Annotated in this window: 51 protein-coding genes and 1 pseudogene (2 of these 52 running past the window's edge); 29 read left to right on the forward strand and 23 right to left on the reverse strand. The window is 73.5% G+C overall.

Annotated features, from left to right (window positions below):
• Window positions 1–1170 carry the 5' portion of an ABC transporter permease gene (locus O4U47_RS09980; protein WP_270677440.1) on the reverse strand. 1365 nt of this gene lie to the left of the window's left edge, so the window shows 1170 of its 2535 coding nt (coding positions 1–1170); it begins with the start codon at window positions 1168–1170; the stop codon falls past the left edge of the window.
• Window positions 1170–1940 carry an ABC transporter ATP-binding protein gene (locus tag O4U47_RS09985; RefSeq protein WP_270677441.1) on the reverse strand — a complete coding sequence of 257 codons (771 nt, stop codon included), beginning with the start codon at window positions 1938–1940 and terminating at the stop codon, window positions 1170–1172. The genes O4U47_RS09980 and O4U47_RS09985 overlap by 1 nt, the downstream gene beginning before the upstream one ends.
• Window positions 1941–2343: 403 nt before the next feature.
• Here O4U47_RS09985 and O4U47_RS09990 point away from each other — a divergent pair, with 403 nt between their 5' ends.
• The gene (locus O4U47_RS09990) at window positions 2344–3702 is read left to right on the forward strand and encodes a sensor histidine kinase (RefSeq protein ID WP_270677442.1); all 1359 of its coding nucleotides are present in this window, start codon (window positions 2344–2346) and stop codon (window positions 3700–3702) included.
• A gap of 224 nt (window positions 3703–3926) precedes the next feature.
• On the forward strand, window positions 3927–4574 hold the full coding sequence (locus O4U47_RS09995; protein ID WP_270677443.1) for a response regulator: 648 nt from the start codon (window positions 3927–3929) through the stop codon (window positions 4572–4574).
• 36 nt (window positions 4575–4610) lie between these two features.
• Here the strand turns inward: O4U47_RS09995 and O4U47_RS10000 are convergent, their stop codons facing one another.
• The gene (locus O4U47_RS10000; RefSeq protein ID WP_270677444.1) at window positions 4611–5999 is read right to left on the reverse strand and encodes a heparan-alpha-glucosaminide N-acetyltransferase domain-containing protein; all 1389 of its coding nucleotides are present in this window, start codon (window positions 5997–5999) and stop codon (window positions 4611–4613) included.
• A 234-nt stretch (window positions 6000–6233) separates the two neighbouring features.
• Between O4U47_RS10000 and O4U47_RS10005 the strand changes: the two genes are divergently transcribed.
• The gene (locus tag O4U47_RS10005) at window positions 6234–6773 is read left to right on the forward strand and encodes a DUF1707 SHOCT-like domain-containing protein (protein ID WP_270677445.1); all 540 of its coding nucleotides are present in this window, start codon (window positions 6234–6236) and stop codon (window positions 6771–6773) included.
• Between the two features lie 51 nt (window positions 6774–6824).
• Here the strand turns inward: O4U47_RS10005 and O4U47_RS10010 are convergent, their stop codons facing one another.
• Together O4U47_RS10010 and O4U47_RS10015 are read right to left on the reverse strand one after the other, a co-directional pair.
• Window positions 6825–6953 (reverse strand): hypothetical protein, encoded by a 129-nt coding sequence (locus O4U47_RS10010; RefSeq protein WP_270677446.1) that lies wholly within the window; start codon window positions 6951–6953, stop codon window positions 6825–6827.
• Window positions 6953–7633: a hypothetical protein gene (locus O4U47_RS10015; RefSeq protein ID WP_270677447.1), complete on the reverse strand. Its 681-nt coding sequence runs from the start codon at window positions 7631–7633 to the stop codon at window positions 6953–6955. Before O4U47_RS10015 ends, O4U47_RS10010 begins: the two co-directional genes overlap by 1 nt.
• An 82-nt stretch (window positions 7634–7715) precedes the next feature.
• Here O4U47_RS10015 and O4U47_RS10020 point away from each other — a divergent pair, with 82 nt between their 5' ends.
• The gene (locus O4U47_RS10020; protein ID WP_270677448.1) at window positions 7716–8063 is read left to right on the forward strand and encodes a winged helix-turn-helix transcriptional regulator; all 348 of its coding nucleotides are present in this window, start codon (window positions 7716–7718) and stop codon (window positions 8061–8063) included.
• A 263-nt stretch (window positions 8064–8326) separates the two neighbouring features.
• Complete coding sequence (locus O4U47_RS10025) at window positions 8327–9658, forward strand: MFS transporter (protein WP_270677449.1); 1332 nt, start codon at window positions 8327–8329, stop codon at window positions 9656–9658.
• A 232-nt stretch (window positions 9659–9890) separates the two neighbouring features.
• Here the strand turns inward: O4U47_RS10025 and O4U47_RS10030 are convergent, their stop codons facing one another.
• The 6 genes from O4U47_RS10030 to O4U47_RS10055 form a co-directional block, all read right to left on the reverse strand.
• Window positions 9891–11009, reverse strand: a complete 1119-nt coding sequence (locus O4U47_RS10030) for a methyltransferase domain-containing protein (RefSeq protein WP_270677502.1) — start codon at window positions 11007–11009, stop codon at window positions 9891–9893.
• A gap of 386 nt (window positions 11010–11395) precedes the next feature.
• Window positions 11396–11911 carry a GNAT family N-acetyltransferase gene (locus tag O4U47_RS10035; protein ID WP_270677450.1) on the reverse strand — a complete coding sequence of 172 codons (516 nt, stop codon included), beginning with the start codon at window positions 11909–11911 and terminating at the stop codon, window positions 11396–11398.
• Between the two features lie 11 nt (window positions 11912–11922).
• On the reverse strand, window positions 11923–13503 hold the full coding sequence (locus tag O4U47_RS10040) for an asparagine synthase-related protein (protein ID WP_270677451.1): 1581 nt from the start codon (window positions 13501–13503) through the stop codon (window positions 11923–11925).
• 42 nt (window positions 13504–13545) lie between these two features.
• A complete protein-coding gene (locus tag O4U47_RS10045; RefSeq protein ID WP_270677452.1) occupies window positions 13546–13704 on the reverse strand; it encodes a hypothetical protein in 159 nt (52 codons plus the stop codon).
• 121 nt (window positions 13705–13825) lie between these two features.
• The gene (locus O4U47_RS10050) at window positions 13826–15025 is read right to left on the reverse strand and encodes a tetratricopeptide repeat protein (RefSeq protein WP_270677453.1); all 1200 of its coding nucleotides are present in this window, start codon (window positions 15023–15025) and stop codon (window positions 13826–13828) included.
• A gap of 261 nt (window positions 15026–15286) precedes the next feature.
• Window positions 15287–15646, reverse strand: coding sequence for a hypothetical protein (locus tag O4U47_RS10055; protein ID WP_270677454.1), 360 nt, complete (start codon window positions 15644–15646; stop codon window positions 15287–15289).
• 77 nt (window positions 15647–15723) lie between these two features.
• Here O4U47_RS10055 and O4U47_RS10060 point away from each other — a divergent pair, with 77 nt between their 5' ends.
• Both O4U47_RS10060 and O4U47_RS10065 read left to right on the forward strand, forming a co-directional pair.
• Window positions 15724–16503, forward strand: a complete 780-nt coding sequence (locus O4U47_RS10060; protein ID WP_270677455.1) for a helix-turn-helix domain-containing protein — start codon at window positions 15724–15726, stop codon at window positions 16501–16503.
• Window positions 16500–16676, forward strand: coding sequence for a DUF397 domain-containing protein (locus tag O4U47_RS10065; protein WP_270677456.1), 177 nt, complete (start codon window positions 16500–16502; stop codon window positions 16674–16676). The genes O4U47_RS10060 and O4U47_RS10065 overlap by 4 nt, the downstream gene beginning before the upstream one ends.
• A 100-nt stretch (window positions 16677–16776) precedes the next feature.
• Here O4U47_RS10065 and O4U47_RS10070 read toward each other — a convergent pair whose 3' ends face one another.
• Both O4U47_RS10070 and O4U47_RS10075 read right to left on the reverse strand, forming a co-directional pair.
• On the reverse strand, window positions 16777–17469 hold the full coding sequence (locus O4U47_RS10070; protein WP_270677457.1) for a TetR/AcrR family transcriptional regulator: 693 nt from the start codon (window positions 17467–17469) through the stop codon (window positions 16777–16779).
• Between the two features lie 212 nt (window positions 17470–17681).
• The gene (locus O4U47_RS10075) at window positions 17682–19328 is read right to left on the reverse strand and encodes a glycoside hydrolase family 10 protein (RefSeq protein WP_270677458.1); all 1647 of its coding nucleotides are present in this window, start codon (window positions 19326–19328) and stop codon (window positions 17682–17684) included.
• 294 nt (window positions 19329–19622) lie between these two features.
• Between O4U47_RS10075 and O4U47_RS10080 the strand changes: the two genes are divergently transcribed.
• Window positions 19623–20660, forward strand: a complete 1038-nt coding sequence (locus O4U47_RS10080; protein ID WP_270677459.1) for a phosphotransferase family protein — start codon at window positions 19623–19625, stop codon at window positions 20658–20660.
• Here the strand turns inward: O4U47_RS10080 and O4U47_RS10085 are convergent.
• Entirely contained in the window at window positions 20638–21681 is a 1044-nt protein-coding gene (locus O4U47_RS10085) for a glutathione S-transferase family protein (protein ID WP_270677460.1), read from the reverse strand. The genes O4U47_RS10080 and O4U47_RS10085 overlap by 23 nt on opposite strands.
• 260 nt (window positions 21682–21941) lie before the next feature.
• Between O4U47_RS10085 and fabG the strand changes: the two genes are divergently transcribed.
• The 3 genes from fabG to O4U47_RS10100 all read left to right on the forward strand — a co-directional run bounded on the left by fabG (window position 21942) and on the right by O4U47_RS10100 (window position 24537).
• Window positions 21942–22646: a 3-oxoacyl-[acyl-carrier-protein] reductase gene (gene fabG / locus O4U47_RS10090; RefSeq protein WP_270677461.1), complete on the forward strand. Its 705-nt coding sequence runs from the start codon at window positions 21942–21944 to the stop codon at window positions 22644–22646.
• Window positions 22647–22821: 175 nt separating this feature from the next.
• Window positions 22822–23586 carry an enoyl-ACP reductase FabI gene (gene fabI, locus O4U47_RS10095; RefSeq protein WP_270677462.1) on the forward strand — a complete coding sequence of 255 codons (765 nt, stop codon included), beginning with the start codon at window positions 22822–22824 and terminating at the stop codon, window positions 23584–23586.
• Between the two features lie 198 nt (window positions 23587–23784).
• On the forward strand, window positions 23785–24537 hold the full coding sequence (locus O4U47_RS10100) for an SDR family NAD(P)-dependent oxidoreductase (RefSeq protein WP_270677463.1): 753 nt from the start codon (window positions 23785–23787) through the stop codon (window positions 24535–24537).
• 70 nt (window positions 24538–24607) lie between these two features.
• Here the strand turns inward: O4U47_RS10100 and O4U47_RS10105 are convergent, their stop codons facing one another.
• The gene (locus tag O4U47_RS10105) at window positions 24608–26227 is read right to left on the reverse strand and encodes an AMP-binding protein (protein WP_270677464.1); all 1620 of its coding nucleotides are present in this window, start codon (window positions 26225–26227) and stop codon (window positions 24608–24610) included.
• Window positions 26228–26476: 249 nt separating this feature from the next.
• Here O4U47_RS10105 and O4U47_RS10110 point away from each other — a divergent pair, with 249 nt between their 5' ends.
• The 5 genes from O4U47_RS10110 to O4U47_RS10130 all read left to right on the forward strand — a co-directional run bounded on the left by O4U47_RS10110 (window position 26477) and on the right by O4U47_RS10130 (window position 32490).
• Entirely contained in the window at window positions 26477–27334 is an 858-nt protein-coding gene (locus O4U47_RS10110; RefSeq protein ID WP_270677465.1) for a helix-turn-helix transcriptional regulator, read from the forward strand.
• A gap of 508 nt (window positions 27335–27842) precedes the next feature.
• Entirely contained in the window at window positions 27843–28694 is an 852-nt protein-coding gene (locus O4U47_RS10115; RefSeq protein WP_270677466.1) for an ABC transporter ATP-binding protein, read from the forward strand.
• 105 nt (window positions 28695–28799) lie between these two features.
• Window positions 28800–29783 (forward strand): ABC transporter substrate-binding protein, encoded by a 984-nt coding sequence (locus tag O4U47_RS10120; protein WP_270677467.1) that lies wholly within the window; start codon window positions 28800–28802, stop codon window positions 29781–29783.
• Window positions 29780–31867, forward strand: coding sequence for an iron ABC transporter permease (locus tag O4U47_RS10125; RefSeq protein ID WP_270677468.1), 2088 nt, complete (start codon window positions 29780–29782; stop codon window positions 31865–31867). Before O4U47_RS10120 ends, O4U47_RS10125 begins: the two co-directional genes overlap by 4 nt.
• A 230-nt stretch (window positions 31868–32097) precedes the next feature.
• Window positions 32098–32490 (forward strand): Uma2 family endonuclease, encoded by a 393-nt coding sequence (locus O4U47_RS10130; RefSeq protein WP_270677469.1) that lies wholly within the window; start codon window positions 32098–32100, stop codon window positions 32488–32490.
• 175 nt (window positions 32491–32665) lie between these two features.
• On the opposite strand, the gene O4U47_RS10135 is transcribed toward O4U47_RS10130, so the two are convergent.
• Window positions 32666–34534: a helix-hairpin-helix domain-containing protein gene (locus O4U47_RS10135; protein ID WP_270677503.1), complete on the reverse strand. Its 1869-nt coding sequence runs from the start codon at window positions 34532–34534 to the stop codon at window positions 32666–32668.
• A gap of 342 nt (window positions 34535–34876) precedes the next feature.
• Window positions 34877–35827 carry an aldo/keto reductase gene (locus O4U47_RS10140; protein ID WP_270677470.1) on the reverse strand — a complete coding sequence of 317 codons (951 nt, stop codon included), beginning with the start codon at window positions 35825–35827 and terminating at the stop codon, window positions 34877–34879.
• Window positions 35828–36125: 298 nt separating this feature from the next.
• On the opposite strand from O4U47_RS10140, the gene O4U47_RS10145 reads away from it, so the two are divergent.
• From O4U47_RS10145 to O4U47_RS10160, 4 genes are all read left to right on the forward strand, one after another.
• Window positions 36126–37349, forward strand: coding sequence for an undecaprenyl-diphosphate phosphatase (locus O4U47_RS10145; RefSeq protein WP_270677471.1), 1224 nt, complete (start codon window positions 36126–36128; stop codon window positions 37347–37349).
• 100 nt (window positions 37350–37449) lie between these two features.
• On the forward strand, window positions 37450–38175 hold the full coding sequence (locus O4U47_RS10150; protein ID WP_270677472.1) for a histidine phosphatase family protein: 726 nt from the start codon (window positions 37450–37452) through the stop codon (window positions 38173–38175).
• 51 nt (window positions 38176–38226) lie between these two features.
• Entirely contained in the window at window positions 38227–38808 is a 582-nt protein-coding gene (locus O4U47_RS10155) for a DUF3090 family protein (protein WP_270677473.1), read from the forward strand.
• A gap of 38 nt (window positions 38809–38846) precedes the next feature.
• Window positions 38847–39569 (forward strand): SCO1664 family protein, encoded by a 723-nt coding sequence (locus O4U47_RS10160; protein ID WP_270677474.1) that lies wholly within the window; start codon window positions 38847–38849, stop codon window positions 39567–39569.
• Window positions 39570–39686: 117 nt separating this feature from the next.
• Here O4U47_RS10160 and O4U47_RS10165 read toward each other — a convergent pair.
• Both O4U47_RS10165 and O4U47_RS10170 read right to left on the reverse strand, forming a co-directional pair.
• Window positions 39687–39887, reverse strand: a pseudogene (locus O4U47_RS10165) (transposase); the annotation flags it as partial.
• Window positions 39888–40200: 313 nt separating this feature from the next.
• The gene (locus O4U47_RS10170) at window positions 40201–40803 is read right to left on the reverse strand and encodes a TetR/AcrR family transcriptional regulator (RefSeq protein ID WP_270677476.1); all 603 of its coding nucleotides are present in this window, start codon (window positions 40801–40803) and stop codon (window positions 40201–40203) included.
• Window positions 40804–40854: 51 nt separating this feature from the next.
• Here O4U47_RS10170 and O4U47_RS10175 point away from each other — a divergent pair, with 51 nt between their 5' ends.
• Entirely contained in the window at window positions 40855–42051 is a 1197-nt protein-coding gene (locus tag O4U47_RS10175; RefSeq protein ID WP_270677478.1) for a cytochrome P450, read from the forward strand.
• A 19-nt stretch (window positions 42052–42070) separates the two neighbouring features.
• Here O4U47_RS10175 and O4U47_RS10180 read toward each other — a convergent pair whose 3' ends face one another.
• Window positions 42071–44557 carry an HAD-IC family P-type ATPase gene (locus O4U47_RS10180; protein WP_270677479.1) on the reverse strand — a complete coding sequence of 829 codons (2487 nt, stop codon included), beginning with the start codon at window positions 44555–44557 and terminating at the stop codon, window positions 42071–42073.
• A 405-nt stretch (window positions 44558–44962) separates the two neighbouring features.
• Between O4U47_RS10180 and O4U47_RS10185 the strand changes: the two genes are divergently transcribed.
• From O4U47_RS10185 to O4U47_RS10200, 4 genes are all read left to right on the forward strand, one after another.
• Entirely contained in the window at window positions 44963–45781 is an 819-nt protein-coding gene (locus O4U47_RS10185; RefSeq protein WP_270677480.1) for an NRDE family protein, read from the forward strand.
• Between the two features lie 127 nt (window positions 45782–45908).
• On the forward strand, window positions 45909–46190 hold the full coding sequence (locus O4U47_RS10190; RefSeq protein WP_270677481.1) for a hypothetical protein: 282 nt from the start codon (window positions 45909–45911) through the stop codon (window positions 46188–46190).
• Window positions 46191–46281: 91 nt separating this feature from the next.
• Complete coding sequence (gene mshC, locus O4U47_RS10195) at window positions 46282–47511, forward strand: cysteine--1-D-myo-inosityl 2-amino-2-deoxy-alpha-D-glucopyranoside ligase (RefSeq protein WP_270677482.1); 1230 nt, start codon at window positions 46282–46284, stop codon at window positions 47509–47511.
• A gap of 469 nt (window positions 47512–47980) precedes the next feature.
• Window positions 47981–48394 (forward strand): ABATE domain-containing protein, encoded by a 414-nt coding sequence (locus tag O4U47_RS10200; protein WP_270677484.1) that lies wholly within the window; start codon window positions 47981–47983, stop codon window positions 48392–48394.
• A gap of 162 nt (window positions 48395–48556) precedes the next feature.
• On the opposite strand, the gene O4U47_RS10205 is transcribed toward O4U47_RS10200, so the two are convergent.
• Entirely contained in the window at window positions 48557–49399 is an 843-nt protein-coding gene (locus O4U47_RS10205; protein ID WP_270677485.1) for a PAC2 family protein, read from the reverse strand.
• Between the two features lie 258 nt (window positions 49400–49657).
• Here O4U47_RS10205 and metH point away from each other — a divergent pair, with 258 nt between their 5' ends.
• The 4 genes from metH (at window position 49658) to O4U47_RS10225 (ending at window position 54893) form a co-directional block, all read left to right on the forward strand.
• Entirely contained in the window at window positions 49658–53131 is a 3474-nt protein-coding gene (gene metH, locus O4U47_RS10210; protein WP_270677486.1) for a methionine synthase, read from the forward strand.
• Between the two features lie 85 nt (window positions 53132–53216).
• Window positions 53217–53912: an HAD family hydrolase gene (locus O4U47_RS10215; RefSeq protein ID WP_270677487.1), complete on the forward strand. Its 696-nt coding sequence runs from the start codon at window positions 53217–53219 to the stop codon at window positions 53910–53912.
• Window positions 53913–54044: 132 nt separating this feature from the next.
• A complete protein-coding gene (locus O4U47_RS10220; protein ID WP_270677489.1) occupies window positions 54045–54437 on the forward strand; it encodes a hypothetical protein in 393 nt (130 codons plus the stop codon).
• A 63-nt stretch (window positions 54438–54500) separates the two neighbouring features.
• Window positions 54501–54893 carry a hypothetical protein gene (locus tag O4U47_RS10225; RefSeq protein ID WP_270677490.1) on the forward strand — a complete coding sequence of 131 codons (393 nt, stop codon included), beginning with the start codon at window positions 54501–54503 and terminating at the stop codon, window positions 54891–54893.
• A gap of 144 nt (window positions 54894–55037) precedes the next feature.
• Here the strand turns inward: O4U47_RS10225 and O4U47_RS10230 are convergent, their stop codons facing one another.
• Together O4U47_RS10230 and O4U47_RS10235 are read right to left on the reverse strand one after the other, a co-directional pair.
• On the reverse strand, window positions 55038–55889 hold the full coding sequence (locus O4U47_RS10230; protein WP_270677492.1) for a metallophosphoesterase family protein: 852 nt from the start codon (window positions 55887–55889) through the stop codon (window positions 55038–55040).
• Window positions 55890–56087: 198 nt separating this feature from the next.
• Window positions 56088–56256 carry the 3' end of a TIGR03557 family F420-dependent LLM class oxidoreductase gene (locus O4U47_RS10235; RefSeq protein ID WP_270677493.1) on the reverse strand. It continues 806 nt past the right edge of the window, so only the last 169 of its 975 coding nucleotides appear in the window; the start codon falls outside the window, past its right edge — the gene reads right to left on this strand; its stop codon occupies window positions 56088–56090.

Genomic DNA, 56256 nt, shown 5'->3' on the forward strand with positions numbered 1-56256 from the left:
CGCCGCCAACGGCGGGACGCGGGTGGCGCGCCAGGCCGGAAGCAGCGCCGCGCCCAGCGCCATCACGGTGCCCACGGTCATCCCGACGACGACCGGCAGGACGCCCACGACCAGCGGCTGGGAGGTGTCGGCGCCCAGCGCCTCGCCCCCGAAGGCGAACCCGGCCCAGCCGGCCGCCACGCCCGCGGCGATGCCCAGCGCGGAGGCGATCAGCCCGACCACCAGCGCCTCGGTGAGCACGCTGCGGAACACCTGCCCGCGCGCCGAGCCCACGCACCGCAGCAGCGCCATCTCCCGCTGGCGCTGGGCCACCAGGATCGCGAAGGTGTTGTAGATGACGATCGCGGCCACGAAGACCGAGATCAGCGCGAACAGCATCAGGCCGACGGTGAGCACCTGCGTGTCGGCGCCCGCGTTCTTCGCGAGCTGCTCGCCGTAGGCGGTGCCGGTCTCCACGTCGGCGCCCGGCCCGACCGCGTCCTCCACGGCGCCGACCACCTCGGCGTCGGTGACGCCTTCGGCCGCGGCCGCGTCGATCTCCGAGTACCCCTCGGCCCCGGTCATCGCACGGGCGGTGTCCTCATCGAAGGCGACGACCCCGCGGTAGGCCAGTTCGCCGTCGACGCCGAAGTCGACCAGGCCGCTGACGGTGAACTCGTGCCGGTCGCCCTCGGAGTCGAGCACGGTGACGGTGTCCCCGACCCCGTACCCCGTGGCGTCGGCGCTGGTGGTGGCCAGGGCGACTTCGCCGGAACCGTCGGGCAGGGCCCCTTCCGTCGGCTGGAACCGGGTGCCGTCCCCCAGGCTCATGCCGATCGTGGGCATGGCCCCCACGGACCGGCCGTCCTTGTCGAGCAGGGGGGCGTCCCCGCGGGTCATACCGCCGGCCGCGGCCACCTCGGGCAGGTCGCGGACCTTCTCCAGCGCGCCGGCGGGCAGCGAGGGCAGGGGCGCCTCCGGGTCGGCGGGGGCGCCCTCGTCGGCCTCCGGGACGGCGACGGCGGCGAAGTCGTCGGCCGACCCCATCATCTTGGTGCTGAACCCGGCCTTCAGGGTGTCGCTGAAGACCAGCGTGCCGGAGACGAACATGACGCCCAGGGCGATCGCCAGGGCGGTGGTGACCAGCCGCGCCTTGTGCATGCGCAGCCCGGCCAGGGTGGTGCGCAGCATCAGGACTCCAGCTTCAGCAGTCGGTCCGAGACGGTCTCGGCGGTGGGCGCGTGCACCTCGTCCACCAGGCGCCCGTCGCGCAGGAAGATCACCCGGTCGGCGTAGGAGGCGGCCACCGGGTCGTGGGTGACCATCACGACGGTCTGGCCCATGTCCCGGGCCGAGTCGCGCAGGAACGACAGCACCCCGGCGCCCGAGCGCGAGTCGAGGTTGCCGGTGGGCTCGTCGGCGTAGACCACCTCCGGGGCGCCGAGCAGGGCCCGGGCCACCGCCACGCGCTGCTGCTGGCCGCCGGAGAGCTTGGAGGGCAGGTGGTCCAGCCGGTCGCGCAGGCCGACCACGTCGATCAGCCGCTCGAAGCGCTCCCGGTCCACCTTGCGCTTGGCGATCTGCGCCGGGAGCAGGATGTTCTGCTCGGCGGTGAGCATCGGCAGCAGGTTGAACGACTGGAAGATGAAGCCGATGCGGTCCCGGCGCAGCTGGGTGAGCTGCCGGTCGTTGAGGCGGGTGATGTCGGTGCGCCCCAGGTGAACGGTGCCCGAGCTGGCGGTGTCCAGCCCGGCCAGGCAGTGCATCAGGGTGGACTTGCCCGAGCCCGACGGGCCCATGATGGCGGTGAAGTGCCCGCGGGCGAACTCGACGCTGACCCCGTCGAGCGCCCGCACGGCCGAGTCGCCCGCCCCGTACACCTTGGAGAGGCTCCGTGCGATCACCACGGGGGGCGCCTGTGTGCTGTGGTCGGGTGCGGCCACCGCTGCGGTCTGGCTCACGTCTCGTTGCTCCTGCTGTCGAATGCCGTCGATGGGCTGGTGGGGCCGGACCGGCCCGGGAGGGGCGGCCCGGAGGATTCCGGCGGTGTCCGACGGGTTCGCGGTCCGGACACCGACCCTGTGAACGCTATGGCTCCGGGCGCCCCTCGGGCCTCGGCCGCGAAGCCGATATCCGTCATGGCCGAAAGGAGGGGGTGCGCCGCGGTCCGGCGCCTTGGGCGGTGCCCGGGCACCGACTTTCGTCGGTACGGCGCGGCGGACCCCGGGGGCCGGGCGGTCTCCAAGCGCCGCGCGGCCCCCGCGTGAGCAGGCCGCGCGCCCGGCACCGACCTTCGTCGCCCCGCCCGCGAACCGCCGCTCACCAGGCCGGATCAGGGGTGCGGCGCCGCCTAGACTCCGGTGTGTGTTCTACGGGGAAGGCGAAGAGCGACGGCTCAGGGCCGCTTTCGGCGACGGGCCGGTCCGGCTGTGGAAGTGGTGGTGGGACCGCCGCCACCGGATCGCCGACTGGATCGTGGCGGTGTGCGCCTTCCCGTGGACGGCGCTGTTCAACCTGGCGCCCGGATGGGGCCTGCTCAGCGCCGGGGTGGTTCCCTTTCAGGCCGGGGGCGCGCCCGCCCTGCTCCAGGTGGCCGTGCTCGGATTCCTGACCCTGGCGCTGCCCGCCGCGGTCTCCCTCGCCCTCCTGGTGCGCCGGTCCCGCCCGAACTGGCTGATGGGCCTGGCCCTGGTGCTCCTGCTGTTCCTCGGCAACCCCGTGCCCGGCATGCTCGGCCTGTACTCCTACGCCTCCTGGTTCACCGACCGGCGCCGGCTCGCCCTGTGGAGCGCGCTGGTGGTGACGGCCGGCGCCGGCGCCTCGCTGGTGACGGACAGCCGCATCCTGGTGACCTTCTTCTTCCTCATGTGGGGCATCGCCCTGCCGCTGACCCTGGGGCTGTGGGTGGGCACCCGCCGCCAGCTCATCGGCAACCTGCGCGAGCGGGCCGAGCGCCTGGAGCGCGAGCAGTACCTGATGGCCGACCGGGCGATCAACGCCGAGCGCACCCGCATCGCCCGGGAGATGCACGACGTGGTGGCGCACCGGGTCAGCATGATGGTCCTGCAGGCGGGCGGGCTGGAGGTGAACGCCCCCGATGACCGCACGGCCGAGGTGGCGGGGCTGATCCGCACCACCGGCCGCGAGGCGCTGGGCGAGCTGCGGGAGATCCTCGGGGTGCTGCGCGACTCGGCCGACGGGTCGGGCGGGGGCGCGGCCCCCACCGCCCCCCAGCCGGTCCTGTCCGACCTGTCCCGGCTGGTGGGGGAGTGGCGCACCGCCGGGATGGACGTGGTGTGGAGCAGCGGCGGGCGGCCGCGCCCGCTGCCCGCCCAGGCGGAGCGGACCGCCTACCGGGTGGTGCAGGAGGCGCTGACCAACGCCGGGCGGCACGCGCCGGGGGCGCGGGTGCAGGTCAGGGTCGACTACGGGGAGGGCGACCTGGAGGTGGCGGTCGCCAACGAGCCGCCTCCGCCGCGCACCGGCGGCGCCCCGGAGCCGCCGATGGGCGGCGGTTACGGGCTGGCGGGCCTGCACGAGCGGGTGGTGCTGGCCGAGGGCGTGCTCACCGCGGGCCCCTTCCCGGACGGCGGATGGCAGGTGCGGGCGGTGCTGCCGCTGCCGCACGGCGACGTCCCGCCCGGCGGAGAGGAACCGGGCCAGGGGCCGCCGGACCAGGGCGTCGGCCCCTCCGGCGGCCCTCCGCCGGGCCCGGCCCGCTGAACCGCCCTGACCTGTTGTCGATCGGGGGAATCCGGACCGGCGGGGGCGCCGAGGACCCGGGGCGCCCGGCCGAGGCGGCCAGGGCGCGTGGGCCCACGGCACACGGCCCACGCGCGTGCACGGGTCCGTCCCGGCCCCCGTGATGCGCTAGCGTCGCGCGTGGCAGGGGGAGCGCGCCGGGGCGCGGTGCCCGGGTGTGCAGGCGGTGACGGGGAAGGCGGCCGATGATCCGCACGGTTCTGGTCGACGACGAGCAGCTGGTCCGCTCGGGACTGAAGATGATCCTGGAAGCGGCCGACGACATCGAGGTCGTCGGCGAGGCCTCGGACGGCGCCGAGGCGGTCAAGGTCGCCCGCGAGACCGCCCCCGACGTCATGCTCCTGGACATCCGCATGCCCGGTACGGACGGGCTCACCGCCGCCGCCGAGCTGGCGACGCTGCCCACCCCGCCCCGCGTGGTGCTGCTGACCACCTTCGACCTCGACGAGTACGTGCACCAGGCGCTGCGCGCCGGGGCCGTCGGGTTCCTGCTCAAGGACACCCCGCCCCGGGACCTCATCGGGGCGGTGCGCACCGTGCACGAGGGCAACGCGATGCTCGCGCCCAGCGTGACCAAGCGGATGCTGGAGCGCTTCGCCGCCCCCGCGGCGCCCGCCTCCACCGAGGCCGAGCGGCGCCTGGCGGTGCTCAGCGACCGGGAGAAGCAGGTGCTGGTGGCCGTCGCCCGGGGCATGTCCAACGCCGAGGCCGGCAGGGAGCTGGGCATGCGCGAGGCGACGGTCAAGGCGCACGTGAGCCGCATCCTGGCCAAGATGGAGATGACCAACCGGGTGCAGGCGGCCATCCTGGCGCACGACGCCGGGTGGGTCTGACCGGCCCCTCCGCCCCTCGTCGCCCCTTCCCCTCCGTCACTCCGGCCGGGCGTGTGCGCCCCGGCGCGGGCCCGGGGCGGCCGCCGAGGCCAGCGCCGAGACCGCGGCCTCCAACGGGCCCCGCCCGACCAGCCACCGCCACAGGAACGCGCCGATGAGCGAGGCGACGGAGAACACCTCGGCCATGTGCTCGTCGACCGCCCCGGCCAGCCCGACGAAGTGGTCGGGGAACCACGCCTGCCAGGCCATGGCGAGCGCGTGCACGGCGTACACGGTGAGCGCCATCGCGCCCGCGGCGGTGAACGGCGCCAGCAGCCGCGGCAGGCGCTCGGCGGCCCACAGGCACCCGGCCAGGACGCACATGGCCACGCCCACGCCCCCGGCCGCTTCGACGGTGGTTGAGGTGTGGGGCATGCTGGTGAGCAGCCACCGGGCGTCGTCGGTGGGGATGGAGCCGATGACCTCCTCCCGCGGGCCGACGGCGCCGTAGAGGCCGTAGTTGTACCAGGCGTGCCAGGACACGCGGTAGGCGACGGCGGCCAGGAGGGCCCCGCCCAGCGCCAGCCGCAGGCGCACCACCCGCGAGCGCAGGTCGAGGCGGCCCACCGCGAGCCCGGCCAGCACCGCGCCCAGGCAGGCGAGGGCGGGGTAGTAGCCGTAGACGCCCAGCTCCAGCAGGCCTTGGCCGAAGAACAGGTGGGCGGGGTCCCGGCCGTTCCAGGCGTCGGTGAAGGCGGCCATGGCGCCGCCGGTGTCGTTGGACCGGCGCAGCAGGAACAGCAGCTGCGGCCCGGCGGCCAGGGCGGCCGCGGCGGCGGTGGCGGCCCAGCGGGCGGGCAGCCGCAGGAACGGGACGGCCAGCAGGAAGTACAGGCCGTAGTAGGTGATGATGACCGTCAGGTTGGAGCCGCTGACGGTGATGACCGCGTGCAGGAGCCAGCCGATCACCAGCAGGGCGGCGCCGCGCACGGCCACCCGGGCGGCGGCGGTGCGGGCGCGTCGGCCCCGGTGCGGCCGGGGGCCGCCGGACACCAGCGCGAGGGAGACCCCGGCCAGGAAGGCGAACAGGAGGGTGGAGCGGCCCCAGGCGTAGGTGAAGATGATCGCGGTGATCGGCCGGTCCGGGTCCAGGAACGGGACGCCGAAGTGGATGGCGAACATGCCCGCGATGGCGAGGTAGCGGGCGAGGTCGACACCGGCCAGCCGCCCGGAGGGCGGGGGATGGGGAGGCTCCTCGTCGGGCGGGGCCGCATCGGCGGCGGCCGGACCGCCCGGCGGTTCCGGCCCTGGGCCCCGGCCCCGCCCGGGGGCCGGGACGCGGACGGCACCGGTGGGCACGCCGACGGCCCGGACGGGCGGCCCGTCCGGTACCGGCGGCGAGGAGAGCAGGTTCGTCGCAGGCTGAGCGGGGTGAGGCTGCTTCATGGTCCTCGTAGGTGCGGGGCGAGGGAGACGTGTGTGGGGATGTCTCCCTGAGCGTTCAGTACTAGCACCATGCGGCCCCGTGCTCCACCCGCCCTGCTGAGCGCCTGTGGATCGCTCGCCGACCGCCCTTAGGCCTCCCCGCGGTCCGGGAGGCAGGGGACGCCGGTGGGCCCGGCCGTGTGCGGCCGGTCGGCGCCGTGGGCGGGCAAGTGCGCGCTTGCTAACGTGGTCGGCATGCCGAATGACACGCCCGAGATGCGGGTGTCGCACGCGGAGCGCGACCGCGTCGTGGAGGCCCTCCAGGCCGCCGCGGCCGCCGGCCGGCTCGGCGCCGAGGAGCTCGACGCCCGGGTGGAGCGGGCGCTGAGCGCCCTGACGCGCGGGGACCTGGCCGCCCTGACCACCGACCTGCCGGACATGCCCGAGGCCAAGGAGGTCCTCGCGATCAGGCAGTCCGGCGGCAAGTGGGTGCAGGACGGGCGTTGGCCGGTCCCCCCGAGGATCGATGTCCAGACGCAGATCTGCAGGGTGACCCTCGATTTCACCCGCGCCCTGATCACCTCGAACCCGGTGCGCATCAACGCCGAGATGATGCACGGACGCCTGCGCATCGTGACCCCGCCCGGAACGGTCGTCGACACGAGCGGCCTCAACCTCACCTTCTCCAGGGTCAAGGTCGCGTCCAAGGACTTCTCCCCCGACGCGCCACTGCGGTTGGAAGTCTCCGGAAGCCTCCTCCACGCCAAACTCATCGAACGCCGGGGGCGCGGCTGACCGCGGCACGCGGCATGCCCGTCGGTCCCGGTCGGCCGCGGACGGGCGCCGTCAGTCGAAGACGACGGCCGTGTTCACGATGAACAGGTCCGGTTGGGCCGGGAACACTTCTACCGCGACGATCGCGAACACCTGTGCCGGCGAGCACGTCTTGGCCGGGGCGGAGGACTTTGCCGACATCAGATGCGCTCCGGGACCGGTCCGTCGACCGATGCGTTCTCCTGGGCCTGCCGGGTGGCCGGGTTTCCGATGACGTTGATCGCCGAGATCAGGTGCAGGATGAGGGTGAGCGGGACACCGAAGGTCGGGATGAGCACCATCGGCAGTTCTTCCATCAGGTCGGTGTCGATGCCGGTGGCCAGCAACCCGATCGGATTGTCGGAGAACAGCACGCCCATGGCGACGGCATTGAGGAGATCGAGGACGCCGAACGCCGTCCATGCCAGGTAGATCCGTTGGCCGAGCCTCCCACGCCCGATCACGTACAGGGCCACCAATGGTGCGGTGACGCCGACGAACACGTCGCCGTAACCTGCGGGTAGGGCGAAACCCCCGGGAAGCGCGTCGATCGCGGCGAGCGCGATGAACGCGAGGCCGACGCACCGCCACGTCTGCAGCAGCGTGAGGAATCGCAGGTCAAGCGAGCGCGCCCAGTCGCGGAAGCGTTGCGAGGCGACCGCGGACCAGACCGCGACACCCGGTGGCACCGCGACTGCCAGCCCGATCGCGACCGGGGGGAAGTCGCCGGGGGTGGGGAAGGCGCCCGCGGCCGCAGCCGCGAGAACGGCCGCGAACCACGCGCCGGTGAGCAGCACGGCGGGCCTGAGCGCCCGAGCCGTTGGTGAGAGCGGTTGCGGCATGACCCCTCCTCGTCACTTGTACTTCGCAAGTGACTGTAGTAACAGTCTCTTGTATTGTGCAAGTGACCAGAAGGGGGACGTTGTGACCGACCGCGAGCTGAGGTCCGAATGTGCGATCGCGGCGACGCTGGACATCGTGGGCGACCGGTGGTCGCTGCTCGTCGTGCGCGATCTGTTCTTCCGCGACGAGCTGCGCTACGGCGACCTGGCCGCGTCCGCGGAGAGCATGCCGACCAACACGCTGGCCGACCGGCTGCGCAGACTGACCGACGCCGGGATCGTCGACCGCGAGCAGTACAGCAGCAAACCGCCGCGCTTCAGCTACCGGCTCACCGACCGGGGCCGCGCCATGGCGCCCATCCTCGACGCCATGGCCACCTGGGGTACGACCCACATCGCGGGAACTCGACGCCTCACCCGCGACCCGTAGTTCCGAGGTCCGCTCATGAGGCCGAGCCGACAGTGTCGAACAAGGCGGCTGATCACCGAGGCCGGCCCGGCCAGCCGCCCGGGAGGCCGCACTCCGGCGTCCTGGGGGCGGGGGGTGTGTTGCCTCAGGTCACGGTCGGGTCCCGAACAGGGAAGGGGGCGTTGACGTACCGGCCGGTCGGTTCCATGGTCGGGGCCAGGTGCCGGGGCGGCCCGCATCGTCCCGGCGCCCACGGGTCCCATCCCCTGCCGAGGAGGACCGGCATGACCGCTGACCCCCCGACCCCTTCCTCCGCCCCCGGGCTCGACGTGCCCCTGCGCACGCGCCGGGTCGTCGCCGGTGCGGCGGCCGCCACCGCCACCGTCGAGTGGTACGAGTTCTTCGTCTTCAGCGTCGCCGCCGCCCTGGTGTTCGGCTCGCTCTTCTTCCCCGAGTTCAGCCCGGTCGCCGGGGTCCTCGCGTCCTTCGCCACCTTCGCCGTCGGCTTCCTCGCCCGCCCCCTGGGCGGGATCATCGGCGGCCAGCTGGGCGACACCTACGGCCGCAAGCCCGTCCTGGTGTGGGCGCTGGTGGGGATGGGCGCCGCCACCACCGCCATCGGGCTGCTTCCCTCCTACGAGGCCGTCGGCATCGCCGCCCCCGTGGCCCTGGTCGTGCTGCGCCTGGTCCAGGGCATCGCCGTGGGCATGCAGTGGGGCGGCGCCGCACTCCTGGCGACCGAGTACGCCCCCGAGGGCCGCCGCGGCCTGTACGGCAGCCTGGTCCAGATGGGCGTGCCGCTCGGGCTCGTCGCCGCCTACGGCGTCTACTTCACGGTCAGCTTCGCCACCGGCGACGGGTCCTTCGCAGCCTGGGGGTGGCGGATCCCGTTCCTGATCGGCGTCTTCGTCCTGGTCCTGGCCTGGCTGATCCACCGCAACGTCGAGGAGACGCCCGAGTTCCGCCGCTCCGCCGCCGAAAGGACCCGGCAGGGCTCGCCCCTGCGCGACGTCCTGCGCTCCCACAAGGCCACGGTGCTGCTGGCCGCGGGCAGTTTCGCTGTAAATACCGCTACGTTCTACATTTTGATCACCGGGATCCTGGACTACGCGACACGGGAACTCGGGATGGACCGGGTGCACGTGCTCGCGGTGGCCCTGGCGCTCAGCCTGTTCCAGCTCCCGTTGATGCCGATCGCCGCGTCGGTGTCCGACCGGATCGGGCGCATCCGCGTCTACACGTTCGGGATCGTGGGGCTCTGCCTGTGGGCGGTGCCGCTGTTCCTCCTCGTGGACACCGGCGACATCGTGCTCATGGCGGTCGGGATGTTCGTCGCGGGAGTCTTCCTGAGCATCATGTACGCCCCGCAGGCCGCCCTGTTCGCCGAACTGTTCTCCGCCGAGGTGCGCTACACCGGCGCCTCGCTCGGCTACCAGATCGCCTCGGTGGTCGGCGGCGGGTTCGCCCCGTTCGCGATGGTGGCCCTCCTCAGCACGGCGGGCACGTCGATGGCGGTGTCGGCCTACCTGATCGCCCTGGGCCTGGTGGCCCTGCTGTCGGTGGGCCTGCTGGTCCGCGGCCGCTGCGCCCGCGAAGAGGCCGGCGCCGAAGGATGACCCGGGCGGATGCGGTCGGCACCCGGAAGGCCGCGCGTCAGGTGTTCCGCGTCCCGGCTCCGGCCGGGGCGCGGGACCGGCGGCCACGGCCGGGGCAGCGTGCTCTCCCATGAGCTGGAGTGGCTGGTGGTGGCCGGGCCGTGGTGGGAACGCTGACGGCGGCTTGGCGTTCCCGCAGGGGTTTTGCCTGGTCGGGACAGCAACCGTAGTCGTCCCCTTGAGATCAGGGGATTCAGACCGTGGGGGCGAGGCGCCAGCGTCGCCCGGAAGTGGGGGAGCCGTGCCAGACATACTGCTCATCAGGGGTCACGGTCACACCGAAGCTCGACCAGGACGGCCGCCCCTGTTCAACCCACCAGCGGTACGAGTCCTCCAGATCGCTCCAAAGACGCCTCGGACCGACCTGGGAGCAGGTGAACCCTTCCCCGTCTGACTCGGTGTCCACTTCGGCCCTTGAGCCGTCCCGGTCCTCGATCAGGAGCAACGCGGAACCGTCCTCCCTCAGGATCCGGGCGACTCGGCTGGTGCCGAGGACGAGCTGGGCAAGGAAGGCGGACTTCTGATCGTCGAAGACTTCTGCCCCGAGGAACGACGTGTGGGTGTCGCCCTCCTCCTCGTCGTCGATCTCGGCCTGCTCCGGCTGCGCCTCATGGCGCGCCGGAATGAACCCCGCCCAGTCGTCCAGAAACCTGCCCTCGGCTCCGTCCGGACCCGTGTGAAGCTTCAGCATCGCCCCGCCGGCCATGCCCGCCAGGTTCGTCAAGATGATGCCCCCGTCGTTCACCTGGCCCAGCCAGGCCGCAGGCACGAAGGGGAAGGCCGTGGTGCCGATGATCCGGTCGTAGGGAGCCGACTCCGGGTAGCCCTTGTGCCCGTCGAATGCCGCGGTGGTGGGGGCGTAGCCGAGCGACTTCAGGCGGGCCGTGGCCCTGGATACGAGCCTGGGGGATACGTCGATCGACGTCAGGTGCACCGAGCCGATCAGGTGGCTGAGCACGGCCGGGTTGTAGCCCGACCCGGTCCCGATCTCCAAGACCCGGGTGGACTCGCTCAGGTCGAACGCTTCGATCATCCGCGCGATCAGGCCGGGCATGGTCGAGGAGCTGGTCCATCGTCCCCTTCCCGTGCCTTCGGGAAGGGCTTCATCGAGGGGGAGTCCGTTGATCTCGATGATCAGCGACTCGTTGGAGTAGACGTGCTTCTCCCACTCGTCGCGCTGATCCCGGTCGTCCCTCGACACCCTCCTGTACCGGGTTCCCGATGGAGTGTTCTCGTGGAGCGCGAACTCCGGCACGAGGACTCCACGATCGATGCTCTGAAGCGCGTCTTCCAGTGGGCTCCCTGCCTCCACCTCCAAGACAGCCCCTTCTCAAGCAGGTCACCGATCGACTCAACGATCGGAAGTTCACAATGGTCGGCCAGCCAAGCCCATTGGCCGTTGGGATTCAGCTCCAGGAACGTCCACTCCCCGCCGGGGGACACGACGAAGTCGGCGGCCCCGAAGACAAGACCGAAAGCGGACATGTAACGCCCCAGGGCGGCGGATACGCGCTCCGGGACTTCGACGACTTCGTAGCGGTGTGAGGAGCCATGTCGGGGGAGCCGCCGTGCAGGGGCACCAGCGCGACCTACAGGATCGCCTCGTGCTCCTTAGTCCTGGGCGCCGGTGTCTTCCAGGTCCACGGCCACCAGCGGCGCCCGGGTCCACGGCCGGCCCTGCACAGCGTCCCTCTTTCCTCAGGCCTCAGTCATCCCGAGCCGTCCCAGGTCGAGGCGTTCGGCCCTGCGCGCGAGCAGGTAGAGGCGTCCCGCACTTCGCTCCTGCTCCTTGACCAGGGCGAATCCCTGAGTCCTGTAGTACGTGACCAGCTCGGGGAAGAAACACCCCCGCCGGACCCACGTGCGGCCCTGCCGCGCCGCCCGGTCCACCGCCCACAGCGCGATCAACGTCCCGGGCCTGTGCTCCCGATAGGCGGGATCGGTCACGGTCGTGAACAGGTACAGCGCAGGCTCCGCGGCCTCCTCGGGGGTCCAGTCCTTGGGGGGTGCCTGGTCCATGACGGTGGTGCAGCCGACGATGCGCCCGCCGTTTTCGAGGACCCACATGGTGCCGCTTCCGGCCTGTCCGGCGAGGTCTTCGACCTCCTCGCGCCAGGACTCCAGTCCGCGCCGTTCCTGCCAGTCGCAGCGCGCGGCGATCATCTTCGCGACGTCGGCGGTGTCGGCCGCGGTGGCGGGGCGCATGGTGAACATGGCGTGTCCTCTCAACGGCCGAGGAACGCCTCGGCGCTCATGTGCAGGCTCAGCACTTCCAGGATCTTCCCGTCCCGCTCTTCGCTGTAGGCCCCCGTGGTCAGGTCCTCCACCGCCGAGCGCAGCCCGTCCGGGTCGACCAACCCGTCCTCGAACAGCGGCGACCCGTCGGCCAGCATACGAGCGAACAGGTCCGGCGCGTGGCTCGTCAGCGCGTGCTCGACGACCTCGGCGAAGGACTCCCGCTCGACCGGGTGTACGACGTCCTCGCTCATGCCCAGCGACGCCAGGCGCCGCCGCTGCACCTGTTTCAACTCGCGCCAGGCGAACGGCAACTGCTCGCCGAGCTCGACCATCGCGGGGTCGGCGAACGGGTGCACCGGCCACAGCCCCTCCCGCAGCAGGATCGGCGCGGTGGTCTCCAACGACAGCAGCGTCATGGAGTTCACCCGCGCAGGGGGCGCGATCCCGTCGTCGGCGGACTCCAGCACCTCCCGTGCGCGCGGCCCGACCCAGGGCAGGATCAGGGCGTCGCCGATGTTTCCGGGCCCCTCGTGCGGCTCTTCGTCCTGGGTGAGGGCGACCATCTCGTCGCCGCCGAGGCCGGTCACGACCGTGCGGGCGCCGGCCTGGGCGACCGCACGCGCCATCACGGTGAACGGGTGGTGCAAGGGGTCCTCCGTCGGCGAGACCACGTCCCCGGCGCCCCACCGGCACCCGGGCGCCAACGGCGGATACTCCATGGCGTCGATGACGAGATCAGGGTCGGCGAACCGCACGCGCCTACGCATCTCGGCGCGGCGCCGGATCTGCTGCTTTCGCCCCGGCCCACCGATCAGCAGGGTCGCCGTGGGGAAAAGGCCGGGGTACCGCTCGGCCGCGCGGGTGGCCACAGTGCCCGAGTCGAACCCGCCGGTCAGGTGGAACAGGGTGGTGGACTCGGCCCAGGGGCGCCGGTCCAGCGCCGCGTCCATGGTCGCCATGAACGCCCCCACGACGTCGGCGTCCGGTGCCAGCCGACGAGGGGTCCGGTGTAAGGCGGGCTCGGGGTAGCTGATCCACAGGGCCCCGCCGAAGTGCGCGACGGCGCGCTCGGTGAGCCGGTGCACCCCCTTGAACAGGGTGTCGGTGCTGTAGCGGGGCCGATAGATCAGCAGGCGGGCCGCCTCTTTCGGGTTGATCCCGGTGATGTGCTCGCGCAAGTCCGCCATGTCCCAGGACCCGACCAGGGACGTGCCGTCGGTGGCCAGATACAAGGGGGTCGTCCGGGCCGAGCCAGCGGTGACGCGCACCGGCTGGTCGGGCTCGGTCTCAACGAGCACGAAGTCGGTCGGCCAACCGGCGGCGGCGTCGCGCGCCTGGTCGTACTCGGCGCGGGTGACGTGGCGGACGCCGGGGGAACAGGCCGGGCGGTCCGCGACGCGCTCACGGACCATGAGCAGGGTCCGGCGCCCGTCCGTGGCGGCCAGGTGCTCGACCATCGGGTGGTCGACGGGGGTCAACCGGCTGTGCTGGTCGAGCGTGCTGAAGCACGCCCCGGACCAGGTCCACGCCGGGTTTTCGCTGTAGGGGGTCAACCTGATGCGCAACATGGAGGGCTCCGGGGCGTGCGTCGGGTTCAGCGCTTCAGGTGGTCAGCGCTTCATGGTGTCGTAGGTCTTGGCGCCGTCGGAGGAGCCCGACGACTTCTTGTACTCGTGGCTCTGCTCGGCGCTCTGGATCACCGAGCGGGCGGCCGTGGCGAACAGGTCGACCGCTGGCGCGGTGTCGGGCGGGGGCGTGAAGTCGGGCAACGTCCCTCCTGTGGTGGTCGGTGTTCCGGTGTTCCTGCCCGGCGGTGCAGCCCGCCTGGCAGGTGTCGCCCGTCTACCTATCGGGGCGACGTTGGTCCCCGCGGGCCCCGGGCGGGGGATGTTAGGAGCCGCGCGGGTGGTCACGGGCTTTGGGCGACTCGGCGCGGCGGTAGTACCGGTGGGCGTGGTGGCGGTGGGCGGCCGTGCCGTTCGCGTCGCCGCTGTCGGTGGCGAGGTCGGCGAGCAGGGTGTAGGCGTCTCCGGCGACCTCCCATGCGCCGATCTGGTGGGCGTGGTCGGCGGCCCGCATGGCGGCCTCCTCGGCGGCCGATGTGGAGCCCGCGGACATGTGGGTGGCGGCGATGAGGTAGCGGGTGCGGGCGACCATGTACTCGTCGGCCCGGTGGTGGTGCCACGCGAGGACCTGCCCCAGCTCTTCGAGGGCGTCGCCGGGGCGGCCGAGCTGCCGGTAGCACTCCGCCAGGTGGCGCCGCATGACGATCTGCCCGCGCTCCCGGTCGAGCTGGTCCCACTTGGCCAGGCCGTGCAGGTAGAAGGTCTCGGCGAGGGCGGGCCGCGCCCGGTCCAAGGCGATGCTGCCCAGCGTTTCCAGGCACGAGGCGGCTTCGGCGTCCTGCCCGGCTGCGACGGCGTCCTCGTAGGCGTCCGTCGCTATGTCTTCGGCCTGGTCAACGTCGCCCATGACCACGAGCCCCGATGCGTGGGCGCGTGCCATCTTCACCGCCGATGCCGTGTTCCCGGTGTCGTGGGCGGCGCGGGCGGCGGTCTCGTACACCCGCACCCAGGTGGTGGGGTGGCGCCGGTGGATCAGCCATGCCCACATGGCCTCGGCGAGGTGCCAGCACTGGCTGTTGAGTCCGAGGCGGCGGGCGTGGTCCACCACCTCGGGGAGCGTGGGGCGCCGGTGGTCGAACCACTCCAGCGCCTCGGGGCGTGTGGGGGCGGGGCCGGGGTGCGGGTGCTGGTAGTGCGGGGACAGTACCGGCCGGTGGGGGTTCAGGACCCTGTCGTGGCGGGCGGCCCGCTGGGCGTAGTCATCGAGGACCCGGCCGAACACGGCGCGTTCATCGTCGCGGTCGAGGCCGCTTCGCGCCTGCTCGTATACCTCCGGGCGGGTGAACATCCACCGCCCGTGGTCAAGTCGGTCGAGGGTGGACAAAGCTGTGAGCAGGTCCAGGGCCTCTGAGGCGTCGTCGAACCCGATGCCGAGGGCGGCTGCGGCGGTGTGCCCGTCGAACGGGGTGTGCGGGTGGGCGGCCAGGCAGGTGAGCTGGGCGTGCTGCTCGGGGGTGAGATCCATGCGGGAGCTTTCTAGAGGTAGTGGCGGCGTGCGGGGCGGCCTATCGGTTTCCGAGCGGTGAGGAGCCCGGCACTCTGCGGGGAAGGGGCGGCCGGGTCGCTGGTGCGGGAGCCGGGGCGGGGTTGCGCCGGGGTGCCGTGAGCCGCGCCAGCTCCTCTGCCGCCCCCCGGACGGCAGAGGAAGGCGGGCGGGTGGGTTCGTTCGGGCACGCTGTGTGGGGTTTGGGCACCACGTGCCCACACCAGTGGCACCACTTCACGGTTACGCGGCGTCGGCGGGAGCCCCGGTGGGCCCCGCCGGTGGCTGGCTGGCGATGACCGGGGCGAGCATGGCGGCGGCCGTGTCCGGGTCGGTGGAGGGCACCCGGGTGAAGGTGAGGTCCGCCGGGGCGATCGGTCCCCGGTCGGCGGGGTCGTCCCACACCCACGCGAGGGTCGGCACGCTCCGGGCGTCGGGTGCCAGGGCGACGACGACGGCGGTGGAGGGGGTGGCTCCGGCGCGCACGCACCACACGGGCGGGCCGGGGGAGAGGGTTCGGGTGTACACGCTGGTGTCCGTGGAGAGGCGGGCCGCGATTTCTCGGGCCGCTATCTCCGTCCACGGGTGTCCGTAGGCGTCCATGCGCCCAGCGTTGCCGGGTGCGGCCACATCCCCTAGGAACCGCTGAGAAACCACAAGAGAATGACTACGCTTGGGATATGCAGCCCTCCTCTTTCCCGGAAACGCTCAAAAAGTTGCGTGGCGGTGCAGGGGTCACGCAAGAGGACCTCGCCAAACTGAGCACCGTTTCCTCTAGTGCCATATGCCGGTGGGAAAAGGGGCAAAGCACCCCGAAGCGGCGCGATGACATCGAAAAAATCGACGCCGCACTGGGTGCCCAAGGCCAACTCATCAGGCTATGGTCGGCCTTGACCTCCGGCTCCACCCTCCCTCCCTGGATGCAAGGACCGGCAGAACTCGAAGAAGCGGCGTCCCGCATCGAATACCTGTCACCGGTACTCGTCCCAGGGCTACTGCAATGCCAGGAGTACGCGGAGCATGTCTTCCGCGAAGGGCAACCTCTCGGAGACGCCGCCGAGATCTCCCGGCTCGCCGTCGCGCGGTGCAACCGGTACGACCATCTTCGTCACGACCGGGACCCCTGGGTTACGGCGGTCTTCCCCGAATCGGCGCTGACAGGGATGCCGGAACAGACACGGCGAGCCCAGGCGAAGCACCTGCTCCAGCTCGCGGAACACCCCCGCACGTCACTCCACCTGGTTCCGAGCGGCACCCTGCTCGTAGGGATCACATCGCCAGTCCTCATGGTGCGCCTGGCCAGCGGGGGGAGAGCAGCGTCGTCGGACCATATTTCCGGTAACGTCCCGCTGGACGAACAAGTCGACTGGGACAGGCTGGACGAGCTCTCGAAGCGGGCCTTCGCGTCAGCACTCCCAACTGACCAGTCGCTATCCCTCCTAGGAGACCTGGCGCAATGAACGAGTGGCACAAGAGCACCTACAGCAACACCGGAGGTCAGTGTGTCGAGGTGCGGGAACGTCCCACAGGCGTCGATATGCGTGACACGCAGAACAGGGACGCCGGCCACCTGGCGCTCTCCGTCGCGGAGTGGGCAGCTCTGATTCAGGGAGCGCGCTCTGGCGAGCTGTAACCACCAATCCCAACGATGTGAAGCAAGCCCCATACCCGTCGGAAGACCCCGCGGTAGGTGTCCCGCGTCCCGGCTCCGGCCGGGGCGCGGAACGTTCCGGTCACGGCTGGGGCAGGTTTCCCACCGCCGCTGGGCCCGGGCCGTCGGGGCGGAGGGCGCTCAGTAGCAGATCGGCGTAGTGGTCGCCGATCTCGGCGGGGGCCAGTTCACCGTCGGGGCGGTACCAGGTGCTCAGGTGGTGCACCGACCCGAAGTAGAAGTCGACCACGATGTCGGCGGGCACCCGGTCGGTGAACACGCCCTCCCGCTGCCCCTCGGTGAGGAGCGAGCGGAACAGCTCGTGGTAGGTGCGGCGCTGGGACCGCACCTCGCGCTGCTTGCCCTCGCTGAGCTGGTGCAGGGACCGGAAGAAGATCGTGGCGTCGTCCAGGTTGGCGATGGTGGTCACCACGACGTCGGCCGCCGCGCGCCGCACCCGCTCGGCCACGGGGCCGCCCTCGGCGGCGATGGCCTCCAGGCGCTCCATCTGCATGCGCAGGACGCGGGAGTAGACCTCCGCCAGCAGATCGTCCTTGGAGTCGAAGTAGTGGTACATCGCGCCCTTGGTGACCCGGGCGGTCTCCACGATCTCCTGGACGGAGGTGCGGTCGAACCCTTTGTCGGCGAACAGGCGGGTCGCCACCGCCAGCAGCCGCTGCGGGACCGGGTTGTCGGGTGAGGCGGCGGCGATCAGCGCGGTGTCGGGCGCGGTCGCGGTCGGCTTGGCCCGACCGCCGCGGGTACGCACGGCCACGGCACGGCCTTTCTGTCGGGGGCGCGGACCGGGTGGTCCGACGGGCTGGTGGGCCTCGGGAAGGCTTGGGAACACAATAGACCGGTTGGATTGTTACCGGCCGGTCTGTTCGGTGGGATCCGTCACCGGAGGGGGCGGGAAGGCGCGGCAGGGGGCGGAAGGGGCCGTCACCCCCCCGGGCGGGTGACGGCCCCCGGGCTCGCGCCGTCCGGTCAGCGCACGTAGCGCAGCGTCGGGTGGCTCTCGTGGTGCAGGCGGTCCAGCGCCGTCACGTAGTACGTCCGGTCGCCGCCGCCCTGCGGGTCGGTGAACACCGTCTCCCCGTCGCCGGAGGCCCGAACGGTGCCGATCATGTTCCGCGGGTCCTTGAGGCCGCACCACCGGTCGCGGGGGTCCGGCTTCCCGTCGAACCCGTAGACCGCGTAGTAGGCCGGCGAGGAGCGCCCGTAGGAGCGGATCGTCAGCGCGGTGCCGTCCTCACCGGCCTCGGCGTCCGACACGTGCGGCGGCCACGGTGCCCGGCCGCCCAGGTCCTCCTTGACCGGGACCAGCGCCGGGGAGGAGTAGTGGTCCTCGACCACCCTCGCCATCGCCTCGCTCGCGTTGGTGCGCAGCGAGGTCGCGCTGAAGTAGACGTCCCCGCGGACGTTCGGGTACCGCCGGTTGAGGTCCAGGTGGCGGGAGAGCTCCCGCGGGTCGGACCAGGCCCCGTCCCGGCCCGCCTTGTAGGCCGCCTGCCCGATGTACAGGTGCACCCCGGTGCCGTCGACGGTCTCGGCCCACCAGGGGACCAGCTTCGCGTAGTCGGCGACCGGCAGCCCGATCTCCCAGTACACCTGCGGGTTGATGTAGTCCACCCAGCCCTCGCGCACCCACCTGCGGCTGTCGGCGAAGATGCCGCTGTAGGACTCGAAGCCGGAGGTGTCTGAGCCCTCGGGGTCGCTGGAGGCGTTGCGCCAGATCCCGAACGGGCTGATCCCGAACTTCACGTGCGGTTTGGCGGCGTGGACGGCCTCGTCCATCTCCTCGACCAGCCGGTTCACGTTGTCGCGCCGCCAGTCGCCGATGTCCTCGAAGCCGCCCCCGTACTCGGCGAAGGTGTCCTGGTCGGGGACCTCCTCACCGCCCGAGGGGTAGGGGTAGAAGTAGTCGTCGAAGTGGACGCCGTCCAGGTCGTAGTTCTCGACCGCGTCCATCATCGCGTCGATGACGAACGCGCGGACCTCGGGCACGCCCGGGTCGTAGTACAGGCGCCCGCCGTAGGAGAACACCCAGTCCGGGTTCCGCCGCGCCGGGTGGTCCCCGGCCAGCCGCTCGGGGTCGTCGTGCATGGCCACCCGGTAGGGGTTGAACCAGCCGTGGAACTCCAGGTTGCGCGCGTGCGCCTGCTCGACGGCGTAGGCGAGCGGGTCGTAGCCGGGGTCGCGCCCCTGCTCACCGGTCAGCCACTCGGACCAGGGCTCGTGCGGGGAGGGCCAGAACGCGTCGGCGGTCGGCCGGATCTGCACGAACACGGCGTTGAGCCCGTTCTCCTCGGCCTCGTCGTAGAGCGCGTCGAGCTCGTCGCGCTGCTCCTGCGGGCTGAGGCCGGGTTCGCTGGGCCAGTCGATGTTGACGACGCTCGCGATCCACTCGGCGCGCATCTGGCGCTTGGGCGGGGCGGCGGCCGGGGGTTCGCACCCGGCGCCGGGCGCTCCGGCGCCGTCGGCGGGTCCGGGGGAGGCCGACGCCGGGGGCGCGGCCGTGAGCGCTGCGGTCAGGAGGAAGGCGAGCGCGCCGCACACGGCGGCGGTTCGGGGGATGGGGGCCGCGGCCGCGTCGCGGGGCGACGGGCGGGCGGTCCGGTCGGGGCGGGCCAACGGGGGCTCCTTCCGCTCAGCGGTATGTGCAAAGTGTAGTGAATTCACTACACAGTGCGCGTGAGGTCGGGCGCCGCCCCTCGTGCGTGTCCGGCGCGGGGGAGACGCCGCGACTCCCTGCCGAACAGGGGTTAGTAAGAAACCTTCACGATCGTCGCCACGAACGCAATCCTTCTACAGCAGTTCGGGGCGGGTGGGGCGGATGGGGGAGGGGAGGTGCGGGGGCGGCGGCCCAGGACACAAACCAAGTGGTATGTTGGTTCGCCGACCGCCCACACCGAACGAGGAGCACGCGTGGACGACCGCGGCATGCCCCCGCCTGGACTGGACCCCGAACGCCTCCGCGCGCACCTGGACGCCGAGCGGCCGGGTCTGGCCGCCGGGCCGCTGACCGCACGGCTCATCGCCGGGGGCCGCTCCAACCTCACCTATGAGGTCTCCGACGGCTCCCGCCGGTTCGTCGTGCGCCGCCCCCCGCTCGGCCACGTCCTGCCCACCGCCCACGACATGGCGCGCGAGCACCGCGTGGTCAGCGCCCTGGCCCCCACCCCCGTGCCGGTCCCGCGCACCGAGCTGCTGTGCACCGACACCGACGTGCTCGGCGCCCCCTTCTACGTCATGGAGTACGTGGAGGGCACCCCCTACCGGACGGCCGACCAGCTGACCGAACTGGGCCCCGAGCGCACCCGGGCCGTCGTGCTCGACCTGGTCGACACCCTCGTGGCGCTGCACGCCGTCGACCCCGCCGGGGTGGGCCTGGAGGACTTCGGCCGCCCCGACGGGTTCCTGGAGCGCCAGGTCCGCCGGTGGGGCAAGCAGCTCGACGCCTCCCGCAGCCGCGACCTGCCCGGCGTCGACGAGCTGCGCTCGGGCCTGGCCGCCCGCATCCCCGCCTCGCCCGCCCCCGCCGTGGTGCACGGCGACTACCGGCTGGACAACGTCCTGGTCGCCTCCGAGGGCGGCGCCGACCGCATCACCGCCGTGCTGGACTGGGAGATGTCCACCCTCGGCGACCCGCTGACCGACCTGGCGCTGATCGCCGTCTACAGCGGAACCGAGGTGCCCTCGGTCCCGGGCGTGGGCGACGCCGCGGCCGCCGAGGGCTTCCCCGCCGTGGAGGAGCTGGTGGCCCGGTACGCCGAGCGCTCCGGGCGGGACGTGTCCGACTTCGACTGGTACGTCTCCTTCGCCTTCTTCAAGCTGGCGGTGATCCTGGAGGGCATCCACTTCCGCTTCACCCAGGGCAAGACCGTCGGGGGCGACTTCGCGCACATCGGCGAGGCCGTCCCCGGGCTGGTCGGCGCCGGGCTCAAGCGCCTGGGCGCGGGCTGACCACCCGCGGCCCCGCTCCGCCCCCGTCCCCCGCGCCCGTCCCGGCCCCGCCCAGGCGGGCGCGGCCGTGCGGGGCCGCGAAGTCGGGCAGCGGCCCTGCAGGCACGATGCGGCGCGGGTTCAGCGCCCCGTGGGTGATGTAGTAGTGCCGCCGGATGTGGTCGAAGTCGGTGGTGGAGCCGAACGCCGGGTGCGCGTACAGGTCCCGGGCGTAGCCCCACAGGTGCGGGTAGTCCTGCAGCCGCCGCAGGTTGGCCTTGAAGTGGGTGCCGTAGACGGTGTCGAAGCGCGCCAGCGTCGGCCACAGCCGCACATCGGCCATGGTGATCCGGTCCCCGGTCAGGTAGCGCCGGTCGGACAACCGCTCCTCCAGCCCGTCGAGCGCCTCGAAGAGCGCCGCCACCGCCTCGTCGTAAGCCTCCTGGGAGGGGGCGAAACCGCACTTGTACACCCCGTTGTTCACGGCGGCGTACAGGTGGCGGTCGAGCGCGTCGATCTCGTCCCGCAGCCCCGCCGGGTAGAGGTCGGTGCGGTCGCGCGCCCAGGCGTTGAAGCAGCCGTTCAGGTCCAGCGCGACCTCGTCGAACCGGTTGGAGACGATGCGCCGGGTGTCGGTGTCCCACAGCACCGGCACCGACACGTGCCCGTCGTACCCCGGCTCTGTGGCCTCGTACAGGTCGCGCAGCAGCGCGAAGTGCCCGACGGTGTCCGGGCCGTGCCCCGGCCCCTCGCGGAACGCCCACCCCCGGCCGTCCCGGACCGGGTCGACGACGGCGACGGAGAGCACGTCCTCGAGCCCCTTGAGCGCGCGCACGATGAGCGTGCGGTGCGCCCACGGGCAGGCGTAGGAGACGTACAGCCGGTAGCGCCCCGCCTCGGCGGGGAAGCGCTCGGAGCCGATCCGGCCGCCGAATCGGTAGGCAGGGCGCTCGAACGCGGCGCCCTTCGGGGCGGTCATGGAGCTTCCGTAGTCGCCGTAGCGGTCGAAGTCGACGGGGGCAGCGGTCGTGACGGTCGTCATCGTGGTCCTCCCCGGGGAACGCCTGGCTCCGCCCGGTGGCCGGCACCGGTGCGCGCCAGTCCCCCCATACCCGCTCTCCGCTGGGGCGACGCTGCGGGGACGCCCGGTACCCGCCCTGGGGACGGGCCGGAACGCGCCTTGGGGCCGACGGCGGCGGCCGCGGCGCCCGCGGTTCATATACCGGGCGGTAGCTCGATACTCTGCTGTCCGTTCTGACATGGTCTTACCGCGCTCAGCAGCGCGTACGGAGGTGCCCTTACATGTCCCGCTCGGCACTGGTCACCGGCGGCAGCCGGGGGATCGGTCTGGCCATCGCCCGTGAGCTCGCCGCCGCCGGGGACGACGTCGCCGTGACCTACCGGTCCGGTGAGCCGCCGGAAGGGCTGCTCGGCGTCCCCTGTGACATCACCGACACCGCCCAGGTCGACTCCGCGTTCAAACGCGTCGAGGAGGAGCAGGGCCCGGTCGAGGTGCTGGTGGCCAACGCCGGCATCACCAAGGACCAGCTCCTCGCGCTGATGAGCGAGGACGACTTCTCCTCGGTCCTGGAGACCAACCTGACCGGCACCTTCCGCGTCGCCAAGCGCGCCGTGCGCGGGATGATGCGCAAGCGCACCGGCCGGATCGTCCTCATCTCCTCGGTGGTGGGCCTGCTCGGCTCGGGCGGGCAGGCCAACTACGCCGCCTCCAAGGCCGGCCTCATCGGCTTCGGCCGCTCCCTGGCCCGCGAGCTCGGCTCCCGCAACATCACCGTCAACGTGGTCGCCCCCGGTTTCATCGAGACCGACATGACCGCGGGCCTGCCCGAAGACCGCCAGGCCGAGATCAAGAAGAACGTGCCGCTGGGCCGGTACGGCTCCACCGGGGAGATCGCCAAGACCGTCCGCTTCCTGGCCTCCGAGGACGCCGCCTACATCACCGGTGCGGTCATCCCGGTCGACGGCGGTCTGGGCATGGGCCACTAGGGCGTGTTTCTTGGATCGCTTTCGGCTCGCGACCACGCCCCTACTGCGCCGCTTCGCGATCATCGCGAAGCCGGCGCAGTAGGGGCGACGGCCGCTCGCTGATCGAAAAGCCTCCAATAGACACACCCTAGCCGCCCCCCCCGGCCGCACGCCCGAACACCTGACAAGGACTCACATGGGAATTCTCGAAGGCAAGCGCATCCTGGTCACCGGGGTGATCACGGACTCCTCGATCGCCTACCACGTCGCCCGGCTGTGCCAGGAGCAGGGCGCCACCGTCGTGCTCACCGGCTACGGCCGGCTGAGCCTGGTCGAGCGCATCGCCCAGCGCCTGCCCGACGCGCCGCCGGTGCTGGAGCTCGACGTCAATGACGAGGGGCACCTGGCCAGCCTCGCCGACCGGGTGCGCGAGCACGTGGACGGGATCGACGGCGTCGTGCACGCCATCGGCTTCACCCCGCAGTCCGGGCTGGGCGGCAACTTCCTCAACACCCCGTGGGAGGACGTGGCCAACGCCATGCACACCTCCGCCTTCTCCCTCAAGGCGCTCACCACCGCGGTGCTGCCCCTGATGAAGGACGGCGGGTCCGTCGTGGCCATGGACTTCGACAACAGCGTGTCCTACCCCATCTACGACTGGATGGGCGTGGCCAAGTCGGCGCTCACCTCCACCGCCCGCTACCTGGCCCGCTACCTGGGCGAGCACAAGGTGCGGGTGAACCTGGTCTCGGCCGGTCCGCTGCGCACCATGGCCGCGCGCAGCATCCCCGGCTTCGACGAGCTGGCCTCGCACTGGCCCGAGCGCGCCCCGCTGGGCTGGGACACCAACGACCCCGAGCCGGCCGCCCGCGCCGTGGTGGGGCTGCTGTCGGACTGGTTCCCCGCCACCACCGGCGAGATCGTGCACGTCGACGGCGGGTTCCACTCCACCGGGGCCTGACGCGCCCGGCCCGGTGTGGCGCGGCCCGGTGCGGTGCGGGTGCGGGACCGGAGGCTCCGTGCCCGGCGCGGTGACCCGGCGTAGCCTGGGGAAAGCCGGACTTCCACGCGGTGGGCGCCCCTCTGCAGAGGGGCGCCCACCGCCGCTTTCGCGGCCCTGACGGCGCCGCGGGACGACGAGGGGACGAGGAGAGGACACATGGATCTGGGACTCAAGGGCGCTCGCGCCGTGGTGACCGGCGCCAGCCGGGGCATCGGCCGCGCCATCGCGGGGGTCCTCGCCGAGGAGGGCGCCGACCTGGCGGTGTGCGCGCGCTCGGCCGGGCCGCTGGCCGAGGCGGCCGAAGACCTGCGCGCCACCGGCGCCACCGTGGTCGAGGGCGCGATCGACGTGGCCGACCCCGGCGCCCTGCGCGCCTTCCTGGACCGGGCCGCCGACGGGCTCGGCGGGATCGACGTGCTGGTGTCCAACGTCTCGGCGGGCGGTTCGGCCGACTGGGAGGCGGGGTTCGCCACCGACGTGATGCCGTTCGTGACCATGGCCGAGCACGCCCGCCCGTACCTGGCCGCCTCCGAGCGCGGCGGGTCGGTGGTCCTGGTGTCCACCACCTCGGCCCTGCACAGCGGGCCGCCGTCGGGCCCGAACGCCTACGGCGCCCTGAAGGCCGCCCTCAACCACCACGCCGCCGCGCTCGCGCGCACCCTGCCCGCCGAGGGCGTCCGGGTGAACACGGTCTCCCCGGGGCCGATCGAGTTCCCGGGCGGGAGCTGGGCGCGGCGCAAGGAGGACGCGCCCGCGTTCTACGACTCCATCCGCGACGCGATCCCGATGGGGCGCTTGGGCGCCCCCGAGGAGGTGGCGCGCGCCGTGGCGTTCCTGGCGAGCCCGGCCTCCTCCTTCACCTCCGGCGCCAACCTGGTGGTCGACGGAGGCTTCGTGGACCGGGTGTGACCGGTGCTGGGCCGGGGCGCGGCCGCCCCGCCCCCGTGCGGAAAGCGGGGGGCGGCCGCGCCCCGGCCGGTCAGGCGACCCCCAGCTCCCGGGCGGCCCACTCGCGGAGTTCGACCTTGCGGACCTTGCCGCTGACGGTCATGGGGAAGGACTCCACGGCCCGCACGTGGCGCGGGACCTTGTAGTGGGCCAGCCGCCCCTCGCAGAAGGCGGCGATCTCCTCCCGCGTGGGCGGATCGGCGGGGTCGGCCGGCAGCACGCACGCCGCCAGCTCCTCGCCGTACTTGGCGTCGGGGACGCCCACCACCTGCACGTCGGCCACCTTGGGGTGGGTGTGCAGGAACTCCTCGATCTCGCGCGGGTAGACGTTCTCCCCGCCGCGGATCACCATGTCCTTGATCCGCCCGACGATGGACACGTAGCCGTCCTCGCGCATCACCGCCAGGTCGCCGGTGTGCATCCACCGGGCCGCGTCGATGACCTCGGCGGTGCGCTCGGGCTCGTCCCAGTAGCCCAGCATCACCGAGTAGCCGCGGGTGCACAGCTCCCCGGCCTGGCCGCGGGGCAGCACGGTGCCGGTGGCCGGGTCCACCACCTTGACCTCCACGTGCGGCATCACCCGGCCGACCGTCCCGGTGCGGCGCTCCAGGTCGTCGTCGACCCGGGTCTGGGTGGACACCGGCGAGGTCTCGGTCATGCCGTAGCAGATGGCCACCTCGGACATGTTCATCTCCGCCACCACCCGCTTCATGATCTCCACCGGGCAGGGCGACCCCGCCATGATGCCGGTGCGCAGGCTCGACAGGTCGTACCCGGCGAAGCCGGGGTCGCCCAGCTCGGCGACGAACATGGTGGGCACCCCGTACAGCGAGGTGGCGCGCTCGGCCGCGACCGCGGACAGCGTCGCCGCCGGGTCGAATGCCGGGGCCGGGATGATCGTGCAGGCCCCGTGGCTGGTCGCCGCCAGGTTGCCCATGACCATGCCGAAGCAGTGGTAGAAGGGCACCGGCAGGCAGATCCGGTCGTGCTCGGTGTAGCCCAGCAGCTCGCCGACGAAGAACCCGTTGTTGACGATGTTGTGGTGGGAGAGCGTCGCACCCTTGGGGAACCCGGTCGTGCCCGAGGTGTACTGGATGTTGATCGGGTCGTCGGCGGACAGCACGGCGGCCCGCTCGGTCAGCTCCTGCGGGGCCACGTAGTCGGCCCCGGCCAGCAGCTCGTCCCATGTGGGGTCGTCGAAGAAGACGAGCTCGCGCAGTGCGGGCGCGGAGGAGCGGGCCTCCTCGGCCATGGCCCTGTAGTCGCTGCCCTTGTGCTCCTGGGCCGAGACCAGCATGCGCACGCCCGCCTGGCGCAGGACGAACTCCAGTTCGCTGCGCCTGTAGGCCGGGTTGATGTTGACCAGGACGGCACCCATCTTGGCGGTGGCGTACTGCACGAGGGTCCACTCGGCGCGGTTGGGAGCCCAGATGCCGACCCGCTCTCCCACGGCCACCCCGGCGGCCATCAGCGCGCGGGCGGCGCGGTCCACCTGGGCGCCGAACTCGGCGTAGGTCCACCGCAGGCCCTGGGCGACGTCGACGACCGCCTCACGGTCGGGGTGCGCGGCGACCGCACGGTCGAGGTTCTCCCCGATGGTGTCGCCCAACAGCGGGGTCTGCGCTATTCCGCAGGCGTAGGACTTCGACATGCTCCGCTCCTCAACGCGTTTGCCGCCGCCACGCGGTTCCGCGGCCGACCGCCACGATGGTGCTCCATGTGAGGCAGGTCTCAGTACCCCCGAACGGGGGTATGCCGGGACCGGCCAGGGCGGGCGCAGAGGGCCTTCGGATGCGGGGCCTTTGCGCACCGGCGCGCGATCGTGTTGCATGTGACCCACCTCTCGCAGGCCGACGGCCCCTGGACGACCGCTGGGACGGCACCCACTTGGAGACACGCCATGAGGTCCCACTCCGACCGCGACGCCACCACCGAGATCGGCTCCGCCCTGCCGGGACTGCGCCGTTCCAGCGGCCTCCCGGTGGTGTTCGGGGGAGCGGTGCGCGCCAGTGAGCGCGTGCACTACACCGAGCTGTTCGGGGCGGGGACCGACGCGATCCGCGGCCTGGTCGTTCAGCCCGGGCGCGGGCTGGGCGGCAAGGCCGCGGCGATGCGCCGCCCGCTGTGGGTCCCCGACTACCTGCACGCCGAGCAGATCAGCCACGACTACGACGCGGCGGTGCGGGCCGAGGGCCTCAAGGCGCTGGTGGCGACCCCGATCGTGGTGGGCGGCCGCACCCGCGGCGTGCTCCTGGGCGGGCTGCGCCGGTCGCTGACCCTGGGCGACCGCACGGTGGCCGCCTTCGAGGAGGCAGCGCGCGAGGCGGGCCAGCGCATCGCCGTCCGGGACGAGGCGCGCCGCCGCGCCGCCGAGGCCGAGCGCGCGCGGGCCGCCGCCGACGAGCCCGGTCCGGGATCGCCCCGGTGGGCGGAGGTGCGGGCTCTCAACGCCGAGCTCCGTTCCCTGGCCGCCGACGTGGACGACGAGGACATGCGGACCCGGCTGCTGGAGGTGTGCGCCCGCATGGACGCCGCGGCGTCCGACGGTACCCGCCCGGACGCTCCGCGCATGGCCCCGCGCGAGATCGACGTGCTGGCGTGCGTGGCCCAAGGGTGTACCAACGCCGACGCCGCCCGGCGCCTGGGCCTGCGCCCGGAGACGGTCAAGGCCTACCTGCGCACCGCGATGCGCCGACTGGAGGCGCACACCCGCGTCGAGGCCGTGACGGAGGCGAGAAGGTACGGCCTTCTGGCGTGAGGGGCGGGCCTCCCCGCGCGGGGGGGGGATTCCATCGGTGGGTGCCACACCGGGTGGGTTCGAAGGGTCCGCGTCGGCTGACGGCATCACGCCGCCAGGGCGGTGGAACCACTGCCGGGCCCACGGGCGCGGCGCACCGACGGCTGCTGCGGCCTCCTCGATCGTTCGGCCTTGCCGCAGGGCTGTCCAGAGTGCGCGCTCGCGCTCGTTGGGCAGGCGGAGGCGTCCGGAGGGGCCGCTCCGCCCGGGTGATGCCCCCTCAGGCCGATCCGGTCAAGGCGGCACTCCTCCGGACGGGACCGGACTTCGCGAGTCCTGATCGGGCGCCGAAGGTACCGCGGGCGTCATCCCGGAGCGGCCCGCGCGTCCGTCCTCCGGTCGGCTGACGCCGTTCTCCCGCGGTCCCGTGCGTGTTCTGGGCGCGCTCCCAGGCGCCCCTGGTGTCGTAGCGAAGCCTTGCCTAAGTTACGCTTGCCCGCGTTGACCAGTGCCGGAGGAGAGGGCAGGCATGACCGTCCCGTTGCGCGCCGAGGGCGTGGAACTCGCCCACGGGGGCGCGCCGATCTGCCGGGATGTGACCCTGGAGCTCGCCCGCGCCGAGGTGACCGCGCTGGTCGGCCCGAACGGGTCGGGCAAGTCGACCCTCCTGCGCACCATGGCCCGGCTGCACCGCCCCGAAAGCGGGCGGGTGCTCCTGGAAGGCGCCGACATCGCCTCCTACTCCCCGCGCGGGCTCGCCCGGAACCTGGCCTTCCTCACCCAGGCCCCGACCGTGCCCTCGGGCATCACCGTCGCCGAGCTCGCCGCCTACGGCCGCCACCCGCACCGGGGCCTGCTCACCGGCCGCTCCGGCAGGGAGGACCGGGACGCCGTCGCGTGGGCCCTGGAGGCCACCGGCACCGGGCCGCTGCGCGACCGCCAGATCGACCACCTGTCCGGGGGCGAGCGCCAGCGGGCCTGGATCGCCATGGCGCTGGCGCAGCGCGCCCCCGTCCTGCTCCTCGACGAGCCCACCACCTACCTGGACATCCGCTACCAGGTGGAGGTGCTCCGGCTGGTCCGCTCGCTCGCCGACGACCACGGCATCACCGTCGCCGTGGTCCTGCACGACCTCAACCAGGCGGCGGCCTTCGCCGACACCATGGCCGTGCTCGCCGGGGGCCGGATCATCGCCGACGGACGCCCCGCCGACGTGCTCACCGAGGACGTCGTCCGGACCGCCTTCGGCATCGACACCACCGTCATCACCGACCCGGACACCGGGCTGCCCACCTGCCTGCCCTACCGGCGCGACGCGGAGCCCGCACCGGCTCCCGGCCCCCTGTCCGGCACCGGCGCCGGACACGTCGCCGTCGACTGACCCGGCCGACGGCACCGCACCACCATCACCCGCCCCCCCGGTCCGCTCGACCGTGCCCGGACCACCCCCCACTCCCATCACCGAGAAGAAGGAACGGCGTCCCCCATGACCAGAGCGCTCATCGCGGTACCGGCCGCGGCCCTCGCCCTCGCACTGACCACCGCCGGATGCGGAGCCGCGGGCGACCAGGCCGGAACCGCCGACGGCGACGGAGGCCAGAACGGCGGCGGCGCCGTCACCCTCGAGCACACCCTCGGCGAGCTGGAGCTGGACGCGCCCGCCGCCGACGTCGTCGCCCTGGAGTGGACCTACGCCGAGGACCTCCAGGCGCTCGGGGTCACTCCCGCCGGGGTCGCCGACATCGGGGGCTACGACAAGTGGGTCACCGCCGGACCGCGCTTCGACGAGGGCGTGAAGGACGTCGGCACCCGCGGCGCGCCCAGCCTGGAGTCGATCCGCGCGCTCGACCCGGACCTGATCATCACCTCCGAGCTGCGCTCCGGGGAGAACCTCGAACAGCTCCAGGACATCGCCCCCACGCTCGTCTTCGACCCCTACTCCGCCGACAGCGAGTACGCCGAGATGCGGTCCACCTTCGCGACCATCGGCACCGCCGTCGGCAAGGAGGACGAGGCCGAGAAGGTGCTCGGCGACCTCGACACCCGCCTGGAGGAGCTCAAGGGCGAACTCGCCGACGCCGGGGCCGACGGGGCCGAGGTCACCGTCGCCCGGGGCTACACCGCCGACGGCGCCGCCGTGGTGGAGGTCCTGACCGGCTCCACCGTCCCCGGGGCGCTCCTGGGCGAGCTGGGGCTGGCCAATGCCTGGACGGCGGACGCCGACGCCTATGGCATGAGCAAGGTCGACGTGGAGGGCCTGACCGAGGTGCAGGACTCGCACCTGGTCTACGTCGCGGCCGAGGACGACAACGTCTTCACCGGCGAACTCGACGGCAACGCGCTCTGGCAGGACCTGGAGTTCGTCATGGAGGACCGGGTCCACGCCCTGGACCCGGGCACCTGGTACTTCGGTGGGCCCCTCTCGTCGCGGCAGGTGGCCGAGGAGATCACCGCCGCCCTCACCGCGTGAGCGCCTCCGCACCCCCGGCCGGGCCGCGCCCCTCCGGCGGTCCGGCCGCCGCCTCCGCGGCCCCCGCCGCCCGCCCCGGGCGCCGGGGGCCGTCCGCCGCGATCGCGGTCGGCGGCGGCGCGCTGGCGCTGGCCGCCGTCGTGCTGCTTCACCTGGCCCACGGCCGGGGCGGGGTCGGCCTGGGCGACCTGCCCGCGCTGATCGCCGGGGACGAGCACGTGCGCGCCGTGCTGCTGGGCGGGCGGCTGCCGCGCACCCTGGCCGGGGTCGTTGCCGGGGCGGCCTTCGCCGTCTCCGGCGCCCTGCTGCAGTCGGCGGTGCGCAACCCGCTCGCCGCCCCCGACACCCTGGGCGTGACGGCGGGCGGCTACCTCGCGATGGTGGCCGCGACCGTCACCGGGCTGTCCTTCGGCGACCTGCCGCGCGGCGCGATCGCGTTCCTGGGCGGCCTGGCGGCGGCCGCCGTGGTGCACGCCGTGGCGGGCGGCCGCAACGACTCCTCGCACCTGGTGCTGGCCGGTGTGTCGGTGTCGCTGGCGCTCTCCAGTGTCAGCGCCCTGCTGGTGATGCTTTTCGAGGCGGAGACCGGGGCGGTCTTCTTCTGGGGCCACGGGTCACTGGCCGTCGCCGACACCGACCGGTCGCTGACGGCGCTGCCGCTGCTGGCGGTCGGCCTGGCCGGAGGGCTGCTCCTGGCCCGGGGGCTGGACATCCTCGGCACCGGCGACGACACCGCGCGCGGGCTGGGCGTGCCCGTGGGCAGGCTGCGGGCGGGCGCCGTGCTGCTGTCGGTGCTGCTGGCCGCGGGCGCGGTCGCGGTCACCGGGCCGATCGGGTTCATCGGGCTGGCCGCGCCGCACATCGTCCGGCTCTGCGGGGTCCGCCGCCACCTGCTCCTGCTGCCCGCCGCCGCGCTATGGGGCGCCGGCCTGCTGCTCGCGGCCGACCTGCTGGCCCGCGTCACCTCGCCCACCGGGAACGAGGTCCCGGCCGGGGTGGTGGCGGCGCTGTTCGGCGCACCGCTCTTCCTGGTCCTGGCGCGCAGGCTGCCGGTGGAGCCCGTGGCGCCGGGCACCGCCGCGCCGACGCGGCGCGGGCGCCGCGTCCCCCTGGGGCCCGTGGTGGCCGGGGGTGCGATCCTGCTGGGTGTGCTGCTGGCCGCCGGGCTGCTGGCGGGGGACGTGGCAGTGCCGCCGGGCGAGCTGGTCGCGCTGGCCACGGGGAACGGCGGAGACCTGGCGCGGACGGTGGTGGCCGAGTACCGGCTGCCGCGGCTGCTGGTCGCCGCGCTCGCCGGGGCGATGCTGGCCGTGGCGGGCGGCATCGTGCAGACGGTGGCCCGCAACCCGATGGCGGACCTGACCGTGATGGGCGTCAGCGGCGGGGCGGGCTTCGGCGCCGCCCTGGTGCTGGTGGCGCTGCCGATGGTGCCCTACGCGGTGCTGCCGGTGGCGGCCTTCGCCGGGGCGGCCGCCGCCTTCGCCACCGCCTACGGGCTGTCCCGGCGCGGCGGCTCGGTGGCGCCGGAGCGGCTGGTGCTGGTGGGCATCGGCATGTTCGCGCTCACCACGGCGGCCACGAACTACCTCGTCACGGGGGCGCAGTTCCGTACCGCCCAGGCGCTGCGCTGGCTGTCGGGGAGCACCTATGCCCGCGACACCACCGACCTGCTGGTGCTGGGGGTGACGACCGCGCTGGCGGCGGTGCCGCTGGCCGTGGCGCTGCGCAGGATCGACCTGCTGGCCCTGGGCGAGGACACGCCCCGCACGCTGGGGCTTCCGTTGGAGCGGACGAGGCTGTGGGTGCTGGCGCTGGCCGTGGCCCTGGCGGCGAGCGCGGTGGCGATGGTGGGCACGGTGGCCTTCGTCGGCCTGGTGGCCCCGCACGCGGCCCGCATGCTGACGGGCTCGCGGGCGCACCGGCTGCTGCCGGTCGCGGGGCTGTTCGGGGCGGCGCTGATGGTGGTGGCCGACACGGTGGGAAGAACGGTGATCGCCCCGGCCGAGATCCCGTCCGGCCTGTTGGCCGCGGTGATCGGCACCCCGTACTTCGCCTGGCGCCTCCGCCGCGACCGGAAGGGGTGAGAAGGGACGGCCGCGTGTACGAACTCTGGGGCGGGCCCGGCGCTGCGAGCACGGCGGGTGTCGTTCGACGGTGCCAGGTGCCCGTTCCGGGGCCGCGCCCCTGAATCAAGGGCGGTTACGGGACATCGCGGGCGCCGCTGTGGTCGTCCGGCTAGCCTCGCTCCAGGGAAAAGGCACGTCCTCTGGAGTTGTGCGGATTCCAGCGGACGCCATCGGAAAGGGGCGGCCGCATGTCCGCGGATCTCGACAGGGCGCGTGCCACACTCCGCCCCCTCGGGGACGGTGTTCGGGGCTACAAAGCGGAGGTCGTGCGCGGGCGCATCGTGTTGAGTCCGGTGCGGCCGTTCCATAAGCGAACGGCATTTTCCCTCTGGGGCATGCTCGAAAGGCGACTCGGAGCCGAGCGGCGCTGTATCGGCGGCGTCGGCATCTCCTCCGTCGGCGGGGCGACCGAGCTCTGCCCTGATGTCGCCGTGATCCCCGCTGCGGAGCAGGAGAGGAACCTCGAAACCCGCCCTCCCGGGATCGTCGATCCCGCCATCGATGTCGTGAGCCCAGGCGGCGCGATTCGCGATCACGTCGACAAGGGACGCACGTACGCGGAGGCCGGGGTTCCCGTCTAGGGGGTATTCGACCCGTACGCGGCGCGCTGTGAATTCATGTCGGAGCCCCGGGAGGGCGCCTATCGGGCGGAAAGGGAGCTCGAATACGGCGGGCAGGCGTCGATTCCCGGCCCGCTCGGAGACCCGGCGATCGACGCGTCCGAACTCCCCGTCGACCCCGGGGGGAGACCGGGCCCTACCCCTCCCGGATGACGTCGCGCAGGCGGGTGGTGCGCGGTAGGGACGTCTTCACCTTCACCGCCTCGGCCAGCTCCGGGCCCGCCGCGTGCACGATGGACACGTGGCGCACGCCCCGGGTCAGGGCCGTGTACACCTGCGGGCGCGACCCCCGTGTCTCCGGGCCGAACACCGCCACCGCCGCCGGCCAGCGCGACCCGTGCGCGGCCGCCACCGTCACCGCCCACCCCGGGCGCAGGTGCTCCGGGTCCACGGGCACGGGCGCGCCGCCGTCCGCGAGCTCCACGTGCGGGCGGCCGTCGCCCTCTGGGCCGGTGCGCAGGTACCCCACGTCGCCGGCCGAATAGCCGGGGCCGCCGCCCGCCAGCAGGACCCGGTCGCCCGCGTCCAGCCCGCCGAGCGCGCCCGGGCCCGGGTTGAACCGCTCCTTGCAGGCCCTGTTGAGCGCGTCGGCGCCCGCCTCGCCGCCGCGCGTGGCGGCCACGATCTGCACCTGCTCGGCCGGGATGCCCAGGGCCCGGGGGATGGAGTCGCCCACCAGCTGCACCGCCCGGTGCGCCGCCTCGCCGCCCGACGACGCGGGCACCAGCACGACCTCCCGGTCGGGCGCCTCCACCCGCGCCAGGTCGCCACCGGCGACGGCGGCGGCCAGCTCCCCCAGCGGCCCGGGGGAGGGGGCGTCGGGAAGGGCGGCGACGGCGGCCATCCGCGACTCGGCCACGTCGTGCACCACCTGGCCGGGGCGGGCCGACGGGGCCTCCGCCGGGTCGGCCAGCAGCACCAGGTGGGTGCCGTCCTCGCAGGCCTCGACCAGGGCGGCCGCCCGCTCCACGTCCAGGGCCATGGCGTCGGAGACCACGACGATCCCGGCGGGCACCGGGACGCCGGCCTGCAGCAGCCGCCCGAGCGGGACCGCTTCGAGGGCGACGGCGGGGGAGGGGGCCGCCCCTTCTTCGGGGGCCTCCCCGTCGGATCCGGCGGCTCCCTCGGCCTGCTCCGCCTCCGGCGCGCCCGTCCCGGGCACGGCGTTCGCCCCGGGTACGGCGCTCGGCGCGGCGGCGGCCAAGGCGCCGTCCAGCAGCCCGTTGAGCGCCGCCGCCGACTGCGCGGTGGGGCAGGCGACCGCCAGCCCGACCCCGCTGTCCTCGGCCGTCGCGGCCAGGCACGCCAGGGTGCGGCGCACCGCCGCGCCCGCCGCGGGGCCGTGCCGCAGCACCGTCACCCCGCGCATGATCGCGGCGATCGCCGCCGCGGACGTCTCCGCCTCCACGTCCTCGCCGATGCGCTCGGCGGCGGCCTCGGCGGTCTCCGAGGCGGTCGCGGGGTCCATGATGGGCTCGCTGGTGCCGATCAGCCGCGCCAGCCCCTCGCCCAGCTCCTGCTCGGCCAGGCCCACGCGGGTGGGGGCGAGGAAGCGGTCGGGGTCGGGCATCTCCGGCGCCTCGCCGTCCTCGAAGCCGTCGTCGGCGTCCTCCGGGAAGACCTCGAACACCATGGCCGAGCCGTCGTCCAGCGCCGCCTCGACGGCCGCGCCGGGGTCGGCGATCCGCATGCCGCGCAGGGCCCGGCCCAGCTCGCGCTCCTCCACCGCCGTGGAGCCCTCCCGGACCGCGGCGGCCAGCGCCCGCCCGACCAGGGCCCGGCCGCGCCGGGGGTCGTCGGGGGCGGCGGCGCCGCCCAGGGCGCGGCGGGCGCAGAAGTCGGCCTGCTCGGGCGTGACCGCGGGCAGCGCCAGCAGCCGCCAGGGGTCGGCGGCCAGCTCCTCGGCGGCGCCGGGGCCCAGAGCACCGACCAGCGGCCCGGCCAGGGACTCCGGTGCGCCCATCCCCGCCAGCACGGCGGCGGTGCGCTCGGGGGCGTCTGACATGCGGGAAGCGTCCTCTCCACGGGGCGGTCGACGAGAGAGCAGCCTAGCGAGGAACACCGACGTCGGCGTCCCCGACGCCGCCGCCGGTGGATGGACGAGCGCGTTCTCGTTGACCTCGGGAGAATCGACGCTACCGGTCCCGGCGATGGCGGCCAGGGACGCGCCCTGGGCCCACATGTTCTCCAGCACCTGGCGGTGCCCCGGCGTCAGAACCCCTGGTCGGGCCACGATCTGCTCCTAGCGTCCAGCACACCCACGAACAGTTGCACTGAACACGAGAAACCACCCCCGTTCTAGCGGCGCTTTCCCGAGATCAGCGACGGGGAGCCGGGGAGCGGCCGTTCACCGCTTGCGGGACGCGTCGTCCAGGGCCTCGCGGATCTCCTCGGGCAGCCGCACGTCGTCGGTGCCCAAGACCTCGTCCAACTGCGCGGCCGTGCGCGGGCCGATGGCCACCGACACCACCCCCGGGCGGTCGCGCACCCAGCTCAGCGCCACCGCCAGCGGCGACACCCCCAGCCCCTCGGCGGCCGTGCACACCGACTCCACCACCCGGCGGCTGGGCTCGCCCAGGTAGGGCTCCACGTACGGCGCCATCTGCGGCCGGGAGGCCCGCGAACCCTGCGGGACGCCGCGCCGGTACTTGCCGCTCAGCACCCCGCGCCCCAGCGACGCCCAGGCGATCACTCCGGCGCCCAGCGCCGCGGCCGCGGGCAGCAGGTCGCGTTCGGGCTCCCGGCACAGCAGCGAGTACTCGGCCGCCGCCGTCACCACCGGGTTGCGCCCGGAGGCCCCCGCGCGCTGCCAGGCCGCGTACGCGGCGAACTGCCAGGCCGTGGTGTTGCCCACGCCCACGTAGCGCGCCTTGCCCGACTCCACCGCCGCGTCCAGCGCCGACAGCGTCTCCTCGAACGGCGTGGCCGGGTCGTGGGCGTGCAGCTGCCACAGGTCCACGTGGTCGGTCTGCAACCGCCGCAGCGAGGCCTCCAGGGAGGCCAGCAGGTGCCGCCGGGAGGTGTCCACCGGCCGGTGCCCGTCGGTGGCGTGCCCCGTCTTGGTGGCGATGATCACATCGCTGCGCCGCACCACCCCGTTGAGCAGGCGTCCCAGGATGCGCTCGCCCTCGCCGCCGTTGTACACGTCGGCGGTGTCGACCAGCGTCCCCCCGGCGTCGACGAAGGCGGTCAGCAGATCCGAGGCCTCGGCCTGGTCGGTGTCGTTGCCCCAGGTCATGGTCCCCAGAGCGGTGGACGACACCCACAGCCCCGAGCCGCCCGCCTGTCGCTGTTCCATGGCGTGCGAGGTTACCCGGTCGGCGGGCGGGCGGCCGAGGCCCGCCGGGAGAACCCCAGTTCGGGCGGGATGCGCCGGTCCGGCCGGAAGGCGGTGGGGGACCGTCCGGAACGCCCGGAGCGCGCGCGGACCCTGCTCGCGTGCGCGGAACGGGGTAGTAAGCTGCCCGCGTCGCCGCCGGACGGGACGGACGGGGCACCGCGACCGGCCCCACCCCGCGGCGGCGGACCGCCCAGACTTCCGCCGCGTCCCCCGCCGCGGCCCTTCGCCGAACCTGCCGACTGGAGCCGAGCCCGCCGTGTCGATCATCGAGGCCATCATCCTTGGACTCGTCCAAGGGCTGACCGAAATGCTGCCGATCTCGTCCAGCGGGCACGTACGCGTGATCTCCGCGTTCTTCGGGTGGCCCGACCCGGGGGCGGCGTTCACCGCGGTCAGCCAGATCGGCACCGAGCTCGCGGTGCTGGTCTACTTCCGCAACCGCATCTGGGCGATCCTGTCGACCTGGACCCGCTCCCTGTTCGACAAGGAGCTGCGCCGCGACATCAACGCCCGGATGGGCTGGTACGTCATCCTGGGCACCCTGCCCATCGGCGTGCTGGGGCTGCTCCTGGAGGAGCAGATCGACACGGTCTTCCGGGACCTGCGGCTGATCGCGCTCACCCTGATCGTGTTCGGCGTCATCCTCGGCGCCACCGACCGCTACACCCGCAAGCACCGGGTGCTGGCCGACCTGACCATCACCCGCGGCGTCACCTTCGGCCTCTTCCAGTGCCTGGCGCTCATCCCCGGCGTCTCCCGCTCCGGCGGCACCATCACCGGCGGGATGCTGATGGGCTTCAAGCGCAAGGACGCCGCCGAGTTCTCCTTCCTGCTGGCCATGCCCGCGGTGTTCGCGTCGGGCCTGTACAAGATGACCGACATCGGCGGCAACGAGTACGCGGGCTGGCTGGCCACCGCCGTGGGCACCGTCGTGGCGGGCCTCGTCGGCTACGTCGTCGTGGCGTGGCTGATGAAGTTCATCTCCACCCACAGCTTCATGCCCTTCGTCTACTACCGCATCGGCCTGGGCGTGCTGGTGCTGACGCTGGTCAGCTTCGGCGTCCTGGACCCCCGGGGCGGCGCCGAGGAGCGCCCCGACAAGGGCGAGGTCGTCGCCGACGCCTCCCCGGAGCCGAGCGAGGAGCCCTCCCCGTCGCCCTCGCAGGAGCCGTCCCCCTCGCCGAGCACCGACCCGGCCACCGGCTGGGAGATCGACCCCGAGGTGGGGCTCCCGGTCAACCCCGAGTCGGGGCTGCACCACGACCCCGAGCTGCGGATGGACGTGTCCCTCGACCCGGAGACCGGGCTCCCGGTCAACCCCCTCACCGGCGAGACCTACGACCCGAAGGAGCGCGACGCCGCGCAGGACGGCGCCGGGACCGGCCAGGGCACGGGCGAGGGCGCCGCGGGCGGGCAGACCGGCCAGGACGGCGCCGGGCAGCAGCAGGGCACCGGGCAGGAGGGCGTTCCCGCCGGCTGACCGGGACGCGCCGTCCCACCCCTCAGCGGGCACCATGCACCACCCGGCGCCGGGCCGCCCCTCGGGGGGGCCCGGCGCCGTTGCACTACCCTGGACGGCCATGGGCACCCCAGAGCACGCCTCCGCCACCCTCATCCTGCTCCGCCACGGCCTCACCGCCGTCACCGGCAGCATCCTGGCGGGCCGCAGCCCCGGCATCGACCTGGACGAACGCGGTCGGCTCCAGGCCGAGGACACGGCCCGCCGCCTGGCCGGACTGCACTTGGACGCGATCGTCACCAGCCCGCTGGAGCGGTGCCGCCGGACCGCCGAACCGCTCGCCGGCGCCCTGGGCCTGGAGCCCGTCGTCGACGAGCGCTTCAGCGAGTGCGACTACGGCACCTGGACGGGGCGGACCCTGGAGGAGCTCAAGGACGAGCCCGAGTGGCCCGTCGTCCAGCAGCACCCCTCGGCGGCCCGCTTCCCCGGCGGCGAGTCCCTCGCCCAGGTCTCCGCGCGCGCCGTGGAGGCCGTGCGCGACTGGAACGCGCGCCTGGCCGCCGCCTCCACCACCGGCCACCCCCGCTACCTGGTCTGCGCCCACGGGGACGTCATCAAGGCGGTCGCCGCCGACGCCCTGGGCATGCACCTGGACCTGTTCCAGCGCATCCAGGTCGACCCGTGCTCGGTCACCGCCGTCCGCTACACGGCCGCCCGCCCGTTCCTGCTGCGCCTCAACGACGTCGGGGCGACCGCCGACGGGCTCGCCCCGCCCCCGCAGGAGGAGGGCCGGCACGGGAGCGGGGACGCCGTCGTCGGCGGCGGCGCGGGCGCCGCCCGCCCGTGACCGGGGCGGTCCCGATCGCTCCGGAGCCCGTGATCCTCTAGGGTTCTTGGCATGTCGCTGTACTTGTACGACCCGCCGAACCGCTTCGTGGCCGGCACCGTCGGCCAGCCTGGGGAGCGGACCTTCTTCCTCCAGGCGAGCGGAGGCGGCCGCATCACCTCCGTCGTGCTGGAGAAGGCCCAGGTGTCCGCGCTCGCCGAGCGTGTGGAGGAGCTGTTGGAGGAGGTGCGGGTGCGCTTCGGCGACCCGCTGCCCGAGGCCTCGGAGAACGGGGGCGACGTCGACGACGCCCCCTTGGAGCAGCCGATCGACGAGGATTTCCGGGTGGGGACTCTGGCCCTGGCCTGGGACGCCGAGGCCTCCCGCGTGATCATAGAGGCCCAGGAGGCCGTGCAGGAGGCGGACGGGGAGTCCGAGGAGCAGGGCGAGGTGGAGGTCTTCAGCGAGACCGAGCCCACCGACCGCGACGTGCTGCGGGTCCACCTGACCCCGTCGGCCGCGCGCGCCTTCGCCGGGCGCGCCATGCGGGTCGTCGCCGCCGGGCGGCCCAACTGCCCGCTGTGCGGGCGGCCGCTGGACCCCGCGGGGCACATCTGCCCCCGGCAGAACGGCTACCGGCCCTCGGGCGCGTGACCGGGCAGCGGGGCGTGCCGGGCCCAGGCGCCGGGGGGATGTCCGGCGCCGCGGCCGCGGAGCTGCTGCGCACCGGAACACTGGAGGTCGTCGGGCGGCTGACCGCCGCCTCCAACGCCACGTTCTACGCGGCCGTCTCCTCCCCGGAGGGGGAGGCGGCCTGCGTGTACAAGCCGGTGGCGGGGGAGCGGCCGCTGTGGGACTTCCCGGACGGCACCCTGGCCGGGCGGGAGGTGGCGGCCTTCGCCGTCTCCGAAGCGCTGGGGTGGGGCGTGGTCCCGCCCACCGTGCACCGGGACGGGCCCTTCGGCGAGGGCATGGTGCAGCTGTGGGTCGACGCCGACCCCGAGGCGGACCTCGTCGCGCTGGCCCAGGACGGGGAGAGCGCGCCGCTGCGCCGGATGGCGGTCTTCGACGCGGTCATCAACAACTCCGACCGCAAGATCGGGCACCTGCTGCCGCTGCCCGGCGGACACCTGTACGGGTGCGACCACGGGGTGGCCTTCGCCGAGGAGTACAAGCTGCGCACGGTGCTGTGGCAGTGGCAGGGCGAGCCTTTGACGGAGGAGGCGCTGGCGGGCTTGGAGTCCCTGGCCGGACGCCTGGAGGAACGCGACGGGGACCTGCCGGGGGAATTGGACCGCCACCTGACCCCTCCCGAGCGCTACGCCCTGCGCAGGCGGGTCGAGCTGCTGCTGGAGCACAAGGTGCACCCCTACCCGTCCCCGGCCTGGCCCGCCGTCCCCTGGCCGCCGGTGTGAGGGGTCCACGGTACGCCCAGCGCGGCGCCGCCGACCGACCCTGACGGCGCCCGCGGAACCCCCTCGGCCGAACCGGTCCGGCCTTCGCCGGTCCCGACCGAATCCGGCATCGGTCAATTCCAGCCCCAGTAGGTACTTCCAGTCGATGCGCCCGCGCACCGCCGCCGCGGCCCGGCGGTCCGACAGGTTCTCCAAGAACTGCAGCACGCACACCGCGGCCAGATGGGCGGGCGACCACGCCGGCCGGCCGCGAGCGGGGTAGAGGCCGGTGAACTCCTCATCGCGGAACAGCGGGACCAGCGCATCACACATGCGCATGCACAGGTAACCGTCGGGAAACGCCTGGCGGGCGACCTCGGCGGTCAGGGCGGGGGGACATCACCCGGGGCACGGGGATGCAGCGACACGGCAACCACCTCGACGTTGATCCCCCCGTACTTCGCCTCATCGTCCCGCTACGACAAGATCAACGACACCCACCCCACCGAATTCGCCGACAGTGTCCTCGGCGGGACGTCCATCGACGATCTCGCCGGAAGTGACGGACGCGCCGTCAGGACCTCTGGCTTGACGGCACGCTCGCCGAGGCCGTCGCGGGCGTGATCGTGCCCCTCGCAGTCCTGGTGCGGTCTCAGTCCGGCCGAGGGGCCGCGGCGGCGATGACGCCGTGGACCGCCGCCTCCACCCGCAGGTGCGCGGTCTCCGGGTCGGGACCGCCCGCGTCCAGCCACGCGATCACCGCCTCGATCGCCACCACCGGCACCAGGCGGCACGCCCACTCGTTCCAGGCCCCCTCGGGCAGCCGCCCCGCCAGACCCGCGCGTGTGGCGGCGGTCGAGGCCGCGGCCAGGGAGTCGACCACGTCGCGGAACTCCGGTTCGCGGGCCGCGTGGCGGAACAGCAGCCGGAAGCCGTCGGGGTCGGATGCGGCGGCGCGCAGCAGGGCCGGGAGCGTGGTGTCGTCGAAGCCCTCCGTGCCGGCCCGTCCCGCGAGGCGCTCGCTCGACCGGTCCAGGACCGCCCGGTACAGCGCGTTCTTGGACTCGAAGTGCCGGTACAGCAGCACCCGGGTGATGCCCGCCTCGGCCGCGACCTCGTCCAGGCCGGTGGCCGCGTAGCCGCTGCGGGCGAAGGCGCTCGCGGCGGCGTCGAGGATCTGGTCGCGCCGCTGCGCCCGGGGGAGTCGGCGCGCGGCGCCGGTGCGCGTCCGCGTGCGCTCGTCGGTCCCGCCCATGCGCCCCCTTCCGATGTTGACTCCAAAGTATACATATGCTGTTGTTTCCTTATGGATGTACACACTGGTGTAAACAAAGGCTCCGCCGCCCAACTGCCGTTCGACCGGCCCCACCCGCTGCACACCCCGCCCGAGCAGCGGCGGCTCCTCGCCCAGGGCCCCGTCCACCGGGTGCGGACCGCCGTGGGGCACGCCGCGTGGCTGGTCACCGACCACGCCCTGGTGCGCGCCCTGCTCGACGACGCCCGCCTCGGACGCGCCCACCCCGACCCCGACAACGCGGCCCGGACCGGCGCCTCGGCGCTCTTCGGCGGCCCCGTCGGCGACCCCGCCACCGAGGACGCCGACCACGCGCGCATGCGCGCCCTGCTGCGGCCGCACTTCACCCCCGGGCGCATGCGGGCCCTGCGCCCGCGGGTCGCGCGGATCACCGCCGGGCTCCTCGACGGCCTGGCCCGCCGCGACCCGCCCGCCGACCTGGTCACCGCCCTCGCGCTGCCGCTGCCCGTCACCGTGATCTGCGAGCTGCTGGGCGTGCCCGGCGCCGACCGCGACCGCTTCGGCGCCTGGGCCCGGGCCGCCGCCGACGTGACCGACCGCGCCCGCTCCGAACAGGGCCTGGCCGACCTCTTCGGCTACGGACGCGAACTGGTGGAGCGCAAGCGCGCCGAACCCGGCGACGACGTCCTGTCCCGCCTGGCGGCCGCCGAGGGCGTCAGCGGCGACGAGGCCGCGATGCTCGCGATGTCCCTGCTGTTCGCCGGGTACGAGACCACCACCGCCGCCATCGGGCTGGGCGCCCTCCTGCTGCTGGACCGGCCCGTCCACTGGCGGCGCCTGCGGGAGTCCCCCGACCTGACGGCCTCGGCGGTCGAGGAGGTGCTCAGGGCCCCCGCCAGGGGCGGCGGCATCCCCCGGTACGCCCGCACCGACCTCGACATCGCCGGGGCCCACGTGCGCGCGGGTGAACTCGTCCTCCTGGACACCGGCGCGGCCAACCACGACCCCGCGGTGTTCACCGATCCCGACCGGTTCGACCCCGCCCGCCGCGAGGGGGCCCACATGTCCTTCGGCCACGGCGCCCGGTACTGCATCGGCGCGCCCCTGGCCCGGATCGAGCTGCAGGAGGCCCTGACCGCACTCGTGTCCCGGTTCCCGGGGATGCGCCTGGCCGTGCCGACCGAAGACCTCTCACTCGACCGGGACGTCCTCGTGGCGGGCCTGACCTCGCTGCCCGTCACCTGGTGACGGGGCGGCGGGCGGCCCGTCACACCGCCGTGCTCTCCCGGCTCGGCTCCCCGACCCCTCCGGCCTCCTCGCGGCGGGCCTCCTCCTTGGCCATCAGGCGGTCGTCGACCAGCCGCACCACGGTGATCAGCGCCATCGCCGCGGCCGCCACGCCCAGGCCGGTCCAGAGCTTGCCCGGCTCGCTCACGTCCAAGGCGAAGAACGCCTGCCCCGCCGGCGTCAGCATCGCCGTCAGCAGCAGCCCCACCATCGCCCCGACCAGCAGGGCCTTCCACCACACGTACGGCTTGGCCACCAGCAGCAGCACCCACAGCGTGGTGGCGCACAGGGTGACCACCACCGCCGTCCGGTCGGCCGGGTCCGGGACCGACCGGCCGCCCAGCACCAGCAGGTAGGTCGTCACCGCCGCCGCCCCCGCGATCAGCCCCGACGGGACGGCCAGCCGCAGCGTCCGCCGCACGAACCCCGGCCGCGCCCGCTCGGTGTTGGGCGCCAGCGCCAGGAAGAACGACGGGATGCCGAACGTCACCGCGTTGATCAGCGTCGCGTGCCGCGGGAAGAACGGGTAGGCCACCGCCAGCACGCTCACCATCGTGGCCATCGTCATCGAGTACACGGTCTTGGTGAGGAACAGGTTGGCGACCCGCTCGATGTTGCCGATGACCCGCCGCCCCTCGGCCACCACCGCCGGGAGCGCCGAGAAGCGGTCGCCCAGCAGCACGATCTGCGCCACCGCGCGCGAGGCCGGGCTGCCCGCCCCCATGGCCACCCCGATGTCGGCCTCCTTGAGCGCCAGCACGTCGTTGACGCCGTCGCCGGTCATCGCGACCGTGCGGCCGCGCGCCCGCAACCCCCGCACCAGGTCCCGCTTCTGCTCGGGCGTGACCCGCCCGAACACCGTGGCGCGGTCGGCCTCCGCGGCGAACCCGTCCGGGTCGGCGGGCAGCTCGCGCGCGTCCCGGGGCTCATCGGCGCCCGGAAGCTCCACCGCCCGGGCCACCGCCCCCACCGACGCCGCGTTGTCCCCGGAGACGATCTTGACCTGCACGTCCTGCTCGGCGAAGAAGTCCAGGGCGTCCTTGGCGTCGCCGCGCAGCCGCTGGTCGAGCACGACCAGCGCCGCCGGACGCACCGGGCCCGGCGCCTCGGGTGCGTCCACCCGCTCGGCGGCCCGCCCCAGCAGCAGCACCCGGAGCCCGGTGCCGCCGATCCGCTCGGCCTCGGCCGCCTCCGGGCCGCCCGCGGGCGCCAGCACGTCGGGCGCGCCGAGCACCCAGTGCCGCTCGCCGTCCGGGGTGGCGAACGAGGCGCCGCTCCACTTGCGGGCCGAGGAGAACGCGGCCCGCGCCATGACCGTCCAGTCCTCCGGCGGCGCCCCCAGGGCCTCGGCGATCGCCGCGACGCTCGGGTTGGGGCGCGGGTCGGCCCCGGCCAGGGCCGCCAGCGCCGCCCGCGCCGGGGCGCCCCCGGAGCCGCCCATCTCGCGCACCTCGGCCAGGCGCATGCCGTTCTCGGTCAGGGTGCCGGTCTTGTCGGTGCACACCACGTCCACCCGGGCCAGCCCTTCGATGGCGGGCAGCTCCTGCACCAGGCACTTGCGCCGGCCCAGCCGGACGACCCCCACTGCGAAGGCGATGCTCACCAGCAGCACCAGCCCTTCGGGCACCATCGAGACCAGGGCGGCCACCATGCCGCGCAGCGCGTCCGCCAGCGGGCCGCTGATCTGCCCCCCGCCGACCGCGCCGTCGCCGGTGACCCGGCCGTTGAGGGCGAGCTGGCTGAACACCAGCAGCCCGCCGATGGGGAACAGCGCCCAGGTGATGAACCGCAGGATGCGGTCGATGCCCGAGCGCAGCTCGGAGTGGACCAGGCTGAACCGGCTCGCCTCCTCGGCGAGGCGGGCGGCGTAGGCGTGCCGCCCCACCTTCGCGGCGCGGTAGCGGCCGGCGCCGGCGACGATGAAGCTGCCCGACATGACGGTGTCCCCGGGCCGCTTGAACACGGGGTCGGCCTCGCCCGTCAGCAGCGACTCGTCGACCTCCAGCGCCTCGGCGAAGACCACGGTCCCGTCCACCACGACCTGGTCGCCCTGGGCGCACTCGACCACGTCGTCCAGCACGATCTCCTGGGCGGTGACCGGGGTGGCCGCGCCGTCGCGCACCACCCGCGGGCGGGCGGCGTTCACGATCGCCAGCTTGTCCAGCGTGCGCTTGGCGCGCAGCTCCTGGGCGATGCCGATGAGCGTGTTCACCACGATCACCATCGCGAACAGGCCGTCCTGGACCGGGCCGATCACCGCGATGATCGCGAACAGCACCGCCACCATGGCGTTGATGCGGGTCAGCACGTTGCCGCGGATGATCGCGCCGATACTGCGGCTGGCCCGCACCGGCACGTCGTTGGTCCGCCCGTCGGCCACCCGCGCGGCGACCTCGGCCGCGGTCAGCCCCTGCCCGGCGTCGGACACGGGGACGGGCGGGTCCTGCTGTTCGCCAGGGGCGGGCATGCGCGCTCCAGATCGTCGGTCGCGGGGCGGCCGGAGCCGAGGGGGCAGGCGGGTCTCCCGGGCGGTCTTCGGCCCGTGGCCGCCGGAACGGTGCCCGTTGCGCCGGGAGGCCCGAAGGGGCCGCCCGGGACGGGCTCCGCGCCCCGGCCTGCGAGCGGAGCCCGTCCCCCGCTCCGCCGACCGGTCGGCGCCGGCGCATCGGGGGGCGGTGGCCGCTCGTGTCCCGAGAAGCATCCGGGAAACACGCCGTAGCAGAGCTTAGGGGACGCCCAGGGCACACCGCGGTCGGGCAGGCGCGCCGGTCGCGGGTGGTGCCCGCCCCCCGCCGCAGGGGCGGGGTGGCCGGGGCGCCATAGTTGGGGCAGCGCCGCCGACGGCGGCACGGACGAGCCGCGGGAGGCGCCGATGTGCACGGTCATCACCGGATTCGATCCGTCGGCGCCGGTACCGCTGGTGTTGGCCGCGGTCCGCGACGAGCTGCTGCTGCGGCCGTGGGAGCCGCCCGCGCGGCACTGGCCCGACCGCCCCGGCCTGGTGGGCGGACGCGACACCGAGGCGGGCGGCACCTGGCTCGCGGTGCGCACCGGGCCCGGTGCGCGGGTGTGCGCGGTGCTCAACGCGGCCCCGCGCGGCGGGTCGGAGGGGGAGCCGCCCGTGCCGACGGTCCCGCCCGGGGCCCGGCTGAGCCGCGGCCGCCTGCCGCTGCTCGGTGCCGACGGCGGTACCGACGCGGCCGAGGGCGAGGACCTGGAACGCTACGAGCCCTTCCACCTGGTCGTCGCGGACCCGTCGGGCGGCGCCGTGCTCACCTGGGACGGCCGGGAGGAGCGCCGGGAGGCGCTGCCCGCCGGGGTGAGCGTGGTCACCAACTCCGGGCTGGACGCGGGCGCGCCGCGCGCGGTGCGGCACACGCCGGTGTTCGGCGCCGCCCGGCCCGGCCCCGGGGCGGGGGAGCTGGAGGCCGCCCGCACGCCCGAGGAGGTGTGGGGCGAGTGGCCGCGCCTGCTCGACGAGGGGGTGCGCGGCCCGGCCCGCACCGGAGGCTATGGGACGGGGGAGGACGACCCGGCGTCCCTGGCGGCCCACGTCGAACTGGGCCCGGACCGCGTGTGGGCGACCTCGTCCATGGCGCTGGCGGCCGTGGCGCCGGAGGGGGCGCGGATGGCGTTCAGCGCCGAGCCGGGCACCCCGGAGGCGTGGCGGATGGTCGGCGAGGTGCGCTGAGGGGGCGGGGGTGCGCGCCGGGCGAGGGACGGGCCACACCGTGTCAACCTCGAAACCGCGTTCAACGTCTGAAAGGGGACAGTGGGGCTGACGCCCCCCGGGCCGAGATCGGGAACGGGAAGGCCGTATGAACCGCCACGGTATCCGGCGGACACTGACCCGCCTGCGCGAGCTGCGCGGGTGGGGAACGAGCGGGCCCGCCGCGGAGCGGACCTCCACACGTACCGAACGGGCCTCCTACTGGCTTCTGTACGTGGTGGCGTTCGCGGCGGCCCTGACGCACTGGAACGCGGGCAACACCCTGATCGCGGTCGTGTGCGCCCTGGCGGCAGCCGCGGCCGTGTGCGCCATCGTGCGCTCGTCGCGCGGGGCCGGCCAGGGCGGCGGACCTGAACAACGTTCGGTCTGAGTTATTCCCGCACGGAATCGGCGAATGATCTCGTCCGGCGCGCCCTGGGGCCGGGAGGATTCGCCGTACATGGCCGGATAATCTCGGTGTCATGCGTTCTTGGTCTGCGCCCGACATCGTCCGCCTGCCCGGCAGCGGCGGACCGCTCCGCATCCACGACACCGTCACGGGGGGCCCGCGCGCCACCGCCCCCGGGCCGACGGCCCGCATGTACGTCTGCGGAATCACCCCCTACGACGCCGCGCACATCGGCCACGCCTTCACCTACCTGACCTTCGACCTGGTGAACCGGGTGTGGCGGGACGCGGGGCACGCCGTGGACTACGTGCAGAACACCACGGACGTGGACGACCCGCTGCTGGAGCGCGCCGAGGCCACCGGCGAGGGGTGGCGGGACCTGGCGTCCCGCGAGATCCAGGTGTTCCGCGAGGACATGGAGGCGCTGCGGGTGCTCCCGCCCCGCGCCTACGTGGGCGTCGTGGAGTCGGTCGGCCTCATCGCCGACTTCGTCGAGCGGCTGCGGGCCGCGGGCGCCGCCTACGACCTGGAGGGCGACATCTATTTCGCGGTCGAGGCGGCCGACCGCTTCGGCGAGATCGGCGGGATGGACCGCGCCGAGATGCTCGGCCTGTTCGGCGAGCGCGGCGGCGACCCCGACCGGCCCGGCAAGAAGGACCCCCTGGACTGGCTGCTGTGGCGGGCCGAGCGCCCGGGCGAGCCCTCCTGGGACGGCGGCCCCCTGGGGCGGGGCCGCCCCGGGTGGCACGTGGAGTGCAGCGCCATCTCCCTGCACGAGCTGGGGATGGGCTTCGACCTCAACGGCGGCGGGAGCGACCTGGTCTTCCCGCACCACGAGATGGGGGCCGCCGAGGCCTGCAAGGCGACCGGCGCGCACCCGCACGCGCAGAACTACATGCACGTGGGCATGGTCGGGCTCGACGGCGAGAAGATGTCCAAGTCGCGCGGCAACCTGGTGTTCGTCTCCGGGCTCCGCGAGGAGGGCGCCGACCCGATGGCGGTGCGCCTGGCGATGCTGCCGCACCACTACCGCACCGACTGGGAGTGGACCGCGAAGGGGCTGGAGGAGGCCGGTGAGCGCCTGGCGCGCTGGCGCTCGGCCGCCGCCCGGGAGTCGGGCCCGGACGCCGCCCCGGTGCTGGCCGTGGTGCGCAGGGCGCTCGCGGACGACCTGGACACCCCGGCCGCCCTGGCCGCCGTCGACGCGTGGGCCGAGGAGGCGAACGCGGGCGCGGGCGACGACCCGTCGGCCCCGGCCCTGGTGCGCGACACGGTCGACACGCTGCTGGGCGTGGAGCTGTAAGCGGAGCCGGAACAGGAAGCGGCGACCGTGCGCGCGGAGCGCGCACGAGGACGCGGGGCGGGCACCCTCCGGGCTGCCCGCCCCGCATCGTTGATCGGGGGCGGCGCTCGGCCCCTCCGTCACCGGTCTCGCATCGGCTTCGGGTGAGCCGACGATGAGGGGCGTACCAGGGCCGGGTCGGGGGTGATGAGGGCGGTGGCTCCACCGCCTCATCACCCTTGGGGCGGTCGAGCCACCACGCGGGATGCGCGATGCCCCCTCGGGCGTTCGCGGGCCGGATCGCGATGGCCGTGAGCGGCGTGCGGCGGCCGGGGCGCCGGGAGGCCGTGGGGCCGCCGTGCCGTCCCGGTGTCCAGGGGCGCCGCGCAGAATAAGGGGAGGATGTTCCCCTACGTGACAAACGGCCGATTGTGGTCGGGAACCTGCGGAACGCCATCGTGCCATGGCATTCCGTGGTGGGATGGCACCCATGACGACCACGACCCGACCGACCTCCGCCGCCGAGCTCGTCTCCGCGTTCGCCGGACCCCGCGGCGACCTGGCCGACCGCGCCGACCTCGCCCGCTTCCTGCGCGAGCACGGGCTGGTGAACGCCGGGGCCATCCCCATCACGCTGGCCGACTTCGACGAGGCCCTCTCCCTGCGCGACGGCATCCGCGCCCTGCTCTTCCAGGCCGCGGGCCGGGCCACCGACGAGGACGCCCTCGCGCGCGGGCAGCGGGTCCTGGACGGCCTGCGGGTCACCGTCCGGCTCGACCCGCAGGAGCAGCAGGGGGTGCTGGCCCCGGCGGTCGTCGACGAGGTCCGGCGCGGCCTGGCGCGCATCGCGGGCGCCTGGGCGGCCGTCGCCCTCACCGGGGAGTGGCGCGGCATCGACCTCTGAGCGCGCGCCGCAGGGCGTGGCGGACGGGCGCGGTGAACGAGGCGGGCGGGTGGCGGACGGAGCGGCGCGTCGGACTACCGGCGGTCATGCGGTCACCGGCCGCCGGCGGGAGCGCGGCGGCCCGCCCCGGCCGCCCGGCGCAGACCGCCCGGCGCCGGCCGTTCAGCCGTGGTCGCGGCGGCGCAGGTAGCGCTGGAACTCGCGGGCGATCGACTCGCCGCTGGCCTCCGGCAGCTCCGCGGCGTCCTTGGCCTCCTCCAGGCTGCGCACGTACCCGGCGATGTCCTCGTCCTCCGAGGCCAGCTCGTCCACGCCCGCCTCCCATGCGCGGGCGTCCTCGGGCAGCTCGCCCATGGGCACCGGGCGGTCCAGCACGTCCTCCACCCGCCGCAGCAGCGCCAGCGCGGCCTTGGGGCTCGGCGGCTGGGCCACGTAGTGCGGCACGGCCGCCCACAGCGACACCGTCTCGATGCCGGCCTCGGCGAACACGTCGTGCAGCACCCCCACGATCCCGGTGGGGCCCTCGTACTCGGTCGGCTCCAGGCTCAGGTCCGTGCCCAGCTCGGGCGGGGAGGCCACGCCGGTGACCGGCACCGGCCGGGTGTGCGGGGAGTCGGCCAGCAGCGCCCCCAGCATCACCGCGCGGCGCACGCCCAGCTCCCGGGCGACCGCCAGCAGGTCGGCGCAGAAGCCGCGCCAGCGCATGTTCGGCTCCGTGCCGCTCACCAGCACCACGTCCACGCCGTCCGCGCGGGCCGTGCGCACCCGGGTCGAGGGCCACTCCAGCCCCACGTGCCTGCCGTCGGCCACGGTGATCCGGGGCCGGGAGACCTGGAAGTCGTAGTAGTCGTCGGTGTCCAGGCGGGTCAGGTCCTCGGCCTTCCAGGCCGAGGCCAGCTGCTCCAGCGCGGCGCTGGCGGCCTCTCCGGCGTCGTTCCAGCCCTCGAAGGCGGCCACCAGGACGGGCTCGACGAGATCGGGGGCGCCGTCGTCGAGCTCAGGCACAGGCTGCCTCCTCACCGCGCCCGCCGTCCGGGCGGGCCCATCGCTTACTCCTCGCACGGACACGCACAACCCTACGGGGTCCCGGCCGCGCAGGGGAACGCCGTGCGGTATCGTTCCGTCCAGCGAAACGCGTAGCGCGGACAGAATCATTCCGGACGAAGATGTCCCGGCTGTCTGACCTGCTGAAACGTAGGTACTTGCCAGTCGGTGACCCCCGTATGCGCAACTCTCGCCCGGTCGTCACTACAGTAAAGGGTCATGAGCTCTCGACTCTCCTTCCGGGATGCCCTCGCCCGCCGCGTCATCGTCGCCGATGGCGCGATGGGCACCATGCTGCAAGGCCACGATCTCGGCCTCGACGACTTCGAAGGCCATGAAGGCTGCAACGAGATCCTCAACGTCACCCGTCCCGACGTGGTGCGCTCGACCCACGCGGGGTTCTTCGACGTCGGCGTGGACTGCGTCGAGACCAACACCTTCGGCGCCAACTTCGGCAACCTGGGCGAGTACGACATCGTCGACCGCACCTACGAGCTGGCCGAGTCCGGTGCCCGCATCGCGCGCGAGGTCGCCGACGAGTACTCCACCGCCGACCACCCCCGATACGTCCTGGGCTCGGTGGGCCCGGGCACGAAGCTCCCCTCCCTGGGCCATGCGCCCTTCGCCCTGCTCCGCGACTACTACGAGCAGTGCCACCGCGGCCTGATCGAGGGCGGCGCCGACGCCATCCTCATCGAGACCTGCCAGGACCTGCTGCAGACCAAGGCCGCGGTGATCGGCGCCATGCGGGCCCGCCGCGCCCTGGGCAGCGACATCACCGTCATCGCCCAGGTCACCATCGAGACCACCGGCACCATGCTGATGGGCTCGGAGATCGGCGCCGCGGTCACCGCGCTGGAGCCGCTGGGCATCGACATGATCGGGCTCAACTGCGCCACCGGTCCGGCCGAGATGAGCGAGCACCTGCGCTACCTGTCGCAGCACGCCACCGTGCCGATCTCCTGCATGCCCAACGCGGGCCTGCCCGAGCTGGGCACCGACGGCGCGGTCTACCCGCTGCAGCCCTCCGAGCTGGCCGACGCCCACGACAGCTTCACCTCCGAGTTCGGCCTGTCCATGGCCGGCGGCTGCTGCGGAACCACCCCCGAGCACCTGCGCCAGGTGGTCGAGCGGGTGCAGGGCCGGGGCGTCAAGGACCGCACGCCGGTCAGCCACCCCTCGGCGGCCTCGCTCTACCAGAGCGTGCCCTTCCGCCAGGACGCCAGCTACCTCGCCGTCGGCGAGCGCACCAACGCCAACGGATCCAAGAAGTTCCGCGAGGCGATGATCGAGGAGCGCTACGACGACTGCGTCGAGATCGCCCGCGAGCAGATCAGCGACGGCGCCCACCTGCTCGACCTGAACGTGGACTACGTGGGCCGCGACGGCGGCCAGGACATGCGCGAGCTGGCCTCGCGCCTGGCCACCGCCTCCACCCTGCCGCTGATGCTCGACTCCACCGAGCCGGCGGTGCTGGAGGCCGGGCTGGAGCTGGTCGGCGGCCGCGCGGTGATCAACTCGGTCAACTACGAGGACGGCGACGGCCCCGACTCGCGGTTCGCCCGCATCATGCGCCTGGTCAAGGAGCACGGCGCCGCGGTGGTCGGGCTGTGCATCGACGAGGAGGGCCAGGCCCGCACCGCGGACTGGAAGGTCCGGGTGGCCTCCCGCATCATCGACGACCTGGTCGGCAACTGGGGCATGCGCACCGGTGACATCGTCATCGACTGCCTGACCTTCCCCATCACCACCGGTCAGGAGGAGACGCGCCGCGACGGCATCGAGACGCTCGAGGCCATCAAGGAGCTCAAGCGGCGCTACCCCGAGGTGCAGACCACGCTGGGCCTGTCCAACCTGTCCTTCGGCCTCAACCCGGCCGGGCGCATCGTGCTGAACTCGGTGTACCTGGCCGAGGCGGTCGAGGCGGGCCTGGACTCGGCGATCGCGCACGCCTCCAAGATCCTGCCGATGAACCAGATCCCCGAGGAGCAGCGCAAGGCCGCCCTCGACCTGATCTACGACCGGCGCGAGGGCGACTTCGACCCGCTGGCCGCGTTCATGGAGCTCTTCGACGGCGTGGACGCCAAGGAGATGAAGGCCTCCCGCGCCGAGGCGCTGGCCGCGCTGCCGCTCTGGGAGCGGCTGCAGCGCCGGATCATCGACGGCGAGCAGGTCGGCATGGACGATGACCTGGCCGCCGCCCTGGAGGAGAAGAAGGCGCTGGAGATCGTCAACGACGACCTGCTCGCCGGGATGAAGGTCGTGGGCGACCTGTTCGGCTCCGGCCAGATGCAGCTGCCCTTCGTGCTGAAGTCGGCCGAGGTGATGAAGTCGGCGGTGGCATTCCTCGAGCCGCACATGGAGAAGGCCGAGGACGACGACGGCAAGGGCCGCATCGTGCTGGCCACCGTCAAGGGCGACGTCCACGACATCGGCAAGAACCTCGTGGACATCATCCTGTCCAACAACGGCTACGACGTGGTCAACATCGGCATCAAGCAGCCGGTGTCGTCCATCCTGGAGGCCGCCGAGGAGAACCGGGCCGACATGATCGGCATGTCCGGCCTGCTGGTGAAGTCCACCGTGATCATGAAGGAGAACCTCGAGGAGATGAACTCCCGGGGCATCTCCGACAAGTTCCCGGTGCTGCTGGGCGGCGCCGCGCTCACCCGCTCCTTCGTCGAGGAGGACCTGGCCGAGCTGTACCAGGGCGAGGTCCGCTACGCCAAGGACGCCTTCGAGGGGCTGCGCCTGATGGACGCCTTCATGGCGGTCAAGCGCGGCGAGGAGGGCGCCGAGCTGCCCGCGCTGCGCACCCGCCGGGTCAAGGGCGGCGCCAAGCTCAAGGTGACCGCGCCCGAGGACATGCCCGCCCGCAGCGACGTGGCCACCGACAACCCGGTGCCCGTGCCGCCGTTCTGGGGCGACCGGATCAGCAAGGGCATCCCGCTGGCCGAGTACACCGCCTACCTGGACGAGCGGGCGACCTTCATGGGCCAGTGGGGGCTCAAGGGCTCCCGCGGCAAGGAGGGCCCCAGCTACGAGGAGCTGGTGGAGACCGAGGGCCGGCCGCGCATGCGGATGTGGCTGGACCGCATCCAGACCGAGGGCTGGCTGGAGGCCGCGGTCGTCTACGGCCACTTCCCCTGCTACAGCGAGGGCGACGACCTGGTCGTCCTCGACGAGGACGGGGCCGAGCGGACCCGGTTCACCTTCCCGCGCCAGCGCCGCGACCGGCACCTGTGCCTGTCGGACTACTTCCGCCCGAAGGAGTCCGGGCAGACCGACGTGGTCTCCTTCCAGGTGGTCACCGTCGGCGGGGGCATCTCCAAGGCCACCCAGGCACTGTTCGAGAAGGACGCCTACCGCGACTACCTCGAACTGCACGGCCTGTCGGTGCAGCTGACCGAGGCGCTCGCGGAGTACTGGCACACCCGGATCCGCTCGGAGCTGGGCTTCGCGGGCGAGGACCCGGCCGACATCGAGCAGTTCTTCAAGCTGGGCTACCGGGGGGCGCGGTTCTCCCTGGGGTACGGGGCCTGCCCCGACCTGGAGGACCGGGCCAAGATCATGAAGCTGCTGGAGCCCGAGCGCGTCGGCGTCACCCTGTCGGAGGAGTTCCAGCTCGTTCCCGAGCAGGCCACCGACGCGATCGTGATCCACCACCCGGAGGCCAAGTACTTCAACGTCTGACGGGCACCGGGGCCCGCAGGCACCCGACGACCGAAGGAGGAAGGGCGCCCGCCCCCGCGCACGCGGGGGCGGGCGCCCCACCGCGATGAGCAGTACACCGACCCGCGTCCTGCCCGACGCCGTCCTGTTCGACATGGACGGCACCCTCATCGACAGCGAGGGGCTGTGGGGGGAGGCCGAGGCCGAGGTCGTCGCCGAGCTGGGCGGCGTCTGGACCGAGGAGGACCACCGCCGCAACGTGGGCGGGGCCGCGGAGAAGGTGGGCCGCTACGTCGCCGACCTGCCCGGGGTCCGGGCCGAGCCGCGGGAGGTGATCGCCCGGATGCAGGCGGCGTTCGGGCGCCGCCTGGCCGAGGGCGCCGACCCGCGCCCCGGCGCCAAGGAGCTGGTGGCCGCGGTGGCGGCCTCGCCGGTCCGCTCGGCGCTGGTCACCTCCACCGAGCGGCACCTGATCTCCTCGGCGATCGGCGCCATCGGGCTGGAGTCGTTCGACCTGTCGGTCGGCGGCGACGAGGTGGAGGCCAACAAGCCGCACCCGGAGCCGTACCTGAAGGCCGCCCGCCTGCTCGGGGCCGACCCGGCGCGGTGCGTGGCGGTGGAGGACTCGGCGGTGGGCGTGGCCTCGGCGCTGGCCGCGGGCTGCGCCACGGTGGCGGTGCCGATGATGGTCCCGATCGAGCCCGCGGAGGGCCTGACGGTGGTCGACACCCTGGAGGGCGTCGACCTGGAGTGGCTGGCCGACCTGGTCGGACGCCACACCGCCCGCTCCGCCGGGGTCTGAGCCCGGAGGACACCGAAGCGGGGCCGGGCACCACGCCCGGCCCCGCACGTGTGTCGTCCCCCCGCCCGGAGCCGCGACGCCGTCGGTTGCGTCGAATGCAGGGGAATGTCGGAAATAGACAAGAGGTCAGAAATGTCCTACGAGTGGTTCTTGTGGGGGCTGGCCGCCGTGTCGGCGGCGGCCGTCTCGCTGGCACTGGCCTCCATGACACGCGGATGGAAGGCCAAGGTCTTCGCCTTGGGGGTCTTCCCGCTGGCCATCAGCGCCGTGATGGTGCTCAGGTCCACGGCACGGGGCATCGATCCGGTGGAGGCGCTGCACATCTTCATCCTGTGTACGCTCGACCTCGCGCTCATGCGCCTCGTCTTCGCCGGGTGGATACGGCGCCAATGGGAGCTCTACGACCGCGAGGGGCGCTGGGCGCAGACGTCGGCGGGGCAGCTGGCCGTCTTCTTCGCGGCGTTCATCACGGGTCTCGCGGTCTTGGGAGCCAGCCTGTGGGGGGTCGAGGAAGCCCTGTACTGACCTCCTGACGCTCTCCCCCTTCCCACCACTCTCGACCGACGATGAAGGACAGGCGGCACTCCGGTGACCCATGAAGAGTTCCAGTGGATCATGGCCGTGGTGTGGGGCGTCGCGTTCGCGGCCGCCATGGCGAGCATGGCCTACGGCTGGAAGCGTGTGCTCTTCGCCGTGGTGTTCCCTCTGATCATCGGCGGGTCCCTGTTTCTGAAGACGGTCGGCGGCGAGGTGCAGGACGGCGGGACGGCCCTGCGGATCTTCATCACGCTGTCGATGGTCGTGGTGCTGGTCCGTCTGGTGTTCGCGCGCTGGCTCCGCGAGCAGCGGGAGCGGTACAACGCCGGGTACCCGCCGCCGTCGGCGACGTTCCTCAACCTCACCGTGGTCATGACGGTCGTCCTCGGCGGAGGGGCTCTGTCCTGGGCCCTTCTCTGGTGGCTCGAGGTCACCTACTTCTGAACGGCGGGTTTCCAGGACCTCGCGCAGCTCTTTCGACACACGGGTCAACTCGTCCAGGTCGCCCGCGCTCTCCGCGGCGTTCTCCGGCTCTCTTACACGGGCGAGGGTCGGCGGGTCGGATGAACGCGGGAAGCTCGCCTGGCGCTACCCCCACTCGCCGCGGTTCGGGTCGGCGGGGAGGATGGGGCGTAGGCCCACCTCCGGGTGGCGGGGGCGCTTCCATTCGCGCGGGTATCCGACCGACACCTCCTCGAAGCGGACGCCGTCGTACCACGTCGTCCTCGGGATGTGCAGGTGGCCGTAGACCACGCACTTCGCGCGGAACCGTAGGTGCCAGTCGGCCGTGCGGTCGGTGCCGCACCACTGGGCGAACTGCGGGTAGCGCAGGATGTCGGTCGGCGCCCGCACCAGCGGGTAGTGGTTGACCAGCACCGTCGGCAGATCCTGCGGGATCTCCTCCAGGCGGCGCTCGGTCTCCTCCACCCGCGCCGCGCACCAGGACTCGCGGTCGGGGTAGGGGTCGGGGAACAGCAGGTGCTCGTCCGTGCAGACGATCCCGGTGTCGTAGGCGACCTTCAGCGACTCCTCCTTGGTGTCCGTGCCCGGGGCGCGGAAGGAGTAGTCGTAGAGGAGGAAGAGCGGGGCCACCGCCACCGGCCCCCCGGCGCCCTCCCAGACCGGGTAGGGGTCCTCGGGCGTGAGCACGTCCAGCTCCCGGCAGACCTTGACGAGGTGCTCGTAGCGCTCCACCCCGCGCAGGTCCACCGTGTCGCGCTTGGACGTCCACAGCTCATGGTTGCCGGGCGTCCAGAGGACCTTGGCGAACCGCTCCCTGAGCACTCCGAGCGCCCAGGCGATGCGGTCCGTGGTTTCGGCCACGTCTCCGGCGACGATCAGCCAGTCGTCGGGGGACTCGGGCCGCAGCCCCTCGACCAGCGCGCGGTTGTCCGGGTGGGCGGCGTGCAGGTCGCTCACCGCGAGCAGGGAGCCGGTCATGCCCGGCCTCCCGCGCGGTCGCCGGGCAACGGAGGAGAAAGGCGGCGGAGGCCGGTCGCTCCGCCGCCGCGGCTGGTCGTCATGGTCGAGGGCCGCCCTTCCCACGGGGTCCTGTCACAGCGGTCCCCATTCAACCCGGTACCGTCCCGGGTCCGCAGCCCGGGGCCCCGCGGGCGCAAGGGGCCCAGGCCCGGTGCGTCAGCCCATCGGCGCCGGTTCGAGGGTGCGCAGGGGCTCGTTGAGCTCCTCTCGGAAGAAGTCGAAGAACCCGTCGGGGTCGGGGCCCGCGTTGACCAGGGCCAGACGGTCGAACCCGGCGTCGGCGAAGCGGCGCGCCGCCTCCAGGTGCCGCTCCGGGCCGGGGCCG

The organism is Nocardiopsis suaedae, assembly GCF_027706745.1.
Lineage (GTDB): Bacteria > Actinomycetota > Actinomycetes > Streptosporangiales > Streptosporangiaceae > Nocardiopsis_A > Nocardiopsis_A suaedae.

Coding starts and splice junctions, on each gene's coding strand:
- O4U47_RS10185 (WP_270677480.1), top strand. CDS start 44,963: ATGTGCACGGTCATCACCGGATTCGATCCGTCGGCGCCGGTACCGCTG.
- O4U47_RS10220 (WP_270677489.1), top strand. CDS start 54,045: ATGTCCTACGAGTGGTTCTTGTGGGGGCTGGCCGCCGTGTCGGCGGCG.
- O4U47_RS10065 (WP_270677456.1), top strand. CDS start 16,500: ATGAACGAGTGGCACAAGAGCACCTACAGCAACACCGGAGGTCAGTGT.
- mshC (WP_270677482.1), top strand. CDS start 46,282: ATGCGTTCTTGGTCTGCGCCCGACATCGTCCGCCTGCCCGGCAGCGGC.
- O4U47_RS10180 (WP_270677479.1), bottom strand. CDS start 44,557: ATGCCCGCCCCTGGCGAACAGCAGGACCCGCCCGTCCCCGTGTCCGAC.
- O4U47_RS10035 (WP_270677450.1), bottom strand. CDS start 11,911: ATGTTCACCATGCGCCCCGCCACCGCGGCCGACACCGCCGACGTCGCG.
- fabI (WP_270677462.1), top strand. CDS start 22,822: ATGGGAATTCTCGAAGGCAAGCGCATCCTGGTCACCGGGGTGATCACG.
- fabG (WP_270677461.1), top strand. CDS start 21,942: ATGTCCCGCTCGGCACTGGTCACCGGCGGCAGCCGGGGGATCGGTCTG.
- O4U47_RS10115 (WP_270677466.1), top strand. CDS start 27,843: ATGACCGTCCCGTTGCGCGCCGAGGGCGTGGAACTCGCCCACGGGGGC.
- O4U47_RS10100 (WP_270677463.1), top strand. CDS start 23,785: ATGGATCTGGGACTCAAGGGCGCTCGCGCCGTGGTGACCGGCGCCAGC.
- O4U47_RS10050 (WP_270677453.1), bottom strand. CDS start 15,025: ATGGATCTCACCCCCGAGCAGCACGCCCAGCTCACCTGCCTGGCCGCC.
- O4U47_RS10230 (WP_270677492.1), bottom strand. CDS start 55,889: ATGACCGGCTCCCTGCTCGCGGTGAGCGACCTGCACGCCGCCCACCCG.
- O4U47_RS10130 (WP_270677469.1), top strand. CDS start 32,098: ATGTCCGCGGATCTCGACAGGGCGCGTGCCACACTCCGCCCCCTCGGG.
- O4U47_RS10040 (WP_270677451.1), bottom strand. CDS start 13,503: ATGTTGCGCATCAGGTTGACCCCCTACAGCGAAAACCCGGCGTGGACC.
- O4U47_RS10120 (WP_270677467.1), top strand. CDS start 28,800: ATGACCAGAGCGCTCATCGCGGTACCGGCCGCGGCCCTCGCCCTCGCA.
- O4U47_RS10140 (WP_270677470.1), bottom strand. CDS start 35,827: ATGGAACAGCGACAGGCGGGCGGCTCGGGGCTGTGGGTGTCGTCCACC.
- O4U47_RS10190 (WP_270677481.1), top strand. CDS start 45,909: ATGAACCGCCACGGTATCCGGCGGACACTGACCCGCCTGCGCGAGCTG.
- O4U47_RS10025 (WP_270677449.1), top strand. CDS start 8,327: ATGACCGCTGACCCCCCGACCCCTTCCTCCGCCCCCGGGCTCGACGTG.
- O4U47_RS10150 (WP_270677472.1), top strand. CDS start 37,450: ATGGGCACCCCAGAGCACGCCTCCGCCACCCTCATCCTGCTCCGCCAC.
- O4U47_RS10175 (WP_270677478.1), top strand. CDS start 40,855: ATGGATGTACACACTGGTGTAAACAAAGGCTCCGCCGCCCAACTGCCG.
- O4U47_RS10160 (WP_270677474.1), top strand. CDS start 38,847: ATGTCCGGCGCCGCGGCCGCGGAGCTGCTGCGCACCGGAACACTGGAG.
- O4U47_RS09995 (WP_270677443.1), top strand. CDS start 3,927: ATGATCCGCACGGTTCTGGTCGACGACGAGCAGCTGGTCCGCTCGGGA.
- O4U47_RS10200 (WP_270677484.1), top strand. CDS start 47,981: ATGACGACCACGACCCGACCGACCTCCGCCGCCGAGCTCGTCTCCGCG.
- O4U47_RS10005 (WP_270677445.1), top strand. CDS start 6,234: ATGCCGAATGACACGCCCGAGATGCGGGTGTCGCACGCGGAGCGCGAC.
- O4U47_RS10170 (WP_270677476.1), bottom strand. CDS start 40,803: ATGGGCGGGACCGACGAGCGCACGCGGACGCGCACCGGCGCCGCGCGC.
- O4U47_RS10055 (WP_270677454.1), bottom strand. CDS start 15,646: ATGGACGCCTACGGACACCCGTGGACGGAGATAGCGGCCCGAGAAATC.
- O4U47_RS10060 (WP_270677455.1), top strand. CDS start 15,724: ATGCAGCCCTCCTCTTTCCCGGAAACGCTCAAAAAGTTGCGTGGCGGT.
- O4U47_RS10010 (WP_270677446.1), bottom strand. CDS start 6,953: ATGTCGGCAAAGTCCTCCGCCCCGGCCAAGACGTGCTCGCCGGCACAG.
- O4U47_RS10085 (WP_270677460.1), bottom strand. CDS start 21,681: ATGACGACCGTCACGACCGCTGCCCCCGTCGACTTCGACCGCTACGGC.
- O4U47_RS10105 (WP_270677464.1), bottom strand. CDS start 26,227: ATGTCGAAGTCCTACGCCTGCGGAATAGCGCAGACCCCGCTGTTGGGC.
- O4U47_RS10015 (WP_270677447.1), bottom strand. CDS start 7,633: ATGCCGCAACCGCTCTCACCAACGGCTCGGGCGCTCAGGCCCGCCGTG.
- metH (WP_270677486.1), top strand. CDS start 49,658: ATGAGCTCTCGACTCTCCTTCCGGGATGCCCTCGCCCGCCGCGTCATC.
- O4U47_RS10000 (WP_270677444.1), bottom strand. CDS start 5,999: ATGAAGCAGCCTCACCCCGCTCAGCCTGCGACGAACCTGCTCTCCTCG.
- O4U47_RS10110 (WP_270677465.1), top strand. CDS start 26,477: ATGAGGTCCCACTCCGACCGCGACGCCACCACCGAGATCGGCTCCGCC.
- O4U47_RS10135 (WP_270677503.1), bottom strand. CDS start 34,534: ATGTCAGACGCCCCCGAGCGCACCGCCGCCGTGCTGGCGGGGATGGGC.
- O4U47_RS10155 (WP_270677473.1), top strand. CDS start 38,227: ATGTCGCTGTACTTGTACGACCCGCCGAACCGCTTCGTGGCCGGCACC.
- O4U47_RS10215 (WP_270677487.1), top strand. CDS start 53,217: ATGAGCAGTACACCGACCCGCGTCCTGCCCGACGCCGTCCTGTTCGAC.